Source organism: Klebsiella sp. CD33, from assembly GCF_051992865.1.
GTDB lineage: Bacteria > Pseudomonadota > Gammaproteobacteria > Enterobacterales > Enterobacteriaceae > Klebsiella > Klebsiella pneumoniae.
Genome location: NZ_CP197023.1, coordinates 5,115,475 through 5,172,173, shown reverse-complemented (window position 1 = coordinate 5,172,173; position 56,699 = coordinate 5,115,475). Strand labels below are relative to the sequence as shown.

Here is a 56,699-nt window from a genome sequence, read left to right as displayed (position 1 = left end):
CATAAAATTGCAAAAAACGGATATAGAGCGCCATACCGCTGGAATGGGGACCAGCAGTTTAATCAGCCCGGCGACGATGATCGGTACAGAGCAGATAATGGTGACTAAGATGGTTAAGGCGATACTCAGCGGAAGTGTTATCGCAGCGAGTAATCTCGACATAGTTAGTTTATTCAGAAAGTTAGGCTGACAAAGAGCGCCTTTAAGCTGCGCAAGAGGCTGATTTTACCAGAAAACGCGGCAAATGACGGGTCTTACCAGAACAGAAAAAAACAAGGATCTTCTATCCACATGGAAGATTAGGTCATCAAATTAATGCCAGGATCGTTGATCTGTTTTTAAGTGGTTGATAAATAGTAAATAATACTATTTATTCATTTATTTTCAGGGGCGGATAAGCTGACGTTGTAAAACTATACACAAAGTTATCCACAAGCTAAGTTGTCGCGCGATCGCGACGATCGTTGAATCTTTTCCGCGAATTGCGGGAAAAATTCAGGATTTCATGCCCGTCTGTGGCATCCTTTATCCATAATCTGATAAACAGGCACGGAAATTATGGTTCAGATCCCAGAAAACCCTCTCATCCTCGTTGACGGCTCCTCCTATCTTTATCGGGCGTATCATGCGTTTCCGCCGCTGACTAACAGCGCAGGGGAGCCCACCGGGGCTATGTACGGCGTACTGAATATGCTGCGCAGTTTGATACTGCAGTATCAACCGACTCATGCCGTCGTGGTCTTTGATGCGAAAGGGAAAACCTTCCGTGATGAATTGTTCGAGCATTACAAATCTCACCGCCCGCCGATGCCGGACGATCTGCGCGCGCAGATTGAGCCGTTGCATAAGATGGTGAAAGCGATGGGGCTGCCGCTGATGGCAGTCCCGGGCGTCGAAGCTGACGATGTGATTGGCACCCTGGCGCGGGAAGCGGAAAGGGCAGGTCGCCCAGTCCTGATCAGCACCGGCGATAAAGACATGGCCCAGCTGGTGACGCCGGGCATCACCCTGATCAATACCATGACCAACACTATCCTCGGGCCGGATGAGGTGGTTACTAAGTACGGCGTCCCGCCGGAGCTGATTATTGATTTCCTGGCGCTGATGGGCGACTCCTCGGATAACATTCCCGGCGTGCCGGGCGTGGGCGAAAAGACCGCCCAGGCGCTGCTGCAAGGCCTCGGCGGCCTTGATACGCTGTATGCGGAACCGGAGAAGATCGCTGAACTGAGCTTCCGCGGCGCGAAAACGATGGCGGCGAAGCTCGAGCAGAACAAGGACGTGGCTTATCTCTCTTATCAGCTGGCGACCATCAAAACTGACGTCGAGCTGGAGCTCACGTGCGAAGAGCTGGAGGTGCAGCCGCCGGCGGCAGACGATCTGCTGGCGCTGTTCAGACAGTATGAATTTAAGCGCTGGACCACCGACGTTGAGGCCGGAAAATGGCTGCAGGCTAAGGGGGGCAAACCGGCTGCGAAACCTGCAGTGCCTGCAGCAGCGGCAGAAGCGGAAGAAGAGGTTGAAGCCGCTACTGCACTTTCAGCAGAGCATTATGTCACTATCCTTGATGAGGCTACGCTGCTCACCTGGATCGATAAGCTGAAGCAGGCGCCGCTCTTTGCCTTTGATACGGAAACCGACAGCCTGGATAACATCTCCGCCAACATGGTTGGTCTTTCATTCGCTGTTGAGCCAGGCGTGGCCGCCTATGTCCCGGTAGCGCATGATTATCTTGATGCGCCGGATCAGATCCCGCGCGAGCGCGTGCTGGCGCTGCTTAAACCGCTGCTGGAGGATGAGAAGGTGCTCAAGGTCGGGCAAAATCTCAAATACGATCGCGGCATTTTGGCTAATTACGACATTGAGCTGCGCGGGATTGCGTTCGATACCATGCTCGAGTCTTACATTCTCGACAGCGTGGCGGGCCGCCACGATATGGACAGTCTTTCCGACCGCTGGCTGAAACATAAAACCATTACCTTCGAAGAGATCGCTGGCAAGGGTAAGAATCAGCTCACCTTTAACCAGATTGCGCTGGAAGAGGCTGGTCGCTACGCGGCGGAAGATGCCGACGTTACGCTCCAGCTGCATCTGAAGATGTGGCCGAAGCTACAGCAGCATGAAGGCCCGCTGAATATCTTCCAGCATATTGAAATGCCGCTGGTGCCGGTGCTGTCTCGCGTTGAGCGCAACGGCGTTAAAATCGACCCCGCCGTGCTGCATGCGCACTCGCAGGAAATTGCCCAGCGCCTGGTTGAGCTGGAGCAGCGGGCACATGAGATCGCCGGGGAAGCGTTTAATCTCTCCTCCACCAAACAGCTGCAAACGATCCTGTTTGAAAAACAGGGTATCAAGCCGCTGAAGAAGACGCCGGGCGGTGCGCCGTCCACCTCTGAAGAGGTGCTGGAAGAGCTGGCGCTCGATTATCCGTTGCCGAAAGTGATTCTGGAGTATCGTGGGCTGGCGAAGCTGAAGTCTACCTATACCGATAAGCTGCCGCTGATGATTAACCCCAAAACGGGCCGCGTGCATACCTCCTATCATCAGGCGGTCACCGCCACCGGCCGTTTGTCGTCTACCGATCCAAACCTGCAAAACATTCCGGTGCGTAACGAAGAAGGGCGCCGTATTCGCCAGGCGTTTATCGCGCCGGAAGATTACGTCATTGTCTCGGCGGACTACTCGCAAATCGAGCTGCGCATTATGGCGCACCTGTCGCGGGATAAAGGCCTGCTGACCGCCTTCGCGGAAGGGAAGGATATTCACCGGGCGACGGCGGCTGAAGTATTTGGCTTACCGCTGGACAGCGTCAGCAGCGAACAGCGGCGCAGTGCGAAAGCCATCAACTTCGGTCTGATCTACGGCATGAGCGCCTTTGGCCTGGCCCGCCAGCTGAACATCCCGCGTAAAGAAGCGCAGAAGTACATGGATCTTTATTTCGAGCGTTATCCGGGCGTCCTGGAGTATATGGAGCGCACCCGGGCACAGGCGAAGGAGCAAGGGTATGTTGAAACGCTGGATGGCCGTCGACTCTATTTGCCGGATATCAAGTCCAGCAATGGCGCTCGTCGTGCCGGCGCGGAGCGTGCGGCGATTAACGCCCCGATGCAGGGGACGGCTGCGGATATTATCAAGCGGGCGATGATTGCCGTTGATGAATGGCTGCGGAGCGAGAAACCTCGCGTGCGGATGATCATGCAGGTTCACGATGAACTGGTCTTTGAAGTGCATAAGGATGAGCTCGATGCCGTATCGAAAAAGATCCACGAACTGATGGAGAACAGCACTACGCTGGCGGTACCGTTGCTGGTGGAAGTGGGCAGCGGCGAAAACTGGGATCAAGCGCACTAAGTATACAAAGCGCAACGCGATTTTCTGTAAGTAAGCAACATAACTTATAGAGTTTTGTGAGGATCATTTGAATTTGCTATGTAAATAGTGAAAAAAAACTACAAAAAATGCTTTATCCGTGAGCGAAAGAAGAGTAAAGTTATTCGCGTAGGGTACAGAGGTAAGATGTTCTATCTTTCAGACCTTTTACTTCACGTAATCGGATTTGGCTGAATATTTTAGCCGCCCCGGTCATTTATGACCGGGGCGTTTTTTATTGCGCGAAAGAAAAGTTTTACGCTGTTAAAACAACGTAGTATGAATGTCCGGATAGGGCGCTACGCGCCGTTATCCGGAAAAAGCGGGGGTTACTCGGCGTCTTCGACGGCTTCTTGCGGCGGGATTTCGTTAAACCAGCTATCCAGCTTCTGTCGCAGCTTATCGACGCCAGATTTTTTCAGCGAAGAGAAGGGTTCAACCTGGACATCGCCATTGAAGGCCAGTACCGCTTCACGCACCATATTCACTTGCGCTTTACGCGCGCCGCTGGCGAGTTTATCGGCTTTGGTGAGCAGTACCAGCACCTGAATATCGCTCTCTACCGCCCATTCGATCATCTGCTGATCGAGATCTTTAAGCGGATGACGTATGTCCATCAGCACCACGAGACCCTTCAGGCACAGACGTTTTTCCAGGTATTCCCCCAGCGCGCGCTGCCACTTGATCTTCATCTCTTCGGGTACTTGCGCATAACCATAGCCGGGCAGGTCGACAAGGCGCTTGCCCTCAGCGACTTCGAACAGGTTAATCAGCTGCGTACGCCCCGGGGTTTTGGAGGTACGCGCCAGGTTCTTCTGATTAGTCAGCGTATTCAGCGCGCTGGATTTTCCCGCGTTGGAGCGGCCGGCGAACGCCACTTCAATACCGGTATCGGCAGGAAGATGGCGGATATCTGGCGCGCTAGTGACAAAGTGCGTCAGTTGATAATTCCAGTTGGTCAAGACGGTCGTCTCCGTTAAAACAGGCTATGGCAGGGATTATACCTGAACAGCAGAAAAAGGCTGTTTTTACCGCACGCCGTTCCTGTAAGTAAAAACCATATGGTTTGTGAGACATTGACTATTCTTTGTATAGGATATACCTGAGGAAAATAAGACAAAACATATTTAAAGTGTTGAAAATTAATCAATTATAGAAATAGAGAATTCTGAAAATAGATTTTTAACTGCCAGACTGGTTGTCGATTTTTGTCAACAAGGTAAAGTAATACACAACGGCGGGGATGCTGAAAGGATTAGGACTCAGGACGAGGAGTCAGGAAGCGCCAGGAGGCGAAGACCACAGGATAGTCAGGATGACGCGCGTCTTGGAGACGTTTTACAGGGAAAAGGAAGAAACAGGGACCGTTGGACGCTAAGGGAAAGACAGGGTGAGTCGTTAGCGAACAGGGAAAGAAGAGCCCGTTAAGGGTGGTCAGTGAGGAAAAAGGCGACAGAGTAATCTGTCGCCTTTTTTCTTTGCTTGCTTTCTGCTAGATTCCGCCTCAATTCTATACTGAATACTACTGTCTGAAGATTACACATCATGAAAAAACCGACATCCGCCACCCGTGGCAAATCCGGCCGCAAGTCGCGTGAAGAGTTAAATCAGGAAGCTCGCGATCGCAAACGGCAGAAGAAACATCGTGGCCACGCGGCAGGCAGTCGCGCGAACGGCGGCGATGCGGCTTCAGCGGGTAAAAAACAGCGTCAGGCGCAAGATCCGCGCGTGGGTAGCAAAAAACCGATCCCGCTGGGCGTGAGCGAAAGCAGCGCTCCAGCCCCCAAGCAGCATAAACCAAAGAGCGAGAAACCTATGCTTTCACCGCAGGCTGAGCTGGAGTTGCTGGAGAATGATGAGCGCCTGGACGCGCTGCTGGAACGTCTGGAAGAGGGCGGCACCCTGAATGCTGAAGAGCAGAGCTGGGTGGACGCCAAACTGGATCGCATTGATGAGCTGATGCAGCAGCTCGGCCTCTCTTACGATGATGAAGATGAAGAAGAGGAAGAGCGTCAGGAAGATATGATGCGTCTGCTGAAGGGTGGAAACTAACATTTGCATCCCATCGGATTCCCGGTACTCCTTATAACCCTTCTGGTTATATGTTATCTGCTGTGGTTATTCGTTAAACTACGACAGTTGTCGCGGCGTCAGAAATGGCTGCGCAACCGGCTCATGACCCGCGGTGCGGTGGGGCCGGGACGGCGTACCCGTCGGCGGCACCATCGGAAGGAGTGAGCATGTCTGAGCAGATAATCGACTGGGATCTGGCCCTGATCCAGAAATATAACTATTCCGGGCCGCGCTATACCTCGTATCCCACCGCGCTGGAGTTTTCACCGCAATTTGGCGCGGCGGAATTCGATGCCGCTGTGGCCCGTTACCCACAGCGTCCCCTGTCGCTGTACGTGCATATCCCGTTTTGCCATAAGCTGTGTTATTTCTGCGGCTGCAATAAAATAGTCACCCGCCAGCAGCATAAGGCCGATCAATATCTCGATGTCCTTGAACAGGAGATCATCCACCGCGCGCCGCTGTTTGCCACTCGCCAGGTGAAGCAACTGCACTGGGGGGGCGGCACGCCAACTTATCTCAATAAGGCGCAAATCAGTCGCCTGATGGATCTGTTGCGCAGCCATTTCCATTTCAGCGCGGAAGCCGAGATCTCCATTGAGGTCGATCCGCGTGAAATCGAGCTGGATGTCCTCGATCATTTACGCGCTGAGGGTTTCAACCGCCTGAGTATGGGTGTACAGGACTTCAATAAAGAGGTTCAGCGTCTGGTTAACCGTGAGCAGGACGAAGCGTTCATCTTTGATTTGCTCAACCATGCGCGGGAGATTGGTTTTACCTCGACCAATATCGACCTCATTTATGGCCTGCCGAAGCAAACGCCGGAGAGCTTCGCCTATACCCTGCAAAAGGTCGCCGAGCTCAATCCTGACCGCCTGAGCGTGTTTAACTATGCGCATCTGCCCACGCTCTTTGCCGCTCAGCGGAAGATTAAAGATGCCGATCTGCCCTCCGCTGAGCAGAAGCTGGAGATCCTGCAGGAAACCATCGGCTCGCTGACGACGGCAGGCTATCAGTTTATCGGCATGGACCATTTCGCCCGTCCCGATGATGAATTAGCGGTCGCGCAACGTCACGGCGTACTGCATCGTAATTTCCAGGGCTACACCACTCAGGGCGATACCGATCTGCTGGGGATGGGCGTTTCGGCGATCAGCATGATTGGCGACAGCTACGCCCAGAACCAAAAAGAGCTCAAGCAGTACTACCAGCAGGTAGCAGAGCAAGGGAACGCCCTGTGGCGCGGGATCGCGTTAACTCGCGATGACTGTCTGCGTCGCGACGTGATTAAAGCGTTGATCTGTAACTTCCAGCTGGATATCGCGGCGGTCGAGGCGCAGTGGGACGTGGATTTTGCGTCTTATTTCGCCGAGGATCTGAAGCTGCTGGCGCCGCTGGCGCATGACGGGCTGGTGGCTGTGGATGATAAGGTCATTCAGGTGACGGCGAAAGGCCGCCTGCTGATCCGCAACATCTGTATGTGCTTTGATGCCTACCTACGACAAAAGGCCCGGATGCAGCAGTTCTCACGGGTTATTTAATGTTTTCCCCCTCTCCCGCAGGAGAGGGGGAACAATTAGCTGAACAGCCCGACCAGCGCAGCGCACAGCACGGCAGCGACTGCCGTTTGTGGCGTGTGACTCGCAGCGGCACCGCTCGATATCATACTCACCAGTGATTCAAACATGATGCTCTCCCCTAATGCCGGGGACGATCATACTCAACTCATCGGAACAGTAAAGTACAAAATAGCAGCACTTTGCGCCGATCGGCTATTTTTCATCATGCTGTTGAACCCTACTCCATACCCAACTCTTTTAGCTTACGCGTCAGGGTATTACGTCCCCATCCCAGCAGGCGCGCAGCCTCCTGTTTGTGCCCCTGAGTATGGCGCAGGGCGGTCGTTAGCAGCGTGCGCTCCATTTCGGGTTGCGCTTCTGAGAGCAGGTTTTGATGACCGGATCGCAACGCCCGATCGGCCCACTGACCCAGCAGCGTCGCCCAGCTGTCAGGCTGCATCTGCGTTGGGCTATCAGGAATCGTGGTCTCAAACAGTTCGCTCGGCAGATCCTGCGTCAGCACCTCCTGGCCGGCGGCCATGACGGTGAGCCAGCGACAGGTGTTTTCCAGCTGACGGACGTTGCCTGGCCACGCCAGGCGGGTCAGCGCTGTCTCCGTTTCCGGATGCAGCTGTTTGGCTTCAACGCCGAGCTCGCGGGCGGCTATCTGCAGAAAATGGCGGGCCAGGCGTGGAATATCTTCCCGGCGCTCGCGCAGCGGCGGTAAATGCACCCGGATGACGTTCAGGCGGTGGAACAAATCTTCACGAAATTTCCCCTCCTGCACGCGCTGTTCCAGGTTCTGGTGGGTAGCGGCGATGATCCGCACATCGACCTTGACCGGCGCGTAACCGCCCACGCGATAAAACTGACCATCCGCCAGCACGCGCAGCAGACGAGTCTGGACATCAAGCGGCATATCGCCAATTTCATCCAGGAACAGCGTACCGCCGTCAGCCTGTTCAAAGCGACCCTGACGGACGGTATTGGCGCCGGTAAAGGCTCCTTTTTCATGGCCGAACAGCTCGGACTCAATCAGGTCCTTGGGGATCGCCGCCATATTCAGCGCGATAAACGGCGCTTTTGAGCGTGGACTATGGCGATGCAGGGCATGTGCGACAAGCTCTTTACCGGTACCGGATTCGCCATTGATCAGCACGCTGATGGATGAGCGCGACAGGCGGCCAATAATGCGAAAGACATCCTGCATAGCTGGCGCTTCGCCGATGATGTCGGCAGTTGGGCTACTTATCGGCGCATTTCGCGGCTGCTGCTGCTCTTGATAGTGGCTTATCGCCCGGTCGACGAGGGCGACGGCTTCATCGATATCAAAAGGTTTAGGCAAATAATCAAACGCGCCCTGCTGATAAGCGCTGACCGCGGCGTCCAGATCGGAATGCGCGGTCATTATGATGACCGGAAGCATTGGATGGCGCTGCTTAATCTGTTTGAGCAGCGCCAGACCATCCATTCCCGGCATACGGATATCTGACAGCAGTACATCCGGGGTTTTGGTGGTGAGGGCATCTAGCACCTCATTGCCGCTTTCGAACGTTGTGCAGCTCAAGCCGGCTCCGGTGAGCGCGCGTTCAAGCACCCAGCGGATGGAGCTATCGTCATCAACGATCCAGGCTATCCCTCGTTGCATAAACACCTCTACTTCCGAATAGGCAGGTATACCGAAAATTCGGTATGACCCGGCCAGCTGGTGAATTCAATTTTGCCGGAGTGCTGATCGATAAGGCTACGGGCGATAGATAAGCCCAGGCCGGTACCGCCTTCACGGCCGCTGACCATCGGATAGAACAGCGTATCCTGGAGATGGGGCGGAATACCCGGGCCATTATCTTCAACGTCGATGCGGGCGGCGAGGCGATAACGCACCCCGTGCAGCGTCAGCTGGAAAGCGGTGCGGGTGCGAAGAATAATTTCGCCCCCTTCCGGCCCCAGAGCCTGCAGCGCATTACGGACGATGTTCAGCAACACCTGTTCAATTTGATCCGGGTCGTGGGGTAGCTCTGGTAGGCTGGGGTCGTAATCGCGGATCAACTTCACGTTGTCCGGCAACTCCATGGAAACCAGTTTAACTACCCGTTCGGCGACTTTGTGGATGCTTTCGGTAACGTGCATGCCCGGATGCTGTGGTCCGAGCAGGCGGTCGACCAGATTTCTTAGCCGGTCGGCCTGCTCAATGATCACTTTGGTATATTCCGTTAGCGCCGGGTCGGGCAGCGCTTTGCTGAGCAGCTGGGCCGCGCCGCGCAGGCCGCCTAACGGGTTTTTTATCTCATGCGCCAGGCCGCGGACGAGGTCGCGAGCGGCGACCTGCTGCGCATGCTGCAGCTGCTCCTGGCTCAGGCGGCGCTGATTATCCATCGGCGCCATTTCCAGTAGAATAAAGCCTTCCGGCAGCCGCTGGGCGGTCAACGACAGGATGTGCGAACGGCCATCGATAACCAGCGTCACTTCGTTATCGGTAAACCCCTGGCCCGCCTGCAGGCTCTCCTGCATCAGCCCGATATTCAACGAAAAATAGCTCAACAGCTCAGGTAATGGGGTGCCAAACAGTTTGCGCGAGCTCTGCGCCAGCAGCTGCTGCGCCGCAGGGTTGGCAAAGTGCACCGCCAGGTCATCATCGACCAGTAAAATACTGTTGATAAGGGAGTTAAGGATCTGCCCAGCATCGGGCAGTGTGCCTGTTGCCATTCGACAGTCTCCTGAAAATGAGTGCACCAATTTAGTGCAGTATAGCTTTTTATCGGTAAAAAGCTCGCGAGATCAGCGTGTTGGTGGAGAAAAAAGCCCATCCTGAGATGGGCTGAAAGTTTCCACGGCAACAAAATATCCCGGGCATCTCGCGCCACAACACGACATACCCTGGATTTACAACAAAATTAGACGCTGTAGTACAGTTCGAACTCAACCGGATGCGGAGTCATGCGTACGCGGTCGTTCTCTTCCATACGCAGGGCGATGTAGGCATCGATAGCGTCATTGGTGAACACGCCGCCAGCGGTCAGGAACTCGCGGTCAGCATCCAGGGCCTGCAGGGCTTCTTCCAGAGAACCGGCAACCTGCGGGATCTCTTTCGCTTCTTCCGGCGGCAGGTCATACAGGTTTTTATCCATTGCTTCGCCCGGATGGATTTTGTTCTTGATACCATCAAGGCCAGCCATCAGCAGCGCCGCAAAGCACAGGTACGGGTTGGCAGCCGGGTCCGGGAAGCGCACTTCGATACGACGCGCTTTCGGAGAGGTCACCACCGGAATACGGATAGAGGCAGAGCGGTTACGGGCAGAGTAAGCCAGCATAACCGGCGCTTCGTAACCCGGGACCAGACGCTTGTAGGAGTTGGTGGTCGGGTTCGCCAGGGCGTTGATGGCTTTAGCGTGTTTGATTACGCCGCCGATGTAGAACAGCGCCTGCTCAGACAGACCTGCGTATTTGTCGCCGGAGAACAGGTTGGTACCGTTTTTCGCCAGAGACATATGGCAGTGCATGCCGGAGCCGTTGTCGCCGAACATCGGTTTCGGCATAAAGGTCGCGGTTTTACCAAAGCGGTGAGCGACGTTGTGAACAACGTATTTGTAAATCTGAATTTCATCCGCTTTTTTGGTCATGGTATTGAAGCGGGTTGCCACTTCGTTCTGACCTGCGGTTGCTACTTCATGGTGATGGGCTTCAACAACCAGACCCATCTCTTCCATGATCATACACATGGTGGAACGGATGTCCTGAGAAGAGTCTACTGGCGGAACCGGGAAGTAACCCCCTTTCACGCCCGGACGGTGACCTTTGTTACCGCCTTCGTATTTGGTGGAGGAGTTCCACGCACCTTCAATGTCATCGATCGCGACATGGGAGCCGGAGATAGAGGCGCCAAAACGGATGTCGTCGAACAGGAAGAATTCTGGTTCTGGCCCGAACAGGACGGTATCAGCGATGCCGGTGGCGCGCAGGTACTCTTCAGCGCGTTTCGCGATGGAGCGCGGGTCACGGTCATAGCCCTGCAGGGTGCCTGGCTCGAGGATATCGCAGCGGATGATCAGGGTCGGTTCTTCGTAGAACGGGTCAATGACCGCGGTGGACGCGTCCGGCATCAGGACCATGTCAGATTCGTTGATACCTTTCCAGCCACCAATCGAGGAGCCATCAAACATTTTGCCTTCTTCGAAGAATTCGGCATTTACCTGATGAGACGGAATCGTGACGTGCTGTTCTTTACCTTTGGTATCGGTGAAGCGCAGATCGACAAACTTCACTTCGTGCTCGTTCAGCATCGTCAAAACGTGTTCAGCGGACATACTTAAACTCTCCCGGATTGGTCATTGTCGTCGTGGTAACGAAAACTTCATACTGCTTAAAAGTGGCGTTGTTGCCTTAAAAAATATAAAGCGAAATCTGTGCCAACTTTTAAATGCCCTATAAAACGCTGTATCATGCGCACCATAGTGCAAAAGGACTGCACCATGATGGAGATAATGCACCAAAATAGTGCTTCAGTGTGAACATTGAGCACCATTTTGGTGCAATTTTTGTTACGGTGCCCTTTTATCGCTCCGTGAAAGCGGTCACAAAGAAACTCTGCAATACTTGTTTGCGGAGGATGTTTGTGATCCTGTTCAGTCCTTCGCTTAATACGTGTACAATAACGCGCTATTTCTAATGCCTGAGGCAAAGTTGTGATCGAAAATCTGCGTAATATCGCCATCATCGCGCACGTTGACCATGGTAAAACTACCCTGGTTGACAAGCTGCTACAGCAATCCGGTACGTTCGACGCACGTACTGAAGCACAAGAACGTGTGATGGACTCCAACGATTTGGAGAAAGAGCGTGGGATTACCATCCTCGCGAAAAACACCGCAATCAAATGGAATGATTACCGTATCAACATCGTTGATACCCCAGGGCACGCCGACTTCGGAGGTGAAGTTGAGCGTGTTATGTCCATGGTTGACTCTGTGCTGCTGGTGGTAGATGCCTTTGATGGCCCGATGCCGCAAACGCGCTTCGTGACCAAAAAAGCTTTTGCCCACGGTCTGAAGCCGATCGTGGTCATCAACAAAGTTGACCGCCCGGGCGCGCGTCCGGACTGGGTTGTCGATCAGGTGTTCGACCTGTTCGTTAACCTCGATGCGACCGACGAACAGCTGGACTTCCCGATCGTTTACGCGTCCGCGCTGAACGGTATCGCGGGTCTGGATCACGAAGACATGGCTGACGACATGACCCCGCTGTACCAGGCGATTGTCGATCGCGTGCCGGCGCCGGACGTTGATCTTGACGGTCCGCTGCAGATGCAGATCTCCCAGCTGGACTACAACAACTACGTTGGTGTTATCGGCATCGGCCGCATCAAGCGCGGTAAAGTGAAGCCGAACCAGCAGGTCACTATTATCGATAGCGAAGGCAAAACCCGTAACGGTAAAGTCGGTAAGGTACTGACTCACCTGGGTCTGGAGCGAATTGAGAGCGACGTAGCTGAAGCTGGCGACATCATCGCGATCACCGGTCTGGGCGAGCTGAACATCTCCGACACCATCTGCGACCCGCAGAATGTCGAAGCGCTGCCGGCCCTGTCCGTTGATGAGCCGACCGTTTCCATGTTCTTCAACGTCAACACCTCTCCGTTCTGCGGTAAAGAAGGTAAGTTCGTTACCTCTCGCCAGATCCTGGACCGTCTGAATAAAGAGCTGGTGCACAACGTGGCGCTGCGCGTTGAAGAAACCGAAGACGCTGATGCGTTCCGCGTTTCCGGCCGTGGTGAACTGCACCTGTCCGTTCTGATTGAAAACATGCGTCGTGAAGGTTTCGAGATGGCGGTTTCCCGTCCGAAAGTTATCTTCCGCGAAATCGACGGCCGTAAGCAAGAGCCGTTCGAGAACGTGACGCTGGACGTCGAAGAGCAGCATCAGGGTTCTGTCATGCAGGCGCTGGGCGAGCGTAAAGGCGACCTGAAAAACATGAATCCGGACGGTAAAGGCCGCGTACGTCTCGACTACGTGATCCCAAGCCGCGGTCTGATCGGCTTCCGTTCAGAGTTCATGACCATGACCTCCGGTACCGGTCTGCTGTACTCCACCTTCAGCCACTACGACGACGTTCGTCCGGGCGAAGTGGGCCAGCGTAACAACGGCGTACTGATCTCCAACGGTCAGGGTAAAGCGGTAGCGTTCGCGCTGTTCGGTCTGCAGGATCGCGGTAAGCTATTCCTCGGCCACGGCGCTGAAGTTTACGAAGGCCAGATTATCGGTATTCACAGCCGTTCCAACGACCTGACGGTAAACTGCCTGACCGGTAAGAAACTGACCAACATGCGTGCGTCTGGTACTGACGAAGCCACGGTTCTGGTTCCGCCGGTTAAGATGACCCTGGAGCAGGCTCTGGAGTTCATCGATGACGACGAACTGGTAGAAGTTACTCCGACCTCTATCCGTATCCGTAAACGTCACCTGACCGAGAACGACCGTAAACGCGCGATGCGCGGTGCAAAAGAAGAGTAATTTTTTCTTCTTGTTGTTCGCTAAACCCCGCCTCACCGGCGGGGTTTCTTTTTTTCATTCCTGCATCACACGCCAATAGTCAAATCCAGCCTTTCCCGCTAAAGTTAATTTTCCACGGCGCGGAAGGAGACAAAAATGCTCTATATCTTTGATTTAGGTAATGTGATTGTCGACATTGACTTCAACCGGGTATTGGGAGCCTGGAGCGATTTAACCCGCATCCCGCTGGCGACGCTGAAGCAGCATTTCACCATGGGTGAGGCTTTCCATCAGCATGAGCGCGGCGAGCTCAGCGATGAAGACTTTGCCGCCGCCATGTGCCATGAAATGAATATGCCCCTCAGCTATGAACAGTTTGCTCACGGCTGGCAGGCGGTGTTTGTCGCGCTGCGCCCGGAGGTGATTACCATCATGCATAAACTTCGTGCCCAGGGGCATCGGGTGGTGGTGCTCTCCAATACCAATCGTCTGCACACCACGTTCTGGCCCGATGAATACCCGGAAGTGCGCGCGGCCGCCGATCGCATTTATTTGTCGCAGGAGATGGGATTGCGTAAGCCTGAAGCGCAAATTTATCTGCGAGTACTGGAAGAAGAGGGGTTTTCCGCCGCAGATACGGTCTTTTTTGATGATAACGTCGATAATATAGCAGGGGCCAACCGGTTGGGGATCACCAGTATCCTGGTGACTGGTAAGGAGACCATCCCTGACTATTTCGCGAAACAGCTATGCTAAAAACCGTTCATCAAAAATTACTCCACCATACCCGGCCGCTGCTGGCGTGGCTAAAGCTGCTGTGGCGGCGCATTGATGAAGACCATATGACCACCCTGGCGGGGAACCTCGCCTATGTGTCATTACTGTCCCTGGTGCCGCTGATTGCCGTCGTGTTCGCGCTGTTTGCGGCCTTTCCTATGTTCTCCGAAGTCAGCGTGCAGATCCGTCATTTTATCTTCGCCAATTTTATTCCGGCGACCGGGGATGTAATCCAGGGATATATCGAGCAGTTCGTGGCCAACTCCAGCCGCATGACCGCCGTAGGCGCCTTTGGCCTGATCGTCACCTCGCTGCTGCTGATGTACTCGATCGACAGCGCGCTAAACACCATCTGGCGCAGCACGCGCAGCCGCCCCAAAGTTTATTCCTTTGCCGTTTACTGGATGATCCTGACCCTCGGCCCGCTGCTGGCGGGCGCCAGCCTGGCGATCAGTTCCTATCTGCTGTCGCTGCGCTGGGCAAGCGACCTGGACGGCGTAATTGATAATCTGCTCCGCCTATTTCCGCTGATCCTCTCCTGGGCAGCGTTCTGGCTGCTCTATAGTATTGTACCGACTACCCAGGTACGTAACCGCGACGCGGTGATCGGGGCGCTGGTGGCGGCGCTGCTGTTTGAGGCAGGTAAAAAGGCGTTTGCCCTCTATATCACCACCTTTCCGTCCTATCAGCTAATTTATGGGGTGATTTCGGTGGTGCCGATTTTGTTCGTCTGGGTGTACTGGACCTGGTGTATCGTCTTGCTTGGCGCTGAAATTACTGTCACTCTCGGTGAATACCGCAAACTTGAAACAGAAGAAACAGAACAACCATGATTGCATTAATTCAACGCGTATCCCGTGCAAGCGTTACCGTGGCGGACGAGGTGACGGGCGAAATTGGCCCAGGGCTTCTGGTGCTGCTGGGCGTCGAGAAAGACGATGATGAACAAAAGGCGAATCGCCTTTGTGAACGCGTGCTGGGCTACCGCATCTTCAGCGATGCGGAAGGGAAAATGAACCTGAATGTCCAGCAGGCGGGCGGCAGCGTGCTGGTGGTTTCGCAATTTACGCTGGCGGCCGATACCGAGCGGGGGATGCGACCGAGCTTCTCGAAAGGCGCTGCCCCTGACCGCGCTGAGGCGCTGTATGAGTATTTCGTCGCCCGCTGTCGCCAGCAGGAAATGCACACCCAGACCGGAAGATTCGCTGCGGATATGCAGGTTTCTTTGGTCAATGATGGTCCCGTGACCTTTTGGTTGCAGGTATGACCCAGCTTCCGGGCAGGCTGCGGGTAACAAAAGAGAGTACGACTATGTATCACCTTCGTGTACCGCAAACAGCAGAAGAGTTAGAGAGCTACTACCAGTTCCGCTGGGAGATGCTGCGTAAGCCGCTGCATCAGCCTAAGGGATCGGAACGTGACGCCTGGGATGCGATGGCGCATCATCAGATGGTAGTGGATGAAGAGGGCAACCTGGTTGCCGTCGGCCGGCTATATATCAATGCGGAGAATGAAGCCTCCATCCGCTTTATGGCTGTGCATCCCTCGGTGCAGGATAAAGGGCTGGGTACGCTGATGGCGATGACCCTGGAGTCCGTCGCGCGTCAGGAAGGGGTTAAGCGGGTTACCTGCAGCGCGCGCGAAGATGCGGTGGAATTTTTCGCCAAGCTCGGATTTGTCAATCAGGGTGAGATCACCACCCCGACCACCACGCCGATCCGTCATTTTCTGATGATCAAACCGGTCGCGTCGCTGGACGATATTTTGCACCGCGGCGACTGGTGCGCACAGCTCCAGCAGGCGTGGTATCAGCATATTCCGCTGAGTGAAAAAATGGGCGTACGTATTCAGCAGTACACCGGGCAGAAATTTATTACCACCATGCCGGAGGCGGGGAACCAGAATCCGCACCATACGCTGTTCGCCGGCAGCCTGTTTTCGCTCGCTACCTTAACCGGATGGGGGCTTATCTGGCTGATGCTGCGCGAGCGGCACCTGGGAGGCACCATTATTCTGGCGGATGCGCATATCCGCTACAGCCAGCCTATTAGCGGCCGCCCCAGCGCCATCGCCGACCTCGGTTCTCTGAGCGGCGATCTCGACCGACTGGCGCGCGGGCGTAAAGCCCGCGTGCAAATGCAGGTGGAGCTTTTTGGCGACGATAAACAGGGCGCCGTTTTCGAGGGGATCTACATCGTGCTGCCGGCGAAGCCCTTTGGCTCGTACGAAGAGGGCGGCAACGAGGAAGAGTAAGCGCCTGCGGCAGTTATCGTCCTGGCGATGCCACACGCCAGGCGATATCCCGCATGGCATCACGCGCGGCGTTGCTGATGCCTCCCAGCTGAAAGAAGCCGTGGATCACCCCCAGATAGCGCTGACAGGAACTCTCCACCCCTTGCTCCGTCAGCCTTCGGTACAGCACTTCGCCCTCATCACGTAAAGGATCGAACTCCGCCGTCAGGATGTGGACCGGTGGCAGACCGTGAAAATCTTCGCGCCACAGCGGACTGGCATCCGGATGGGTAGCGGGTGTGGCCGCTAAATACATTTCGTAGCCGCTAAGCAGCGTGTCCCGGGTAATGATGTAATCCTCGCCGTTGCTGGCGTAGCTTGCCATGCTGGCGGTAGCGTCGAGCATCGGGTAAATCAGGATAAGCTGTGCAGGCTGCCATGTTCCCGCCGCTTTCAGGCGCAGGGCCGTGACCAGAGCGAGGTGCCCGCCGGCACTGTCGCCAGCCAGGGTGATACGTGATGAGTCAACGCCAAGCTGCTCCGCGTGCCGGTGGATAATCATGACACCTTGTTCTGCGTCATCGTGCGCCGCCGGAAAGGTATGCTCCGGCGCCAGGCGGTACTGTACAGCGATCACCCGGCAACCGCTGAACATGGCTAACTGACGGAGTTGGTTATCGTGGGTGGTAAAGCCGCCGCTGACAAAACAGCCGCCGTGGTAGTAGATAAGCGTGGGTAGCAGGCCGTCGGCAGTGGGCGGTGAAACGACGCGGAAGTGCATACCCTCCAGGGTGATATCCTCCACCCGCACTCGCGTTTCCGTCTCCCCGGCGAGTACCGCACTGGCGATATAGCCGGCCCTCCGATCATCAATATGCTGATCGCGTGATGACGGACGACCTGCCGCAATAAATGCCTCAACCAGCGAAGCAATCCCTTTTTCCAGCGCCATATGAAGTTCCTTATACTGTTTTAATATCCAGTGTTATAGCCTGGATTATGGCGAAAAGACAGGCCTGTTGAGGTCGCCTGTGCATTATGGAAAGCGGCTCGCAAAAAAGAGTTTACCTGACAAAATCCTGTTTGTTTCCGATTCCAAAAGCTCTAGATTGCTCATAACTTCATCACTGGTGATATACTTGAGGTATATATGAGCATGATGGCTGAAAGGGATATGGGCAGAATTCTTCTCGATTTATCAGACGATGTCATTCAACGTCTCGATGACCTCAAAGTGCAGCGTAACATTCCGCGAGCGGAACTGTTACGTGAAGCGGTTGAACAATATCTGGAGAAACAAGATCGAGCTAAAGATACCATCTCCAGTGCGCTGGGTCTGTGGCAAGACTGCGAAGAAGACGGCATGGAATATCAACGTCAGCTACGCAAGGAGTGGTAATGACCTCCGGATCTGCGCTTTTTGATACCAATATTCTTATTGATTTATTTAGCGGGCGTCGCGAAGCCAAACAGGCGCTGGAGGCCTGGCCACCGCAGAATGCGATCAGTCTGATTACCTGGATGGAGGTGATGGTTGGCGCTAAAAAATATCACCAGGAGCAGCGCACGCGAATGGCGCTGAGCACCTTTAATATCATTAACATCTCACAGGATATTGCAGAGCGAAGCGTTGCGCTGCGGCAGGAGTATAAGCTTAAGCTGCCGGATGCCATCATTCTGGCGACGGCGCAACTCCATCGTCTGGAACTAATTACGCGGAATACGAAGGATTTTGCCGGTATTCCTGGCGTAGTCACGCCGTACGAAATCCACCCTGAATAATTCGAGTGGCAGGAGGACGACAAGTGAGCGACAGACTCGTCTGAAACGAATATCTCCAGCCAAAGGTTGGCCTCTGATAACGGTCAGTGACGCGTGTGAATAATCCCTGCGCACGTTCGTGTCACAAGAAGGAAAACGGGCGACAAGAGCCGCCCGAAATCATACTGCAGAACTTACTCCCCTTCGCCGGGGAACATGAACGGGTTAATTGAGCTTCTGGCGAAGCCCTCCTGTTCCATGCGGGCGTCGAGCACCAGGGAGGCCAAATCGTCGGCGACGGCTTCGACTTTCGGATCCTTTTCCTGATACATAATCTTCAGGTAGGTTCCGCAGTCGCCGCAGCTTTCGGCTTTCACCGCCGCCTGCTCGTTGTCCAGCGACCAGTAGTGCAGGTCGCGGCTCTGCTCGCAGTTGCTGCACTTGACGCGTACTACGTGCCACTCAGTTTCGCACAGGTTGCAGTGCAGATAGCGCAGCCCCTGAGTGGTGCCGATTTGCACGATGCTGGAGACCGGCATCGAGCCGCACACCGGGCAGAACTGGCGCTGTTCGCCGTATTCGGCGCGCGCTTTTCCTGGGATCAGACTGGCCATCTGCGCCCAGTAGAGCGACAGCGCAGCCCAGATGAACGGCGCTTTGTCGCTACTGACGGAGGCGAAATCGGAAACAAACAGCGCGCTGGCCATCTGCTCCAGCTCCTGCTCAGAGGCTTTTTCCAGATTCTCAATGACCGCCAGCGCCGGGCCGCTCATCTCCGGCTTCAGCTCGGCAATCAGCGAGTGCAACAGCTTGTGCCAGTGCTTGTCGCGCGGTAGGACGTGGATATCCAGCGGCGGCTTGCCCTGTTCGCTGGCCGCTTTAATGCGGGCGGTGAGATCCATCTGCAGCGGATGGTCGTACAGCACTACTTCCTGGGCATGGGCAATCAGCGCGGCAAAGCGCAGGTAATCGCCTAGCGGGTTATTAGCGGCCAGCTCGCGCAAGCGTTCAGCGCGGCGGTTATACAGATTTTTCAGCCTGGGGAACAGTAACGGCGGAATTGCTTCCGCCGTGCGTTTCTCGCTCGAACCCAGCTCGTCTTGCGGGATTATGCGAATACTCATTCAGATGACTTTTCCTGTTTCTGGCGGACCTCTCGGTACCAGCGCGGGTGATGTTTCTTCGCCCACGTTTTGGTAACCCAGCCTTCCACCATCGCGGTAATGGTGCCTTTCACCCAGAGGGCGGCGTAGATATGCACCATGATAACCACAATTAACGCCACTGCGGCAAATGAATGCAGCATCAGCGCAAATCGGATCACCGGGATTGAGAAAGCCGGCGCAAAATACGGACGCCAGATGATCACACCGCTCACCAGCAGCAGTACCAGGAAGATAATCGCCGCCCAGAATACGCATTTCTGGCCGAAGTTATAGCGCCCGGTATCGCCCACCTCCTCGTTGACGACGATCTTACGAATATTCTTCGCCCAAAAGATATCATCCCGATTGATTAGGTTGTGATGCCAGTAACGGAAAAACATGATGATAAACGACGCGAACATCACCACCCCGACGAACGGGTGGAGAATTCGCGCCAGCTGCGGCGTGCCGAGGATATGCATCAGCCAGTTAAAGGACGGGAAGAAAAAGCCTAACCCGCTCACCGCCGCCAGGACGAAGCAGAAGGCGGTGACCCAGTGGTTGATGCGTTCCGGCGCCGTGTAGCGCACGATGGTGTCACGTCTTTTCATTTGCGCACCTCGTCTTTCTCTTCATGCAGATTGTCCTCTTCCTCTTCCGCGCGGTTCGGACCGACGCCGACGTAGTGGAAGATACTGGCTGCGAAGGTCGCGGCGAAGCCGACGGCCGCCAGCGGTTTCCAGATGCCTTTCCAGAACTTGACGGTCTGGCTGATCTCCGGGTTTTCCGGCAGGCCGTGGTACAGATTCGGCTTGTCGGCATGGTGCAGCACGTACATGACGTGGGTGCCACCGACGCCGGCCGGATCGTACAGGCCCGCATTGTCATAACCGCGGGTTTTCAGCTCAGCCACGCGTTCGCCGGCCAGCGTTTTCATATCCTCTTTGGAGCCAAAGTGGATTGCGCCGGTCGGACAGGTTTTCACGCAGGCAGGCTCCTGGCCGACGGTCACGCGGTCTACGCACAGGGTACATTTGTAGACGCGGTTGTCTTCCGGGTTCAGACGCGGTACATCGAACGGACAGCCGGCGATACAGTAGCCGCAGCCGATGCACTGCTCGGACTGGAAGTCGACAATGCCGTTGGCGTACTGAATGATCGCGCCTTCTGACGGGCAGGCCTTCAGGCAGCCCGGGTCCGCGCAGTGCATGCAGCCATCCTTGCGGATGAGCCATTCCAGCTTGTCGTTTTGTTCCACCTCCGAGAAGCGCATGACCGTCCATGACTTGGCGGTCAGGTCCGCCGGGTTGTCATACACCCCGACATTGTGACCGACTTCATCACGAATATCGTTCCATTCGGAGCAGGCCACCTGACAGGCTTTACAGCCGATACAGGTGGTGACGTCGATAAGCTTCGCCACCTCCTGCTGGTGGTCCCGCGCCTGAGGCGCGGGGGTGAAACCGTTAGTCGCGGAACGACGAATAATATCTTGCGATTGGTAAGCCATAAGTCGTCTCCGTTACACCTTTTCCACGTTCACAAGGAAAGCTTTGAACTCCGGCGTCTGCGTATTCGCATCACCGACGAACGGCGTCAGGGTATTGGCAATAAAGCCTTTTTTCGCCACGCCCTCATAGCCCCAGTGAATAGGAATGCCGATGGTATCGATATCCTTACCGTCAACTTTCAGCGTGCGAATACGTTTGGTCACCACCGCCTTGGCTTTGATATAGCCGCGGTTGGAGGAAACTTTCACGGTATCGCCGTGGCCGATGCCGAGCTTATTCGCCAGTTTTTCCCCGATCTCCACGAACTGTTCCGGCTGGGCGATGGCGTTAAGCAGCGCATGCTTGGTCCAGTAGTGGAAGTGCTCGGTCAGACGGTAAGTGGTGCCGACGTACGGGAACTTCTCGGCCTTACCCATCTGCTCGAGATCGCCTTTGAAGACGCGAGCGGCCGGGTTAGAGACCACGTTCGGGTGCAGCGGGTTGGTTCCGAGCGGCGTTTCAAACGGCTCGTAGTGTTCCGGGAACGGTCCTTCCGCCATCTTGTCGATAGCGAACAGACGGCCCATCCCTTCCGGCTGCATGATAAACGGACCGACGTCGCTGCCAGGCGCGGCGGCGCTGTAGTCCGGAATATCCACGCCGCCCCATTTGGCGCCGTCCCATTTCAGCAACTGACGCTTCGGATCCCACGGTTTACCCTGCGGATCCGCGGAGGCGCGGTTATACAGGATGCGGCGGTTGAGCGGCCAGGCCCAGGCCCAGCCCAGGGTATTGCCGAGACCGGATGGATCGGCGTTATCGCGGCGCGCCATCTGGTTACCTTCCGGCGTCCAGCTCCCGGCGAAGATCCAGCAGCCGCTGGAGGTGGTGCCATCATCTCGCAGCTGCGCAAAGGAGCTCAGCTGTTGGCCTTTCTTGACGATCACCGCGCCGGTTGCCGGGTCGGTGATATCCGCCAGCGCTTTACCGTTGCTTTCCATCGCCACTTCTTCCGATGCCGGCTCGTGTGGCGTGGAGTAGTTCCACGTCATGTTGAGCACCGGCTCCGGCGCCGGGCCACCCTCTTCGGCATACATCTTACGCAGGCGAGTGAAGATACCGGCGAGAATTTCACCATCGGTGACGGCGATCCCCGGGGCGTCCGCGCCTTTCCAGTGCCACTGCAGCCAGCGGCCGGAGTTGACGATAGACCCATTCTCTTCGGCGAAGCAGGTGGAGGGCAGACGGAACACTTCGGTCTGGATTTTCGCCGGATCGACATCGTTCGACTCACCATGGTTTTGCCAGAAGGTGGACGTTTCGGTATTGAGCGGGTCGATAGTCACGAGGAACTTCAGCTTCGACAGGGAAGCGACGACCTTGTTTTTGTTCGGGAACGAGGCGACCGGGTTAAAGCCCTGGCAAATATAGCCATTCACTTTGCCCTGATTCATCATCTCGAAGTACTGCAGAACGTCGTAGCTCTTATCCCACTTCGGCAGCCAGTCATAGCCCCAGCTGTTTTCCGCGGTGGCTTTGTCGCCGAAGAAGGCTTTCATCATGGAGACGAAGAACTTCGGATAGTTGCCCCAGTAGTTGACCTGGTCTTTCAGCAGCGGCTTCGGCGTGTTAGCCGTCAGGTAGGTCTGCAGGTCGGCCTGTTTTTCGTTCGGCAGCGACATGTAGCCTGGCAGGCTGGTGGAGAGCAGGCCGAGGTCGGTCAGGCCCTGGATATTGGAGTGGCCGCGCAGGGCGTTGACGCCGCCGCCCGCCATCCCCATGTTGCCGAGCAGCAGCTGGATCATCGCCATGGTGCGGATATTCTGCGCACCGATGGAGTGCTGGGTCCAGCCGAGAGCGTACAGGAACGATGCGGTCTTATCCGGCGCGCTGGTTTCAGCAATGTATTCACAGACTTTGAGGAAGTCAGCCTTCGGCGTACCGCAGATGTTTTCGACCACATCCGGGGTATAACGGGAAACATGCTGCTTCAGCAGGTTCCAGACGCAGCGCGGATGTTGCAGCGTAGTATCGCGTTTGGCGAAGCCGTTTTCGTCCAGCTCATAGTTCCAGCTGGTTTTGTCGTACTGGCGTTTTTCTGCGTTATAGCCGCTGAACAGCCCGTCGTCGAAGCTATAGTCCTCACGCACGATCAGGCTGGCGTTGGTGTAGGCTTCGGTGTATTCGCGGTTGAATTTTTCGTTATTCAGCAGATACAGGATCACGCCCGACAGGAAGGTAATGTCGGTACCGGAACGAATCGGGGTATAGAAATCAGCCACCGACGCCGTACGCGTAAAGCGCGGATCGATAACGATGAGCTTGGCGCCGTTATGAATTTTGGCTTCCATCGCCCAGCGGAACCCCACCGGATGCGCTTCTGCGGCGTTACCGCCCATCACTACGACCAGGTTGGCGTTTTTAATATCAACCCAGTGGTTGGTCATCGCACCGCGACCAAATGTTGGAGCAAGACTTGCTACCGTTGGTCCGTGTCAGACACGCGCCTGGTTATCCACCGCCAGCATCCCGAGGGCGCGGGTGAATTTTTGCGTTAAATAGCCGGTTTCGTTACTGGAGGCGGAGGCGCAGAGCATCCCGGTAGTCAACCAGCGGTTGACGGTGGTGCCGGCGTCGTTTTGCGCGATAAAGTTGGCGTCGCGGTCCTCTTTCATCAGCTTGGCGATGCGATCGAACGCTTCGTCCCAACTGATTTGCTGCCATTTATCGGAGCCTGGCGCGCGATATTCCGGGAATTTCAGGCGGCTTTCAGAATGGATAAAGTCCACCAGACCAGCCCCTTTCGGACAGAGCGCACCACGGTTGACCGGATGATCCGGATCGCCTTCGATATGGAAAATGGATGCTTTGGCGTTTTTCGCGCCGTCGCCGAGGCTATACATCAACAGCCCACAGCCGACAGAACAGTATGTGCAGGTGTTACGGGTTTCGCGCGTGCGCAGCAATTTGTACTGCCGTGTCTCCGCGAGCGCAGTTGCCGGGGCAAAGCCCAGCGCTGCTGCCGTGGTTCCCGCCATACCGCCAGCGCAGATCTTAAAGAACTGCCTTCTGCTGACCTGCATGGTTCGCTCCTTGTTTCGACATTGTCACATGTAGTTATTTGCTTTGCGGTGAAGGCCGCAAAGGTTCAGAATTAGGGCAAATTTCCCTCATTCCTGAAGGGATAAAAACAGAATACCACATTGTGTGTATGCCTGTTCCAATACGGTTAAAGCAAAGTGAACAAGAAGCCTCTCGAACAAATCAAAAATGTGACGAATGTCACAGGATATCGCCAGGTCTCCCTCTGGAAACGCGAGGATCTGCAACACCCTCAGCCAGATGAGTTAGCGGAAGAGGTGCCCGTCGCGCTGGTCTACAACGGTATCTCCCACGTGGTGATGATGGCCTCCCCGAAAGATCTGGAGCAATTCGCCGTCGGCTTCTCCTTATCCGAAGGGATTATCGAGCACCGGCGGGAGATTTTCGGCATGGACGTGGTAGCGGTGTGCAACGGCCTTGAGGTGCAGATTGAGCTCTCCAGCCGGCGTTTTATGGGCCTCAAAGCCCGGCGTCGCGCGCTGGCCGGGCGCACCGGCTGCGGCGTATGCGGCGTCGAGCAGCTCAATGATATTGGTAAGCCGGTCCAGCCGCTGCCGTTCACTCAGTCGTTCGATTTAGCCAATCTCGATCAGGCCCTGGCGCATCTTAACGACTTTCAACCGGTTGGCCGGCTCACCGGCTGTACTCACGCGGCCGCGTGGGTCCGGTTGACGGGCGAACTGGCGGGCGGGTTTGAAGACGTTGGCCGGCATGTCGCCCTGGATAAATTGCTGGGCCGGCGGGCGGAAGTCGGCGAGGGGTGGCAGCATGGCGCCGCGCTGGTCTCCAGCCGCGCCAGTTATGAAATGGTGCAGAAGGCGGCGATGTGCGGCGTCGAGATCCTGTTCGCGGTCTCGGCGGCCACCACCTTAGCAGTGGAAGTTGCCGAGCGCTGCAATCTGACGCTGGTGGGCTTTTGCAAGCCGGGCAGGGCGACAGTTTACACCCATCCGCAGCGTTTAATTGCGGGTTAAATATTGGTCAATAAATTTGAACAATGACAGCAAATCCTTCCGCTTTTTGTTTAGCGATGTGCGGGATACTATTTAACACATCAAGGCACAGCGCCTTATCTAAACAACTAAATGAAAGGGTTTATATCATGAAAAGCATCAAAACTTTTGTCGCAGTAATCGCTATGGCCGCCTCTTTCGCTTCCTTCGCTGCTGAAACCGTGACCGCAACCGCCTCCACAATGGACGGCGCGGAAGCGAAAATCGCCGCACAGGCGCAGGCTGCCGGCGCTTCGTCTTACAAAATCACCGAAGCGTTTACCGGCAACCGCGTGCATATGACTGCCGAACTGAACAAATAAGCGTATAGCAACTGTCGAAAGAGCGCCTCAGGGCGCTTTTTTAGTTTATACCCGCCAGGCGCAGCAGCGCGGTCACCACGGCGGCGGCGATAATCACGCCGATCAGCGGGACCTTGCGCCAGGCGAGGAACACAGCGAAAGCAACGCCCAGAACGTGCGCCATACCGGCGAAATGTGCGCCCTCATAGAAAGTGGTGGCCAGGGCGACGGAAAAAAGCAGCACCGTCGCCGCATCGGAAAGCAGCGCCTGCGAGCGCTCGGAAAATGCCAGCCGATTGCCGAGCTTCGCGCCGCCGAGGCGCATCAGATAGGTTCCCAGCGACAGGATGGCGATACCGGCGATAAACAGCGTCATATTGCCCATTATTTTTTCCTCGGCAGTAAACCGAACAGCGAAAGCAGCACCGGCAGCCCGGTGGGCACAAACGGTACGGCGGCAAGCGCCAGCGCGGCGCCGCTGGCGGCGCGGATCAGCGTAGTGCGGTTTTTAAAGGCCGGGATCACCAGCGCCAGCAGGATCGCCGGGAAGACCGCATCAAGCCCGATGGTTTCCGGCGCTGGCAGCAGTTTGCCGACGGCCGCGCCGGTTAGCGTACCGAGGGGCCAGATCAGCGCGACGCCAGCGCCGCACAGCCAGTAGGCCGCTTTGCGCTGCGCGGGGGTGGGCTGCGACAAGCCAAAGACCACGCTCTCGTCGTTCATAATGTGGCATCCGATAAAGCTTAAGGCGCGCCGACCAACCAGTTCACGTACGGTCACCCCGAACGGGATATGACGCGCATTGACTAACAGGCCGGCGGCGGCGGCGGCCAGCGGACTACCGCCGCTGGCGACAATGCCGATAAACATGAATTCAGAAGCGCCTGCCAGCACGGACACCGAAAGCAAGAGCGGCACCCATAAAGGGAAGCCGTAAGCCACCGCCAGCGACCCATAGGACATGCCCACCACCCCGACGGCAAGGCAGACCAAAACAATCGCTTTTATCGTGTCTCCGCTGAGACTGGAGAGAGTTTGTTTCATATCACTTAGCCATATCGAACGAATTTTCATTATAATGAACACACAATGATCGTTTTTCAAGGCGAACGAATTGTTCGATATAAAAAACAAGGGGCGGGTATGACACAGCCAATCAGTGTTATCGCCAAAAGTCTGGTGCGGGAGCGGGCGCGGACCGGGCTTTCGCTGGCGGAAGTCGCGCGTCGGGCGGGTATCGCAAAATCCACGCTATCGCAACTGGAGTCCGGCAACGGCAACCCGAGTCTGGAAACGCTGTGGTCGCTCTGCGTAGCGCTGGATATTCCATTTGCCAGGCTGCTTGAGCCGCAGGTGAACAAAACGCAGGTGATCCGCCGCGGCGAGGGGACCAAAGTGGTGGCAGAGCAGGCGAACTATCAGGCCATTTTGCTGGCCGCCTGTCCGCCCGGCGCGCGTCGGGACATCTATTTGCTGCTCACCCAGCCCGGCGCCGACCGCATTTCGCATCCGCATCCGCCAGGCTCGGTGGAACATATTATCGTCACCCAGGGGCGGGCGCGGGTGGGGCTAACGTCGGCGCCGGAAGAGCTCGGCGAGGGCGACTATATCTGCTACCCGGCGGATCAGGAGCATGTTTTTCAGGCGCTGGAGCCGGATACGCAGGCCCTGCTGATCGCTGAGCAAAACTGACATCGCGTCGGCGGGGGACGCGCGCTCGCTGGACGTCATAGCCATATTGCGGGAAACTAGCTTTCCTATGCGAAAACAGGGATTTTTATGTCGCTGAAAGCCATTGCCAAACAACTTGGGATCTCCGTCACGACCGTCAGCCGGGCGTTGAACGGCTACGACGATGTGTCGCAGGAGACCCGCGCCCGGGTTGAGGCTGAAGCGCAGCGCCGGGGCTATCGCCCCAACACTTTCGCCCGCCGTCTGAAAATGGGCACCATCGATGCCGTTGGTCTCGTCTTCCCTGTCCGCCCCGCGCCGCTCAACAATAACGTTTTTCTCGAGATGGTCGAGGAGATCAGCCATGAGCTGGCGCGCCATGACATTGATTTGTTGCTGATCGCCGATGATGAGCAGGCGGATAAACATGGCTATATGCGCATGGTGCAGGGCCGTCGCGTCGATGCATTAATCGTGGCCCATACTCTGGATGACGATCCGCGGCTGGCGCAGCTGCAGGCCTCCGGCTTTCCGTTTCTGGCGCTCGGCCGTAGCCGCCTGGCGCAGCCCTACGCCTGGTTTGATTTCGATAACTATGCCGGCACCTGCCGCGCCACCCGCCATCTGATTCACCAGGGCCACCAGCGTATCGCTCTGCTGGGCGAGAACAACAATCAGGCGTTTATTTTGCAAAGGCGTAACGGCTACCTCGATGCCCTGCGCGAGGCGGGGTTATCCGATGCATGGCTGCGTAGCGTGCCGGCGACGCGCCGCGGCGGCTATCAGGCCACGCTGGAGCTGCTGCGTCTGCCTGAGCCGCCTACCGCGATTATCACCGACTGCAACACCCATGGCGATGGCGCCGCGATGGCGCTCGCCCACCTGGGGCGTTTAACCGGCGACAACCGCGTCGCCCTGGTGGTGTACGACGGGCTGCCGCAGGACAGCATCATTGAGACCGATGTCGCCGCGGTGATCCAGTCCACGCGCCAGGGCGTGGGAAGGCAGATTGCTGATATGGTGCGTCGCTTAATCGCCGGGGAGGATCTCGCCACGCTGCAGGTGCTATGGCAGCCGGAATTTTTCCCGGGTGAAACCGCCTGATCTTACCCCTTTTTAACCCGTAATTCTGAAGCCGATCACGGATCCGAAACGTTTTGGTTGGCATCCGAAACGTTTCGGATCAACAGTAAGACATTCCTTGTAATGGAGATGTCTGATGTCTGATTCGCTGATTCACCTGCAAAGCGCCGGTGCCGATGTTGTGATTAAAACCCGCCCTTTCGCCGAAATTGTCTACTGGGGACCGCATTTAAGCCACTTTTCGCCGCAGGATGCCGACAGCCTGACGCGCCCGGTCGCCAACGGCAGACTGGATGTCGATTCGCCAGTGACCTTAATGGCGGAGCTGGGCCATGGTCTGTTTGGCGCGCCGGGCATTGAAGGCCATCGTCAGGGGCTGGATGCCTCTCCGCTGTTCACCACCAGCGAAGTGCGGCACGAGGGCCAGACGCTGACCCTGGTCAGCGAAGATCCGCAGGCCGGCCTGCGCCTGCAGAGCGAGATCGCGTTGGATGCCAGCGGCGTGCTGAGCGTGCGCCATGGCGTGACCAATCTGCGCGTCAGCCCATGGCAGGTGGATCGCCTGGCGGTCACGCTGCCGGTCGCCGAACGCGCTCGCGAGGTGATGGCTTTCCATGGCCGCTGGATCCGCGAGTTTCAGCCTCATCGCCTGACGCTGGAGCACGACAGCTTTGTACTGGAGAACCGCCGCGGGCGCACCTCTCACGAACATTTCCCGGCCCTGATCACCGGCAGCCGCGCCTTTAGCGAGATGCAGGGTGAAGTCTGGGGCGTGCATCTGGCCTGGAGCGGTAACCATCGCCTGCGGGCGGAGGTGAAAACCGATGGCCGTCGCTATCTGCAAGCCGAGGCGCTCTATCTGCCGGGCGAAATGGCGCTGGCGGAAGGGGAAACCTTGTGGACGCCGTACCTGTATGCCAGCTACTCGGCGAATGGGCTGAACGGCATGAGCCAGCAGTTCCATCGTTATCTGCGCGAACGGATTATTCGTTTCCCGGGCAACAAACCGCGCCCGGTGCATCTCAACACCTGGGAGGGGATCTATTTCGACCACGACCCGGACTACATCATGCGTATGGCCGACGAAGCGGCGGCCCTGGGCGTCGAGCGCTTTATTATCGATGACGGCTGGTTTAAAGGGCGCAACGACGACTGGGCGGCGCTTGGCGACTGGTATCTCGATGAGAAAAAATACCCCTACGGCCTGACGCCGATTATCGATCACGTGAAGTCTCTGGGTATGGAATTCGGTATCTGGGTGGAGCCGGAAATGATTAACCCGGATTCCGATCTGTACCGGGCGCACCCGGACTGGGTGCTGGCGCTGCCGGGCTATACCCCGCTGACCGGCCGCCATCAGTTTGTCCTGAACCTCAACATTCCCGAAGCGTTTGATTATCTGCTGGAGCGGATGAGCTGGCTGCTGGGCGAGCATGCGGTGGACTACGTGAAGTGGGATATGAACCGCGAGCTGGTGCAGCCTGGGCATCAGGGACGCGCCGCTGCAGACGCGCAAACGCGCCAGTTCTACCGCCTGCTGGATACGCTGGTGGCCCGTTTCCCGCACATTGAATTTGAATCCTGCTCCTCCGGCGGCGGACGGATCGATTATGAAGTCCTCAAACGCAGCCATCGCTTCTGGGCGTCTGACAACAATGACGCCCTTGAGCGCAACACCATCCAGCGCGGCATGAGCTACTTCTTTCCACCCGAGGTAATGGGCGCGCACATTGGCAATCGCCACTGTCATGCCACCTTCCGCCAGCATAGTATCGCCTTCCGCGGCCTGACGGCGCTGTTCGGTCATATGGGCCTTGAGCTGGATCCGGTGAGCGCCGATGAAGAAGAGCGCGCCGGATACCGAAAATATGCGGCCCTGCATAAACAGTGGCGCGACGTGATCCATCACGGCGTGCAGTGGCGAATAGATATGCCGGATGCTACCACTCTTGCCCATGGCGTCGTCAGCCCGGATAAAGCGCAGGCGATTTTCCTCGTCAGCCAGCTGGCGATGCCGGACTACACCCTGATGGCGCCGCTGCGCCTGGCGGGCCTGGAGGCGAGCGCCCGCTATCAGGTGACGCTCCTCGATCATCCGAACATTCAGATCACCGGTGAGGGCGGCCACACCATGCGGAAGCTACCGGCATGGATGACGACGCCGCAGACGGTGAGCGGTGAGTGGCTGCAGCAGGCGGGGCTGGCGCTGCCCATCCTCGACCCGGAAAGCGCCATTCTGATTGGTCTGCAACGCGTGTGATGGTATCGGGCCGCGCTGCGGCCCTTCTTGAGGAAAATATAATGAACCCGACCGTCTGTACCCACAAAAACAACCCCAACTTCTGGATTTTCGGGCTGTTCTTCTTTCTCTACTTCTTCATCATGGCCACCTGCTTTCCGTTTCTGCCGATCTGGCTGTCGGACGTCATTGGCCTGAATAAAACCGAAACCGGCCTCGTTTTCTCCAGCCTGTCGCTGTTCGCCATCTGTTTCCAGCCGATCCTCGGAGTGATCTCTGACAAGCTGGGGCTGAAAAAACACCTGATGTGGATCGTGACCGTTCTGCTGGTGCTGATTGCTCCCTTCTTCCTTTATGTTTTCGCTCCGCTGCTGAAAACCAATATCTGGCTCGGGGCGCTGAGCGGCGGCGCCTATATCGGCTTTGTATTCTCCGCTGGCGCCGGCGCGATGGAGGCCTATATCGAACGGGTAAGCCGCAACAGCGGGTTTGAATACGGCAAGGCGCGCACCTTTGGCTGCCTGGGATGGGCGCTGTGCGCGACTACCGCCGGAATGCTGTTCAGCATTAATCCCGAATGGGTGTTCTGGATGGGGTCGGCCGCCGCGCTGCTGCTGGTGGTACTGGTGGCCATCGCCAAACCGCAGGCCAGTCAGTCCGCGCAGGTGATGGATTCGCTCGGCGCCAATCGCCCGGCGATCGATTTAAAAACGGCGGTGCGCATGTTCCGCCAGCGTAAGATGTGGATGTTTATTCTGTATGTTATCGGCGTGGCCTGCGTGTATGACGTTTTCGATCAGCAATTCGCCACCTTCTTCAAATCGTTCTTCGTGACCCCGGAAGCGGGCACCCGCGCCTTTGGTTTCGCCACCACCGCGGGAGAAATATGTAACGCCATCATTATGTTCAGCTCGCCGTGGATTATTAACCGTATCGGAGCGAAGAATACCCTGCTGATCGCCGGGATGGTGATGGCGGCAAGAATGATTGGCTCTTCCTTCGCCACCACCGCCGCGGAAGTCGTAGCGTTGAAAATGCTCCATGCGCTGGAGGTGCCGTTCCTGCTGGTGGGCGCCTTTAAATACATCACCGGCGTGTTTGACGTCCGGCTGTCGGCGACCATTTATCTGGTGGGCTTCCAGTTCGCCAAGCAGGTGGCGGCGATCTTTCTCTCCGCTTTCGCCGGCAATATGTACGATCGGATCGGCTTTCAGGATACCTATATGATCCTCGGCGGTATTGCCCTGACCGTCACCTTAATCTCCGCGTTTACGTTAGCGGGTAAGACGAAAACCGAGCCGCTGCGCGATAATGCAATGACCGTTTAAACGACCGGCCTCCCGTCTGGAGGGAGGCCAGTTATTTTTACGCCAGATAAAACACTTCTTTGAGCTCCGCGCTCAGCGGGCTGTTGTCCGGGTTGCTGGGCATCACCTCGCGCATGTATTTCCACCAACGCTGGCATACTTCCGTGCTGGCGACCGCTTCCCAGCGGGCTTCCGATTCAATCTCCACCGTCGCGAACAGGAGATGGCGTTCTTTATCGAGATAGATGGCGTAGTGGTGCGCGCCGTGCGCTTTCAGCACAGCTTCCAGCTCTGGCCAGATGGGGTTATGGCGGCGCTGGTACTCCTCGTGCGCGTCGGGGTTCACCTGCATGACGAAGGCTTTACGGATCATAAGGCCTCCAGATAGAGCTCGCGAACCTCATCGCGGCTGGCGGGGCGCGGGTTACACGGCGCGCATGGGTCGGCCAGCGCTTTATCCAGCCAGCCTTCGATATCGGCTTTTCTGACGCCAAGCTGGCTAAAACCCTGGGGGATCCCTACGCGTTTGCTCAGCGTGCGGATGGCATTGATGGCCTCCATGCTGGCAGCTTCATCGCTCATGCCGCGAGTATCGACGCCCATCGCCTGCGCCACGCGGGCAAAGCGCGCCACCGCGTTCGGGCGGTTAAAGTTTTCGATGATCGGCAGCAGGATGGCGTTGCATACCCCGTGCGGCAGATTATGGGTGGCGCCAGGCTGATGGGCCAGGGCATGTACCAGCCCGAGACCGGCGCTGTTGAACGCCATGCCCGCCAGATACTGGCCAAAGGCCATCTGCTCGCGGGCCTGCAGATCGTGCCCATCGTCTACCGCTTTCGGCAGCCACAGGTTAATCAGACGAATGGCCTCGAGGGCGTTGGCGTCGGTCAGGGGATGGGCGCCAACGGAGACAAAGGCCTCGATGGCGTGGGTCAGGGCATCCATGCCGGTGGCGGCGGTAACGGCTGGCGGAATGTCGAGCATCACGCTGGCGTCGTCGACGGCGATATCCGGGATCAGGTTCGGGTCGATAATCACCTCTTTCACCTGCCGCTCGCTATCGATAATTACCGCGTTGCTGGTCATCTCCGCCGCCGTGCCGGCGGTGGTGTTAATGGCCACCAGCGGCACGCCAGCGTTTTTCACTTTGCCGACGCCGGAGTAGGCGGTGGAGGGGCCTGGGTTTGCGGTGAGGATTTTTATCGCTTTGGCGGTATCAATCGGGCTACCGCCGCCGAAGGCGATCAGGTAATCGCAGCGGGCCGCCTGGTAAGCCGCATAGCCTTGCTGCACCAGCGCTTCGGTGGGGTTGGGGAATACCTCGTCAAATAGCTGATAAGCCATCTGCTGTTCATCCAGCGCGGCGAACAGGCTGTCCAGCAGGCCCAGCTTCACCAGCTGACCGTCGGTGACGATCAGCGCCTTGCCCCACTGTTTGCCCGCTACCAGCTTGACCATATCACCGATCGCGCCTGCGCCGTGGAGGCTGATTTTAGGTAGTGCCAACATAAAACTCATGATAATTCTCCTTAATGTTGATTTTGGGAAATCCGTTTCCCCTCACCCCGACCTTCTCCCGCAGGGAGGGGGCCAGGGTGAGGGGGAAATTAACATCGTCTTCGCTGCATCATCCGCCGGGTAATAATCGGCAGGGAGATCACCACGATCAGCATGGCGCCGATAATCACCGACATCACGATGCCGGGGACGTTCAGCAGGCTAAGGCCGAAGGTCACCAGCCCCATCAGAAAGGCGGCGATGATCACCCCGGGCATGCTGCCGGAGCCGCCGAGAATATTGACGCCGCCGAGCACCGCCATGGTGACAACCGCCAGCTCCCAGCCCATCGCCAGGGTGGGGCGGGTACTGCCGAGCCGTGAGGTCAGCAGGACCGCCGCCAGCCCGGCCATCAGCCCAACCAGCGCGAACAGCACCAGGTTATGACGCTTAACGTTGATCCCAGAGAACCAGGCGCCGGTCGGGTTATTGCCGATGGCGTAGGTCCGGCGACCAAAGTTGGTTTTATGCAGCAGGAAGGTGAAGGCGGCCGCGAGGAGGATAAACAGCGCAAACTCAAAAGAGAGCGCCCCCCACACGTACCCCTGGCCGAACCAGGCAAAGCTCTCCGGATAGTGATTGAGTGCCTGATCGCCCAGCAGTATATAGGTGATGCCGCGATACAGGCTCATGGTGCCGATGGTGATCACAATGGACGACAGGTTAAAGCGGGTCACCAGCAAGCCGTTGAACAGGCCGCACAGCAGACCTACGCCCAGGCCGATGACCACCAGCAGCGGAGTGTCCATCCCCGCTGCCGCGCAGAAGCCCATCACCGTTGAGCTGAGCGCCATCGTCGAGGCTACCGACAGATCGATTTCCCGGGCGATAATCAGCATCGCCATCGGCAGGACGACGATCGCCTTCTCGGTAAAGGTAAAGGTGGCGTCCGACAGGTTCCAGATATTGAGGAAGTACGGGGAAGCCACGGCGTTGCCGATAAATACCGCCAGGGTGACCGCCAGTAAAAACCCTTCCCAGCACAGCAGGCGGCGCAGCGGCGACGGCGCGGCCGGGGCGTTTTTCATCTCTTCAGATACCATCATTTTGCTCATGATTTCACCGCCTGTTTCTGTCGGGCTAACGCCGCGTTGCGCAGGATTAACCGCCCGTGACCGCGATTGCCGCGCTCGTTGAGCAGCACCGCCATGACGATCACCGCCCCGGAAATCGCCATCTGCCAGAAGGGCGAGATGCCGATCACCGGCAGGGCGTTATTAATGACCCCGAGGAACAGCGCGCCGCACAGGCAGCCCAGCACCCGTCCGCTTCCGCCCATGGTGCTGATACCGCCGATCACGCAGGCGGCGACCACCTGGAGTTCAAAACCGTTGGCGACGTCGACATAGGCGACGGCGAAGCGCGAGATCCACAGATAGCCGCAGAAGCCGGCCAGCGCGCCGGAGAGACAGAAGCTGACGAACTGCATTTTCCCGGCGTTAATGCCGGTGTAGTATGCCGCCGTCGCGTTGCCGCCCGCGGTGTATAAGGCCCGGCCGGTGCGGCTGTAGCGCAGGAAATAACCCACCAGCAGCAGCGCGGCGATGGCGCACCAGCTCAGTAGCGGCAGCCCCAGGAGGGGGCTGCGCGGCAGACTGAGAAAATCAGCGCTCATCTGATGTGAGTTAACCCAGCCGCCGTCAGTCAGCAGGAAGATAATGCCGCGATAAATGCTCATGGTGCCCAGGGTCACCACAATGGCGGGAATGCCGAGGCGCCAGACCAGCAGGCCGTTAATTACTCCCATCAGCAGGCCCAGCAGAGTCGCCAGCGCCAGCAGCGCTACCACCGGAATATCCGGATAGTGGGCGTTAAGCAGGGCGACGATCATCCCGGTCAGCGCCAGGTTGGCGGCCATCGACAGATCAATGCCTTTGGTGAGCAACACCATCATCTGGCCGAGGGCGAGGATGATAAGGATGGCGGTATCGTTAAACATCTCCACCAGATTGCCCGGTGAAACGAACGACGGCGCCCGGCTGCCGATGGCGCCGATCATCAAAATGATGACCAAAGCCAGCAGCGCTTCGCGATGTTTAAGCCATGCGTGTCCCATCATGCCGCCTCCTGGCCGATGCCGCTGGCGGCGCTAACGATGGTTTCCGCTGTCGCTTCCCCGGCCCGGTACTCGGCGACCATCAGCCCTTCGTGCATTACGATAATCCGGTCGGCCATGCCCATCACTTCCGGCAGCTCTGACGACACCATAATCACCGCCAGCCCCTGGCTGACCAGCTCGGACATAAACTGATGCACGGCGGCCTTTGAGCCGATATCGATGCCTTTGGTCGGCTCATCGAGAATGATCACCTCGGGCTGGGTCGCCAGCCATTTGCCAATCACCACTTTCTGCTGGTTGCCGCCGGAGAGGGTCTCCACCGGCTGCCGCCAGCTGAAGGCTTTTACCTGCAGGCGCGAGGCGTACTCGTCGGCCAGCCGCCATTCCCGGGCGTCGTTCAGGATGCCGTTAGGGTTGAGCTTGCTGAGCTGCGGTAAACTGATGTTCTGGGCGATAGGCAGGGCGATGATCGTTCCCTGTTTCTGCCGCTCTTCCGGCACGCAGACGATGCCCGCGCGGATGGCGTCGGCGGGCTGGTGAAAGCGCATGGTTCTGCCGTTCAGGCGGATCTCGCCGGAGGAGGGGCGCGAGACACCGGAGAGCGCCTGCATCAGCTCGGTGCGTCCGGCGCCCACCAGGCCGTAAAAGCCGAGAATTTCTCCCTTGCGCAGGCGGAAGCTAATATGGGCAAACTCGGTAGGATGACAGAGATCGGTCACCTCCAGCACCGTTTCTCCGGGTGTGCAGTCGACTTTCGGGTAGGTTTGGCTGATCGCCCGGCCCACCATCATCGACACCATCCGCTCTTCGGTGATGTCGCTTATCGCCCCGGAGCTGACGTACACCCCATCGCGCAGGATGGTGTAATAATCGGCCAGCTCGAAGATTTCATCGAACTTATGCGAGATAAACAGGATCGCTTTGCCGTCCTGCTTCAGACGCTCAACGATGTGATAAAACTCCAGGATTTCATGCTGGGAAAGCGCGGCGGTCGGCTCATCGAGGATCACCACCTGGGCGTCGAAAGCCAGCGCCCGGGCAATCGCCACCATGTGACGCTGGGCGATGCTGAGGGTTTTCAGCGTGGCTCGCGGGTCGATCTGGACTTCCAGCCGGGTGAGGATCTCGTTGGCTCTGCGGTGCATCGCCGGCCAGTCGAGCGTTTTGAGCAGTCCCTTATACAGATACTGGCCGACGAAAATGTTTTCGCTGACCGAGAGTTCGTCAAACAGCACGGTTTCCTGGTGAATGGCGGTGATCCCTACCTTATGCGCCGACTCCGGCGTTGGCAGATGAATGGGGATCGCTTTATAGAGGATCTCGCCCTCTTCGGGCTGATAAATACCGGTCATCACTTTGACCAGCGTGGATTTCCCCGCGCCGTTTTCGCCGATTAAGGCGGTCACTTTGCCGGGCCAGAGATCAAGCTGCACGTTCTCAAGGGCGCGCACACCGGGAAAAATCTTGGTGATCCCCTTCAGCGACAGCAGTGGCGTTGATGCTGACATGATAGTTCTCCACAAAAATCACCCCTCACCCTAACCCTCCCCCACAGGGGCGAGGGAACGGTCCGGCGTCCGCTGGCCGCATCGCGCAGAGGGCCAGCCGTTCCCCCTCTCCCTCCGGGAGAGGGCCGGGGTGAGGGAACAAGGATTAGAAAATTTTCGAGAACTTATCGATGTTGCTCGCATCGTAGACAAACGGCTTGGCCATCGCGCCATTCCCCTCGGCGTCCAGCTTCACTTTGCCCAGCTTGCCCATACTGGCTTCGGTTTTGGTCGCCGTGCCTTTGACTAAATCGTCGGCCAGATAGGTGGCGGCGTAGCCCAGGTCAATCGGGTTCCAGATGGCGAAGCTTTTGCTGGCGCCGGACTTGATCGCGCCGGCCATTTCCGACGGCAGCCCCAGCCCGGTGACATACACTTTGCCGATTTTGCCCTGGTCCTTCACCGCCTGCGCGGCGGCAACAATCCCCACCGACGACGGCGAGACAATGACTTTCAGGTCCGGATATGATTTCAGCAGACCCACCGCTTCGCGGTAGCTTTTATCCGACAGATCGTCACCGTAGGCGACGGTGACCAGCTGCACCGACGGATACTGCGGTAGCACCTTTTTCATCTCCTCAATCCAGATGTTCTGGTTCGTGGAGGTTGGGGTGGCGCTTAACACGGCCACCTCGCCTTTCTCAACGTTCAGCGCCTGCAGCGCATCGGCGGCAAGCTTGACGTTGGTTTCGCCAATTAAGGCGTTATTTGAGGGGTTAAGATGGATCTGACGGCCTGCCGGCGCCACGCCGGAGTCCCATGAGACCACCTTGATGCCGCGCTGCATCGCTTTTTTCAGCACCGGCACCACCGCGTCCGGATCGTTGGCGGAAATGGCGATCGCATCCACCCCCTGGGCGATCAACCCGTTCAGCACGTCGATCTGCGCCTCGGCGGTGGTAGTGGTCGGGCCGGTGTAGATCACTTTGACATCACCTAACTCCTTGGCTGCCTGTTGGGCGCCAACGTTGGCGGCTTCGAAGAAGCCATTTCCCAGCGATTTCGCCACAAGGGCGATTTTAACTTCGGCTAAGGCGGAACCGGACAACGCCAGGGCGGCAACGGTGAGGATCAAGCTTGTCTTTGTTTTCATTGCTTTTACTCCACATGAGTTAGTTTTGTAGGGTTTGCAGGTGATATTTCGCCCCGTCTCGGTGAGCGGGGCGCGATGTTGTTATGGATAAAGATCTAAAGCGGACTGCAGCGGCTGCACGTTGAAGCGTTTGCCAAGGGCGATAAGCTCGTCGCGGGTGATGGTCTGCTTCATCCCGCCCATCGACAAGACTTTCACCAGCACTTCGGCGGACTTCTCGGCGGTATCGATCAGGCCGAAGGTCTCATCCAGCGTGGGGCCGCTGCCGAAGACGCCGTGGAACGGCCACAGCACAAGCGAGTGTTTTTGCATGGTTTCGGCGGTCGCCTGGCCGATTTCATCGGTGCCCGGCACCATCCACGGCAGAATGCCGACGCCATCCGGGAAGACCACCAGACATTCGGTGCTACCTTCCCACAGCTTACGGGTGAAAAGATCGCTGTGGTTCTCCAGAACATAGGTCAGGGCGATCAGGTTGGTGGCATGGCAGTGCATGATCACCCGGTCTTTGCCGCCGGTCAGTTTGATGCGCTCGCTGTGCGACAGGAAGTGTGCCGGCAGCTCGGAGGTCGGGACGGCATCCTCCGTCAGGCCCCACAGGATATGGTATCCCGCGCCGTCGCTGTCGACCTTCACCACGCCGAGGTTAGCGGCCGGGTCGAGCTGGACGTTACGGAAGAATTTGCCGGAGCCGGTGACGATAAACGGCTGGTTGGCCAGGGTTGGCATCGGCTGGCTGAGGGCGATATAGCGCGGTTTGGCGTGGAAATCCGCCGCGTAAGGTTCGATATCCGCTTCATCCAGACGCAGCGTCAGGTTGCCGCCGTTGCGTTCGTCCCAGCCTTTCAGCCAGGCGTCGGAGGTGGCTTTGATCATGCCCTGGACGAACCAGGCGTCGATAATGGTTTGCATAGTCTTGTCTTTCCTGTTGATTCGGTGCGGGGTTGACCCCCTCACCCTAAATATGTGCGTGCCCCCGGATTGCGCCGTAAACGGCTTATCCGGGCTACCGGTTCGTAGCCCGGGTAAGGCGTCAGCCGCGACCCGGGGAAGCCCGTGCATTACCCGCGCTGGCTCAGAACCGCATTCTCATAAGCCCGTACGCTGTCCAGCCACTGGCTGCCCGCCGGCGTGTCGTGACGCTGACAGTACATCTCCCAGATGGCCTGCCACGGCAGCGATTTTTGCTCTTCGAGCAGCGCCAGGCGGGCGGTGTAATCGCCGTCGTTCTCCAGCTGGCGCAGCTGGGCGGTCGGTTCCAGCAGGGCGCGCAGCAGCGCTTTTTTCATATTGCGGGTGCCAATCACCCAGGCCGCGATGCGGTTGATGGAGGCATCGAAGAAGTCGAGGCCGATGTGCACGCGGTCAAACAGGTTATGGCGAATGATTTCGCTGGCGATGGCCTGGGTTTCATCATCCAGCAGCACCACGTGGTCGCTGTCCCAGCGCACCGGGCGGCTGACGTGCAGCAGCAGGCGCGGGATGTAGAGCATGGCGGCGGAGATCTTGTCGGAGATCACTTCCGTCGGATGGAAGTGGCCGGCATCGAGGCACAGCGCCGTCTGACGGCTGGTGGCGTAACCCATATAGAACTCGTTGGAGCCGACGGTGTAGCTTTCGGCGCCGATGCCGAACAGCTTGCTCTCCACGGCGTCGATATGGTGCGCCGGGTCGAGCTTCTCGCTGATCACCTCATCAAGGGCGTTCAGCAGCCGCTGGCGCGGGGCGAAGCGGTCAACGGTTATATCCTTCATGCCGTCCGGCACCCAGATATTCATCACCGACGGCGTGCCCAGCTGTTCGCCAAAATAAGCGGATACGCGGCGGCTGGCTTTGCAGTGGTCGATCCAGAACTGGCGGATCTCATCGTTGGCGTGCGACAGGGTAAAGCCGTCGGCGCTCAGCGGATGCGAGAAGCAGGAGGGGTTGAAATCCAGCCCCAGTTTGTTGGCTTTCGCCCATGTAACCCAGTTTTTAAAGTGCTCCGGCTTAATCTCATTGCGCGCTACCGGCGCGTCGGATTCCAGGTAAATAGCGTGCAGATTGAGACGCTTTGGCCCCGGGATCAGGCTCAGCGCCTGCTCAAGGTCGGCGCGGAGTTCTTCTGCATTGCGCGCTTTGCCCGGGTAGTTGCCGGTCGCCTGGATACCGCCGGTCAGGCTTCCCGCCGGGTTTTCGAAACCGGCGACGTCGTCACCCTGCCAGCAGTGCATGGAGACGGGCAGACGGTCCAGCTGGCGCAGGGCCTCCTCGACATCCACGCCGACGGCGGCGTAGCGCTGCTTAGCAATTTCCCAGGCTTGTTCAAGTTGAGTGGTCATGCGCAAAGCTCCTTGGTCTGTTGTGGCTGAAACTGCGCCACGAAACGGGCAATTTCACTATCAGGATTGGGGGTAAAAGTGGTGAGCGCCGCGTTGCCGCGCACTACCTGACGAAACTCATCGACATTGGCCAGCTCGTCGAGGGTCATTAACTGGATGCCGATATTGCCGAGGGTGGAGGCCTCTATCGGGCCGGCCACGACGGCGATCCCGCAGGCGTCAGCGCACAGCTGGTTGAGCAGCGTGTTCTGACAGCCGCCGCCGACGATATGCAGCTGGCTGAAGGGGTGGCCGCGCAGCGCCGCCAGCTCGTTAAGCACCCGGGCGTAGAGCAGCGCCAGGCTGTCGAAAATGCAGCGCGCCAGTTCGGCATCGCTTTCAGGAACCGGCTGCCCGGCGTCGCGACAGGCGGCCTGGATCTCGGCGCTCATACTGGCCGGGTTGATAAAGCGGTCATCGTTGCAGTCAATTATGAAGCGGCACGCCGGTAGCGCGGCGGTGCGGGCGATCAGCCCCTGCAGGTCGCTGACGATTTGCTCTTTTAGCACCCGCTGCAGCAGCCACAGGCCCATGATATTTTTCAGCACCCGATAGCGGCCTTCGGCTCCGCCTTCGTTGGTGATATTGGCCTGCAGCGCCGCGTCGCAGGTGTACGGCGTCAGGCTTTCAAACCCCATCAGCGACCAGGTGCCGGAGGAGAGATAGGCGGCATGGCGGTCGGCCAGCGGGGAGGCGATCACCGCGCTGGCGGTGTCGTGGCTGGCGACAGCGACTACCGGAATTCGGTTACCCTGCGGGCAGATCCAGTGGCCTATCACATTGCCGGGGTGGGTCGGCTTTCCGAACCACGCCAACGGCGCGCCGGTCCAGTTCAGCAGCGTCTCATCCCAGCTATCGCTGTTAATATTGACCAGCTGGGTGGTGGTGGCGTTGGTATATTCCCAGTTCAGATTGCCGGTCAGGCGGAAGCTGAAATAGTCGGGGATCAGCAGGGCATGGGCAGCCTGACTGACCAGCTCCGGCTGCTGCTCCACCAGCGCGCGCAGCTGATAAAGCGTGTTAAACGGCAAAAACTGAATGCCGCTGCGGCGATAGATTTCCGCCCGGCCCAGCTGCGCTTCAGCGTGACGCAGCAGGCCCTGGGTGCGGTCGTCACGATAGGAGATCGGCAGCCCGACGCGCTGGCCCTGCTTATCCAGTAGGACATAATCTACCCCCCAGGTATCGATGCCGATACTGTCTATCAGAATGCCCTGCTCACACACTTTCTCCAGCCCGCGGCGGATCTCGCCTTCCAGGCTATCTACATCCCAGCAGTCGAAGCCGTCTACTTTCTGCAGACTATTGGTGAAGCGATGAATTTCGCGCAGCGTCAGGGCGCGCGGCCCGGGCTGATAGCTGGCGAGCATCACCCGCCCGCTGGAGGCGCCTAAATCGACAGCGACACAATGACGAATACTCATGAAACGATCCTTCTTAAAATCATTGTCCGCAGTCTAAAAAAGGCCGTTTACTGACACCTTCTCGCTACGGACAGCCAAAACTGGCCGCTGGCAAGAAAGCAAAGGTGACCGTGAGGGACATCACAGTTTGCGGTTTTAGGGGATGGCGAGGGGGATGTGATGGCCTCCGCAGTTCCGCATCTTTCCGGCTGATTCTTGAAAAAGCGGCAGGATTTACGAATTTCGCGGTCAAAAATTGAAGGCCGGATAGCCAACCCTTCATTACTATCAGCCGGTGACTGATAATTTTTCTCATTACGAGGGTGGCATCATGACCATATTGCACAGTACGGATTTCTTTAAGGCCGGGATCTCGACGGTGGCTATTGAACCCCGCCTCCCTCAGTCGGCCTTTCCGGAACATCACCATGATTTCCATGAAATAGTTATCGTGGAGCAGGGATCGGGTATTCACGTCTTCAATGGCCAGCCCTACACCATTGGCGGCGGTTCGGTCTGTTTTATCCGCGATCACGACCGCCATCTTTACGAGCACACGGATAATCTGTGTCTGACCAATGTGCTCTATCGCGCGCCGGATGCGTTTCGCTTTCTCGCCGGGGTCAGTCAACTACTGCCCCAGGAACAGGAAGGAAACTACCCCTCGCACTGGCGGGTGAATCAAACCGTCCTGCAACAGGTGCGGCATATCGTGGCGCAGATCGAGGCCGTGGGGAGCGATACGGATACTCATGCCGTCGCCAGCCGTGAGATCCTGTTTATGCAGCTGCTGGTGCTGTTACGTAAAAGCAGCCTTGCGGAAGAGGCCACCAACAACGATGCGCGGCTGAATCAGCTGTTGGCCTGGCTCGAAGACCATTTTGCGCAGGAGATCTGCTGGGAGGAGGTGGCGGCGCAGTTTTCGCTGTCGCTGCGTACGCTGCACCGCCAGCTGAAGCAGCAGACCGGTCTGACGCCACAGCGCTATCTTAATCGGGTGCGCCTGATGAAAGCCCGCCACCTGCTGCGCCACAGCGATGAAAGCGTGACTGATATCGCTTATCGCTGCGGCTTCGGCGACAGTAACCACTTTTCGACGCTTTTTCGCCGGGAGTTCGACTGGTCGCCGCGCGATATCCGTCAGGGGCGCGACGCCATTCTTCAGTAACGCGAGAAGAGTCAACGTATTGCAGACTAAAAACGCGAATAATGCGCCGTTATCCGCGTTTGGAGTGTGAGCCGTGGCCGGTCTGATTTTACGTAAAGAGGAGTTTTTCCCTTCCGCCACACAGGCAGTGGCGGTGGCAGACCGCTACCCGCAAAATGTCTTTGCCGAACATACCCATGAGTTCTGCGAGCTGGTGCTGGTGTGGCGAGGCAACGGGCTGCACGTCCTTAACGATCGCCCCTGGCGCATTACCCGCGGCGATCTGTTCTACATTCGCGCCGAAGATAAACACTCCTATGCTTCCGTTAACGATCTGGTTCTGCAGAACATCATCTATTGCCCGGAGCGGCTGCAGCTCAATTTTGACTGGGCCGGGGCGATCCCTGGCCTCTTCGGCACGCCGTGGAAGCCCCACTGGCGCATGGGCAGCACAGGTATGGCGCAGGCGCGCCAGGTGATTAGCCAGCTTGAGCATGAGTGCGCCCGGCGCGACGCGCAGGGAAATGCGATGGCCGAACTGCTTTTTGCCCAGCTGGCGCTGACGCTGCAGCGCCATCGCTACGCGACGGATGATCCCGCGGCGACGCAGCGCGAAGCGCTGCTGGACAAACTGCTGGCCGCGCTGGCGGCCAGCCTTAGCCGCCCCTTTGTTCTGGAGCGTTTCTGCGAGCAGGAGGGCGGCAGCGAGCGGGCGCTTCGCCAGCAGTTTCGCCAGCAAACCGGGATGACCATCAATCACTATTTACGCCAGCTGCGGATCTGCCATGCGCAGTATCTGCTGCAGCATACCGAGCGCTTAATCGGCGATATCGCCATGCAGTGCGGCTTTGAGGACAGTAACTACTTTTCGGTGGTTTTTAGCCGGGAAATCGGCATGTCACCGGGGCAATGGCGGCAGCGCAGTCGCGCCGCCGCCTGAAGAGCGTCGTTGTCAGGCGGATGATCCGGTGATTAACTGGCCATTCCCAGACCGACGATATTGGCGGCGATGATAATCACCACGCAGCCGAGGCTCAGGACGCTCACCGGACGACGGCCGGCGTTGTTCCACTCCTTCAGCACCAGACCCACCACACCGCCGCACAGCACGTAGAAACTCATGTGCAGCATCCAGCTCATATAATCATACTGCGCCGGAATGCTGGCGTGGCCCCAGGCATAGAAGAAGAACTGGAGATACCACATCAGACCGCCGAGGGCAGAGAGCAGAAGGTTGCTGATGATAAGCGGTTTGGCCAGCGAGAAATCGGCTTTGACTGACAGGTTCTTCACTTTCGCCAGACGAATAAAGCAGAAGCCAAGGTTAACCAGCGCCCCGCCGCCCATAATCACCACGTAGCTTGGCAGCGCTGCGTACAGCGGGTCGACGCCGAGCGCCGCGGCGGCATCATGCATCGGTTTGGCGGCGTTCATCGCGAACGACATCCCTGCGGAGAAGATACCGCACATTACCGCCAGCAGAAGCCCTTTCTTCAGATTGAACTCTTCGGCTTTGATGCCCATTTTGCGCTCTTTCAGCTGGCCTGCGCGGGTGACGATGCCGACGCCAATCACCGCCACCAGCACGCCGAGCAGCGTCATTTGACCGCCCTGGGTGCGCATCAGCACTGCAAACTGACCGTTAATAATCGGCGTCATCAGCGTGCCGACAATCAGCGTGATGCCAATGGCGATGCCAATCCCCATCGACATGCCAAGATAGCGCATGGTCAGGCCATAGTTGATATTACCAATGCCCCACATGGCGCCGAACAGAAAGACCGGCAGCAGCGTGGAGGCGCTAAAAGAGCGGTAGTAGGCCCAGAAGTCGGGTAACAGCGTGGCGCTGATGGCCCAGGGCAGAATCAGCCAGGAGACGATCCCCCCGACCGACCACATGGTTTCCCACGACCAGTGTTTTACTTTCTTGAACGGGGCATAGAAACAGGCGGCACTGGCGGCCCCTATCAAATGCCAAAAAATACCCATCGAAATCGCGTGGTTCATTGATTTTATCCTCATCTTTTTTTATCGGAGACGGCGGCTTCCGATGGGATGAGTGTAAAAATTGGCCGCTTTGGCCGCCTTCAGGACGTTGCCACAGGATGGCGAACCCTGGCAACCATGGGCTTAATTAGTTGTTCTACATCACAAAACGACGGGTATTTCTTCTGGTTATATCCATATGAAAAATACGGCATTGATAAGCATTTTCAATACCATTTAATTAACTATAATGGACAAACTGCTTACGCGGCGTTAACACTTGAGCCGCTCGACAATAATGGAGATGATTATGAGCTATACCCTGCCATCCCTGCCTTACGCTTACGATGCTCTGGAACCGCACTTCGACAAGCAGACGATGGAGATCCATCACACTAAACACCACCAGACCTACGTGAACAATGCCAACGCCGCGCTGGAAAGCCTGCCGGAGTTCGCTAACCTGTCCGCTGAAGAGCTGATTACCAAGCTGGATCAGCTGCCGGCTGACAAAAAAACCGTACTGCGTAACAACGCCGGCGGCCACGCGAACCACAGCCTGTTCTGGAAAGGCCTGAAAACCGGTACCACCCTGCAGGGCGACCTGAAAGCGGCTATCGAGCGCGATTTCGGTTCCGTGGAGAACTTCAAAGCGGAATTCGAAAAAGCCGCTGCTACCCGTTTCGGCTCCGGCTGGGCGTGGCTGGTCCTGAAAGGTGACAAACTGGCCGTTGTCTCCACCGCCAACCAGGATTCCCCGCTGATGGGCGAAGCCATTTCCGGCGCTTCCGGCTTCCCGATTATCGGCCTGGACGTCTGGGAACACGCTTACTACCTGAAATTCCAGAACCGCCGCCCGGACTACATCAAAGCCTTCTGGGACGTAGTGAACTGGGACGAAGCTGCAGCGCGTTTTGCCGCCAAAAAATAAGGTTGCATTGCGCTAAAAGAGAAGCGAGTCTGATGACTCGCTTTTTTTATATCTGTAGCAAGGAGAGCAGCCATGCATTATCCGGTGAATGTCTTTGTCGGCAAAATCAGGGACTACGCGGGCAGTCGCCCCAGCGCGATCGACAAAATCCAGGTCGACGGAGAATTGCAGCTCGGCGATCTCGGTCTCGATGGGGACCAGCAGGCGGAGAAGAAAATCCACGGCGGGCCGGACCGCGCGCTGTGTCATTATCCGCGCGAACACTATGCCGACTGGATCCGTGACTTCCCCCAGCAGGCCGAGCGGTTCTGCGCGCCGGCGTTCGGCGAAAACCTCTCCACCACCGGGCTTACCGAGCAAAACGTTTATATCGGCGATATCTTTCGCTGGGGCGAGGCGCTGATCCAGGTCACCCAGCCGCGATCGCCGTGCTTCAAGCTCAACTTTCATTTTGCGATCAATGATATGGCGCAGCTGATGCAAAACAGCGGAAAAACCGGCTGGCTGTACCGGGTGATTGCCGGAGGGCAAGTTTCCAGCGATGCGCCGCTCGAGCTGGTTTCCCGGCTGAGTGATGTCAGCGTTCATGAGGCCGGGGCGATTGCCTGGCAGATGCCGTTTGATGATGATCAGTACCACCGCTTATTGTCGGCAGCGGGCCTGTCTGTTAGCTGGAGCCGAACGATGCAGAAACGGCGTTTAAGCGGCAAGATAGAGGATAGTTCGCGGAGATTATGGGGGAAATAATCCCCCATATTAAGTATTCCCGGGGATGCTCCCGGCGCAGCGCCGCACAGCGCAGGCCGGGTCGGCGTCAGGTTCGTTTATACAGCGGCAGCCAGATTGTTAAACGCAGACCACCCAGCGGGCTGTCGTCGGCCTTCACCCAGCCGCGGTGCTGCTGAATAGCGGTTTCGACAATCGCCAGCCCCAGGCCGGTGCCGCCGGACTCGCGGTCGCGCGCCTCGTCGGTCCGGTAGAATGGCCGGAAAATCTGTTCGCGATCCTCCGGGCTGACTCCCGGGCCGTCGTCATCGACGTTAACCGTAATCCCGTCTTTATCCACCGAGAAGCTGACGGAAATTTTCGTATGCGAGTAGCGCAGGGCGTTGCGCACGATATTCTCCAGCGCGCTTTCCAGCGCATTGGGGTTACCGTACAGCGGCCATGGGCCCGGCGGATACTCAACGGTGAAAGATTTCCCCATCTGCTCGGCTTCAAACGCCGCATTGTCCAACACTTCGTTCCATAGCTGATTGGCTTTCACCGTCTCGCTGACCAGGGCGTTTTTCGCCTGATTGCGCGACATCACCAGCAGGTCGTTGATCATGCTGTCCAGCCGGTGCGCTTCAGTTTCGATACGCTCCAGCTCCTTACTCTCTCCGCTGCGGCGACGCAGCAGGGCGGTACCTAATTGCAGGCGCGTAAGCGGCGTGCGCAGCTCGTGCGAGATATCGGACAGCAGCCGCTGCTGGCTGGTCATCATCCGCTCCAGGGCCGTCACCATCTGGTTAAAACTGGCGCCAGCGGCTAAAAACTCCTGCGGCCCGGCTTCCAGCTCCGGATGCTGGCGCAGGTTGCCCTGGGCGACTTCATCGGCGGCATTTTTCAGCTTACGCGCCGGTTTCGCCAGGCTCCACGCCAGCCACAGCAGCAGCGGGGCGCTGACCAGCATCGTGACGATCAGCAGCAGCAGCGGCCGGTCAAACAGCAGGTTGATAAAGTCGGATTGTGAGGTGCTGGCGGGACGAATCAGATAGAGCTGATAGTTATCCTCCCCGTCCCGGACGGAAAACGGGCCCACCATTTCCAGGCGGCCATAGCGTTTTTTCTGCGGATGATCGGCGTTATCGGCCTGGCCGATAAAGTTACGAATGATCTGCATCTCGTTGCGTTCTGCGCCGATCACGCGGCCTTCGCTGGTCACCAGCAGCAGGCGTTGTCCCGGAGGCGCCCATTTATCGATGGCGCGAAACAAACGACGCCACCACATCAGGTCGTTTGGCGGATCGTTGGCCAGCTCGGCCTCGACGTGCTGCTCGATCATGATGCCCTGACGCTGCTCGCTTTCCAGCAGCTCGGTCATCTGCCGGGAATCCAGTTTGGGCAACATCAGCACCAGCATCAACACCAGCGCCAGCGTGAGCCAGAAGATGGCGAAGATGCGTGCAGTCAAACTTCCAATCATGAAGCGGAAACCATCAGATACCCGCGGCCACGCAGCGTTTTAAACCACGGATGGCCATCTTTGCGCTCCGGCAGCTTACGCCGCAGGTTGGAAATATGCATATCAATGGCGCGGTCGAACGGCGTCAGGCGCTTGCCTAACACTTCCTGGCTTAAATGCTCACGGGAGACTACCTGACCGAGATGCTGCGCTAACAGATAGAGCAGGGTGAACTCGGTGCCGGTGAGCTCCAGCGTCTGGCCATCGAAATTGGCTTCCTGGCGGCCCGGATTGAGGCTTAAGGCATCCACTTCCAGGGTTGGTGAGCCGGCTTCGGTCGTCTGCTGCTGCTCGCTCCAGTGGGAACGGCGCAGAATCGCGCGTATACGGGCCACCAGCTCGCGATCGTTGAATGGCTTAGGCAAATAGTCATCCGCGCCCAGCTCGAGGCCGAGAACGCGATCCAGCTCGCTTCCGCGCGCTGTTAGCATGATAACCGGAGTCTGGTGTGTCTGACGCAGCTCTTTCAGCGTATCGATACCGTTTTTCTTCGGCATCATCACGTCGAGCAGCAATAAATCAACGCTGTCGTCCAGAAGGGCCAGCGCCTGTTCCCCATCATGGGCCACCAGCACGTTAAAACCTTCCATATCGAGCAGCTCTTTTAACAGGGAGGTGAGCTCCCGGTCATCATCAACTAACAGGATTTTATTCATTGTTTAAATACCTCCGAGGCAGAAATTACGTCATCAAGGCCCGCTAATCCATGACTTTACGTTGTTTTACACCCCCTGACGCATGTTTGCAGCCTGAATCGTAGACTGTCTCTCGTTGAATCGCGACACAAACGTTTTGGGAGTATGTGATGCGCAATGTTATCGCTGCCGTCATGGCCTCAACGCTGGCGCTAAGTGCATATAGCCAGGCCGCTGAAGTCGTTACCAGCGTTAACTGGCTCCCCGGAGACGACGGGGGACAGCGCGGTAGCCAAAGCCATATGTTTGACGGCATAAGTTTAACCGAGCAGCAACGTCAGCAGTTACGGGATCTTATGCAACGGGCACGCCACGACAGGCTCCCCGTTAATGTTAGCGAAATGGAGACAATGCATCGCCTTGTCACCGCAGAAAATTTTGATGAAAACGCTGTGCGCGCTCAGGCAGAAAAGATGGCGCAGGAACAGGTTGCCCGCCAGGTCGAGATGGCTAAGGTTCGCAACCAGATGTACCACCTGCTTACGCCAGAGCAGCAAGCGGTTTTAAATGCTAAGCACCAGCAGCGTATGGATCAGTTGCGTGAGGTTGCAAGGATGCAGAAAGGCTCAGCGATGATGCTTTCGAGTAGTAGCAACACCCTGCAACCCCAGTAACAAACCCTGTTTTCCTTGCCATAGACACCATCCCTGTCTTCCCCCACATGATGTGGGGGTTTTTTTTGCCCTTTTTACGGTAAATCAACTCCTTCGCCTATCCCGTGAGCGTCACAAGTTCGGGTTATACTAAGCGCATTGCAGGAGAAGGAGCCTATATGAATCAATCTTATGGCCGGTTGGTGAGCCGCGCCGCTATCGCCGCGACGGCTATGGCCTCCGCGTTACTTTTGATCAAAATTTTTGCGTGGTGGTATACCGGTTCTGTCAGTATTCTGGCTGCGCTGGTGGATTCGCTGGTGGACATTGCCGCCTCGCTGACCAACCTGCTGGTGGTTCGCTATTCGCTACAGCCTGCTGATGAAGAACATACCTTTGGTCATGGCAAAGCGGAGTCGCTGGCGGCGCTGGCGCAAAGCATGTTTATCTCCGGCTCGGCGCTGTTCCTGTTTCTCACCGGCATTCAGCACCTGGTGCGCCCGGAGCCGCTGCAGGCCGCCGGCGTCGGGGTCGTCGTCACATTGATCGCCCTCGTTAGTACGCTGGCGCTGGTGACTTTCCAGCGCTGGGTGGTGCGAAAAACCCAGAGCCAGGCGGTGCGGGCGGATATGCTTCATTATCAGTCTGATGTTATGATGAACGGCGCCATTCTGGTGGCGCTGGGCCTATCCTGGTACGGCTGGCATCGCGCCGACGCGTTGTTTGCCCTAGGGATTGGCATCTATATTTTATATAGCGCGCTGCGGATGGGCTATGAGGCGGTTCAGTCACTACTCGACCGCGCCTTGCCTGACGAGGAGCGTCAGGACATTATCACCATCGTGACCGCATGGCCCGGCATCCGCGGGGCGCACGATCTACGAACGCGGCAGTCAGGGCCGACCCGCTTTATTCAGATTCATTTGGAAATGGAAGATAACCTCCCGCTGGTGCAAGCCCACGTGATTGCAGACCAGGTGGAGCAGGCGATTCTGCGCCGTTTCCCGGGGTCCGATGTCATTATCCATCAGGATCCCAGCTCTGTGGTGCCAGCGGCGCAGCAGGGCTTTTTTGAGCGTTAGGTTATAGTCTGTAAACTCGATGTAAAAATGTGGGGCAGATCGGCATTTTTTGTATAAATTACCGCCGTTTGGTCTGACCTGAATCAATTCAGCTTGAGGCGTTTGATATACTATTGTCATTAGCGTCGTGCACTCCTGGTGAGGGAGCGCTTCAGGCAACAGAATTATTTTTTGCTTCCTAAGTTCAGAGGTAGTCATGATTAAGAAAATCGGTGTGTTGACAAGTGGCGGTGATGCGCCGGGCATGAACGCAGCAATTCGTGGCGTTGTGCGCGCGGCATTAACGGAAGGTCTGGAAGTTTTTGGAATCTATGACGGTTACCTCGGATTGTATGAAGACCGTATGGTTCAGCTCGACCGTTACAGCGTTTCCGACATGATCAACCGCGGCGGCACCTTCCTGGGCTCCGCTCGCTTCCCGGAATTCCGCGAAGAACACATCCGCGCTGTGGCTATCGAAAACATGAAGAAGCGCGGCCTGGACGCGCTGGTGGTTATCGGCGGTGACGGTTCCTATATGGGGGCGATGCGCCTGACCGAGATGGGCTTCCCATGCATCGGCCTGCCGGGCACCATCGACAACGATATCAAAGGCACTGACTACACCATCGGCTTCTTTACTGCCCTGAGCACCGTGGTGGAAGCGATTGACCGTTTGCGCGACACCTCCTCTTCGCACCAGCGTATCTCCGTGGTGGAAGTGATGGGCCGTTACTGTGGCGACCTGACCCTGGCGGCGGCGATTGCCGGCGGCTGTGAGTTCATCATGGTGCCTGAAGTGGAATATACCCGTGACGATCTGGTGGCAGAAATCAAAGCCGGTATCGCGAAAGGGAAAAAACACGCTATCGTGGCCATCACCGAGCACATGTGCGACGTTGACGAGCTGGCAAGCTACATCGAGAAAGAGACTGGCCGTGAAACTCGCGCCACCGTCCTCGGCCACATTCAGCGCGGCGGTTCCCCGGTTCCTTACGACCGCATCCTGGCTTCCCGCATGGGCGCCTATGCGATTGAGCTGCTGCTGCAGGGCCATGGCGGCCGTTGCGTCGGCATCCAGAACGAGAAGCTGGTGCACCACGACATCATCGATGCCATCGAGAACATGAAGCGTCCGTTCAAAAACGACTGGCTGGATTGCGCGAAGAAACTGTACTAAGTTACGCGCCGGATAAACAAAAGGCCTTCTCATGGAGAAGGCCTTTTTTATGGCGGAAGGTTTATTCGATATCCAGCGGGTCTTCCGACAGGATCATCCCGGTGTTATCGGCATACAGATGGTCGCCGGAGAAGAAAGTCACCCCGCCGAAATTGACGCGCACGTCGCTTTCGCCGATGCCTTCGCCAGCCGCGCCGACCGGAATCGCCGCCAGCGCCTGAATACCAATGTCCAGTTCCTCAAGGTCGTCAACCTGGCGCACCGCGCCATAGACCACCAACCCTTCCCATTCATTCTGGACGGCCAGACGCGCCAGGTCAGCGTCAATTAACGCGCGTCGTACTGAGCCGCCGCCGTCGATCAGGAGAATATGACCACGGCCATTCTGCTCGAGCAGATCGTAGAGCAACCCGTTATCCTCGAAACATTTAACCGTAATGATCTGTCCACCAAACGACGACCGTCCTCCAAAGTTAGAGAACAGCGGTTCCACGACGTTGACATCTTCCTGGTAGATGTCACAAAGCTCGGAAGTATCGTATTTCATAGGCTTAACGTTCAGTTGCTGCGAGAGTTTTTAGTATATCCCGCGAATCGCATTGTTGGCAAAATCATCAATTGTTAATTGATATTTGTCAGTTAAGCCATCAGCTTACTGGCAATAATTCCGATAACAAACAGCAGGTTGGTCAGTAAGGCCCCTTTGACCGTCTTTTCGAGCATTGGCCGCATCGCCAGCGGATCGGATTCGCGCAGGACGTAGCGCGCCTGTTTCACCAGCAGCGGCGTGGCGAGAATAAACAGCCAGCCCCAGGCTGAATGCAGCGCCAGCAGGTTAAACAGCGCCAGACACAGCAGGGCGCCGAGCAGCAGGCAGGCATGATAGCGGCGGGCATTGACCGGGCCCAGGCGCACGGCGAGGGTGTTCTTCCCGTTCTGCCGGTCGCTGTCGATATCGCGCAGATTATTGATGTTCAGCACGGCGGTCGCCAGCAGACCGCAGGCTGTCGCCGGCAGAAAAATGGCCGCTTCCACATTATGGGCTTGCAGATACCAGCTGCCGAGGACGCTCAGCCAGCCGAAGAAAACGAGTACTGAGATATCACCCAGACCAATATATCCATACGGACGGGTGCCCACCGTGTAGGTGATGGCGGCCACGATAGACAGGCCTCCCAGGGCGAGGAAGCCGATGAAATCGCCGACGCTCTGCCAGGCGGCGCACAGCAGCGCCAGACCAAACAGGCAGATGAGTACGACGGTGACGATCAGGGCGCGCTTCATCTGCTGGGGGGTAATCACCCCTTTCTGCATCCCGCGCAGCGGCCCGATGCGATCCGGTTTATCGCTCCCCTTAACCGCGTCGCCGTAGTCATTGGCGAGGTTGGAAAGAATTTGCAGCAAGCCGGCGGTGATCAGCGCCAGCAGGGCAACCCAGGGATCAAAATGGCCCTGCTCCCAGGCAAGGACGGTGCCAACAATAATCGCGGCAAATGCCAGCGGTAACGTTTTAGGACGCAGGCTTTCCAGCCACGCCTGTGAACGGCTGATATCAGTCATAGTTATTTTAGCCAATAAAAATGGGGGCGATAGCCCCCATCAACAGTGATGAAAATGCATTGCACCGGATTATAGGATAAAACGGCTCAGATCTTCATCTGCCACCAGAACATCCAGGTGTTTACTCACATATTCGGCATCGATAGTGACGGTCTGGCCGTTCATCTCGCTGGCATCATAGGAGATGTCTTCCACCAGGCGCTCCAGCACGGTGTGCAGGCGACGCGCACCGATGTTCTCGGTGGTTTCGTTTACCTGCCATGCGGCCTGGGCGATGCGCTTGATGCCGTCTTCGGTGAATTCGATGTTCACCCCTTCGGTCGCCATCAGCGCCTTGTACTGCACGGTGATGGAGGCATTCGGCTCGGTCAGGATGCGCTCGAAGTCGTGGGTGGTCAGCGCCTTCAGCTCAACGCGGATCGGCAGACGCCCCTGCAGTTCCGGGATCAGATCGGATGGGCTGGCCACCTGGAATGCGCCGGAGGCGATAAACAGGATGTGGTCGGTCTTGACCATCCCATGTTTGGTGGAGACGGTGCAGCCTTCCACCAGCGGCAGCAGGTCGCGCTGTACGCCTTCGCGGGAGACGTCCGGGCCGGAGGTGTTGCCGCCGCGCTTACAGATTTTGTCGATTTCGTCGATAAAGACGATACCGTGCTGCTCTACAGCGTCGATGGCTTCCTGCTTCAGCTCTTCCGGATTGACCAGTTTGGCCGCTTCTTCTTCAATCAGCAGCTTCATCGCGTCTTTGATTTTCAGCTTACGCGGTTTCTGCTTCTGGCCGCCGAGGTTCTGGAACATAGACTGCAGCTGGCTGGTCATCTCTTCCATGCCCGGAGGGGACATGATTTCAACGCCCATCGGCGCCGCAGCGAGATCGATTTCAATCTCTTTATCGTCCAGCTGGCCTTCACGCAGTTTTTTACGGAACGCCTGGCGCGCTGCAGACGGTTCCTGCGACGGCTCAGTCTGGCCCCAGTTGTTCTTCGCCGGTGGGATCAGCACGTCGAGCACGCGCTCTTCCGCCAGCTCTTCCGCGCGGTAACGGTTCTTATCGATGGACTGCATACGAACCATTTTGATCGCCGCATCGGTCAAATCGCGGATGATGGAGTCCACTTCTTTACCGACATAGCCCACTTCGGTGAACTTCGTCGCTTCAACTTTGATAAACGGCGCGTTAGCCAGTTTTGCCAGACGACGGGCGATTTCGGTTTTACCGACGCCGGTTGGGCCGATCATCAGAATGTTTTTCGGCGTGACTTCATGACGCAGCTCTTCGTTAAGCTGCATCCGACGCCAGCGGTTACGCAGGGCGATAGCAACAGAACGCTTGGCGGCGTCCTGACCGATAATGTGTTTGTCCAGTTCGCTGACAATTTCGCGTGGGGTCATTTCAGACATGGGAGATCCTTACGCTTTAGAAGGTAATTCTTCGATGGTGTGGAAATGGTTGGTATAGATGCAGATATCACCTGCAATATCCAACGCTTTCTCGGCGATGTCGCGCGCGCCCATATCGGTATTTTCCAACAGCGCGCGGGCCGCGGCCTGGGCGTAAGGACCGCCGGAGCCGATAGCAATCAAATCGTTTTCCGGCTGTACCACGTCACCGTTACCGGTGATGATAAGCGACGCGTTTTCGTCCGCGACGGCCAGCAGCGCTTCCAGTTTGCGCAACATCCGGTCAGTTCGCCAGTCTTTGGCCAGCTCAACGGCGGCCTTCACCAGATGGCCCTGGTGCATTTCCAGTTTACGTTCAAACAGTTCGAACAGCGTGAAGGCGTCGGCGGTGCCGCCAGCGAAACCGGCAATCACTTTGTCGTTGTACAGACGACGCACTTTCTTCACATTGCCCTTCATCACGGTGTTGCCCAGCGTGGCCTGGCCATCACCGGCAATAACAACATGGCCGTTACGGCGAACACTTACAATTGTAGTCACGAGCAGACCCCTTGGTTGCAAAAGCGGAACAGGGGCCCCGCGCTGTCCGCGGGGCCGAATGCAATTATAGATGGGGGGGATTTTGAGGGTTTCAACCCCTGGCGGCGAGACGAATGCAGTTCGCGTGTCCAGCCATCTTCAGGCGGGTGATCATCTCGTTGGCGCTTTCTTTGCCTTTCAACGGGCCAATAACCACGCGGTTCCAGCCGTTGTTAGTGGTAATGTGCGAAGCAAACCCTTCGAAAGCCAGCTGAGCGCGGACGGTTTCGGCCTGCTCGGCGCCTTTAAAAGAGCCGCACTGGATCATCCAGCTACGATCGTCTTTCTTCTCGGCGGTGGTTTTCGGCGCTTCTTCCACCCGAGTTACCGGCGCCGCGGCCTGGGTACGCGGCTGCGTGGTATTGGTATGCGCTGGCGTCTGCAGCAGATCCTGGTACGGCTGCTGGTTTGACACGGTCTGCTTCGGCTGTTGCTGCTGAACCGGCTTCGGCTGCTGAACGCGCGGCGGCTGCTGTTGGACGGTCTGCGCCTGAGTCTGCGCCCACTGTTGCTGCTGCGCCTGCTGCTGTTGCTGCGCTAAACGCTGACGCTGAAGCGTCTGCTGGCGCTGCGCCGGCGTTTGTTCGTTCCACGGCACTTCGGTCAGCTGGGTCGGCTGCTGGCGCATATCGGCCTGCATCTGGGCGAGCAGCTGGCGCTGCTCGTCGGTCAGCTGTTCCGGTTTCATGACTTCGCCACCAGCGGTCGGTTCGGTCGGCGCGCGGACGCCAGGCTGGCGGCTTTCCAGCTCTTTAATATAGCGCCAGCGCTCTTCCGGTTTGGGCGGCAAGCCGTTGCCGGCGGCCTGGCGATTTTGCATCGCTTCCGCTTCTTCTTTCTTATGATGCGTAATGAAATAGAGGCCACCGATAAAGGCCACCAGCACAGCCGCCGCGATCGCCACCATCGCCGGTGAAATCGCCGGAAGGCTGCTTTGCTTATTCCTTGAGCTTCGGGTCGTGCTCTTTTTGCGCCGCGAAGAAGCCGGTTGGCTGCGGCGTACATAATCTCGTTGTGCCACTATCGTTTCGCTGTCTTATATTCGTTCGTCAGCCCGCCATGTTACTTAAGCGGCGGGCCTTTGACCAGAAGAGCAGGCCCGAAAGCCTGATGGTTATCGTCTGATTTTTTGCGTACTGCCGCGAACAATCAGTTCGCAATCGAGCAGACGCGAGCCGCTGTTCACGTTATGCCCCTGCATTTGCTCCAGTAATAGCAGCATTCCTTCACGGCCGATATCAAACCGTGGCTGTGAAACCGTGGTCAACGGCGGGTCGCAAAATTCAGACAACGCGATGTTATCGAAGCCGACAATTGACAGGTCGTCCGGCACTTTCAGACCGCGACGTTTTGCCAGCGATAAGGCGCCCAGCGCCATCACATCGCTATGGCAAAAGACCGCCGTGGGCGGCACCGGCTGCGCCAGCAGCTGCTCCAGCGCATTGGCGCCGGCTTCGAAGGTAAAGTTGCCGCGAGCAATATAGTGCGGATCGACGGTGATACCGCTGCGGCGCAGCGCCTGCACATAACCCTGCAGGCGATAATGGCACAACGGCATATCTTCCGGGCCGGCGATACAGCCGATACGCTGATGTCCCAGCTCGTGGAGATAATTTACCGCGTTAAAGGCCGCCGTCAGGTTATCGATATGGACGGTGGGCAGCTCCAGCTCCGGCGCAAACTCATTCGACATGACCATTGGCGGCAAATTGCGCTGCTCTTCCACGCTG

At 57.4% G+C, this 56,699-nt stretch carries 54 protein-coding genes and 1 pseudogene (2 of these 55 only partly in view); 24 read left to right on the top strand and 31 right to left on the bottom strand.

Annotation, left to right across the window (positions count from 1 at the left end; all coding sequences use genetic code 11):
* Positions 1-162, bottom strand: a pseudogene (locus tag ACR809_RS25260) (acyltransferase) (it extends 738 nt beyond the left edge of the window).
* 396 nt (positions 163-558) lie between these two features.
* Here ACR809_RS25260 and polA point away from each other — a divergent pair.
* Complete coding sequence (gene polA / locus ACR809_RS25255; RefSeq protein ID WP_004187174.1) at positions 559-3,351, top strand: DNA polymerase I; 2,793 nt, start codon at positions 559-561, stop codon at positions 3,349-3,351.
* Between the two features lie 165 nt (positions 3,352-3,516).
* The gene (locus ACR809_RS25250) at positions 3,517-3,564 is read left to right on the top strand and encodes a spot 42 RNA, inhibition of DNA synthesis (RefSeq protein WP_071892919.1); all 48 of its coding nucleotides are present in this window, start codon (positions 3,517-3,519) and stop codon (positions 3,562-3,564) included.
* 134 nt (positions 3,565-3,698) lie between these two features.
* On the opposite strand, the gene yihA is transcribed toward ACR809_RS25250, so the two are convergent.
* Entirely contained in the window at positions 3,699-4,331 is a 633-nt protein-coding gene (gene yihA, locus ACR809_RS25245) for a ribosome biogenesis GTP-binding protein YihA/YsxC (protein WP_002882734.1), read from the bottom strand.
* A gap of 583 nt (positions 4,332-4,914) precedes the next feature.
* On the opposite strand from yihA, the gene yihI reads away from it, so the two are divergent.
* Positions 4,915-5,421, top strand: coding sequence for a Der GTPase-activating protein YihI (gene yihI, locus ACR809_RS25240; RefSeq protein ID WP_002882743.1), 507 nt, complete (start codon positions 4,915-4,917; stop codon positions 5,419-5,421).
* A gap of 188 nt (positions 5,422-5,609) precedes the next feature.
* On the top strand, positions 5,610-6,983 hold the full coding sequence (gene hemN / locus ACR809_RS25235; protein WP_080893930.1) for an oxygen-independent coproporphyrinogen III oxidase: 1,374 nt from the start codon (positions 5,610-5,612) through the stop codon (positions 6,981-6,983).
* 35 nt (positions 6,984-7,018) lie between these two features.
* On the opposite strand, the gene ACR809_RS25230 is transcribed toward hemN, so the two are convergent.
* From ACR809_RS25230 to glnA, 4 genes are all read right to left on the bottom strand, one after another.
* Positions 7,019-7,129, bottom strand: coding sequence for a YshB family small membrane protein (locus ACR809_RS25230; RefSeq protein WP_004152951.1), 111 nt, complete (start codon positions 7,127-7,129; stop codon positions 7,019-7,021).
* Positions 7,130-7,239: 110 nt separating this feature from the next.
* The gene (gene glnG, locus ACR809_RS25225) at positions 7,240-8,649 is read right to left on the bottom strand and encodes a nitrogen regulation protein NR(I) (RefSeq protein WP_002882749.1); all 1,410 of its coding nucleotides are present in this window, start codon (positions 8,647-8,649) and stop codon (positions 7,240-7,242) included.
* Between the two features lie 8 nt (positions 8,650-8,657).
* A complete protein-coding gene (glnL, locus tag ACR809_RS25220; RefSeq protein ID WP_004146229.1) occupies positions 8,658-9,707 on the bottom strand; it encodes a nitrogen regulation protein NR(II) in 1,050 nt (349 codons plus the stop codon).
* A 188-nt stretch (positions 9,708-9,895) separates the two neighbouring features.
* On the bottom strand, positions 9,896-11,305 hold the full coding sequence (gene glnA / locus ACR809_RS25215) for a glutamate--ammonia ligase (RefSeq protein ID WP_002882753.1): 1,410 nt from the start codon (positions 11,303-11,305) through the stop codon (positions 9,896-9,898).
* Between the two features lie 378 nt (positions 11,306-11,683).
* Here glnA and typA point away from each other — a divergent pair, with 378 nt between their 5' ends.
* From typA to fabY, 5 genes are all read left to right on the top strand, one after another.
* Positions 11,684-13,507, top strand: coding sequence for a ribosome-dependent GTPase TypA (gene typA / locus ACR809_RS25210; RefSeq protein WP_002882755.1), 1,824 nt, complete (start codon positions 11,684-11,686; stop codon positions 13,505-13,507).
* A gap of 135 nt (positions 13,508-13,642) precedes the next feature.
* Positions 13,643-14,242 (top strand): glucose-1-phosphatase, encoded by a 600-nt coding sequence (gene yihX / locus ACR809_RS25205; RefSeq protein ID WP_004151865.1) that lies wholly within the window; start codon positions 13,643-13,645, stop codon positions 14,240-14,242.
* Complete coding sequence (locus ACR809_RS25200) at positions 14,236-15,096, top strand: virulence factor BrkB family protein (RefSeq protein WP_002882807.1); 861 nt, start codon at positions 14,236-14,238, stop codon at positions 15,094-15,096. Before yihX ends, ACR809_RS25200 begins: the two co-directional genes overlap by 7 nt.
* Complete coding sequence (gene dtd, locus ACR809_RS25195; protein WP_002882809.1) at positions 15,093-15,530, top strand: D-aminoacyl-tRNA deacylase; 438 nt, start codon at positions 15,093-15,095, stop codon at positions 15,528-15,530. Before ACR809_RS25200 ends, dtd begins: the two co-directional genes overlap by 4 nt.
* A 44-nt stretch (positions 15,531-15,574) precedes the next feature.
* Positions 15,575-16,516: a fatty acid biosynthesis protein FabY gene (fabY, locus tag ACR809_RS25190; protein ID WP_004178031.1), complete on the top strand. Its 942-nt coding sequence runs from the start codon at positions 15,575-15,577 to the stop codon at positions 16,514-16,516.
* Positions 16,517-16,529: 13 nt separating this feature from the next.
* Here fabY and ACR809_RS25185 read toward each other — a convergent pair whose 3' ends face one another.
* Positions 16,530-17,447: an alpha/beta hydrolase gene (locus ACR809_RS25185; protein ID WP_080893931.1), complete on the bottom strand. Its 918-nt coding sequence runs from the start codon at positions 17,445-17,447 to the stop codon at positions 16,530-16,532.
* Positions 17,448-17,651: 204 nt separating this feature from the next.
* On the opposite strand from ACR809_RS25185, the gene ACR809_RS25180 reads away from it, so the two are divergent.
* Positions 17,652-17,894 carry a CopG family transcriptional regulator gene (locus ACR809_RS25180; RefSeq protein WP_004150355.1) on the top strand — a complete coding sequence of 81 codons (243 nt, stop codon included), beginning with the start codon at positions 17,652-17,654 and terminating at the stop codon, positions 17,892-17,894.
* A complete protein-coding gene (locus ACR809_RS25175) occupies positions 17,894-18,277 on the top strand; it encodes a type II toxin-antitoxin system VapC family toxin (protein WP_002882817.1) in 384 nt (127 codons plus the stop codon). Before ACR809_RS25180 ends, ACR809_RS25175 begins: the two co-directional genes overlap by 1 nt.
* A 173-nt stretch (positions 18,278-18,450) precedes the next feature.
* On the opposite strand, the gene fdhE is transcribed toward ACR809_RS25175, so the two are convergent.
* Genes fdhE through fdnG form a run of 4 tightly spaced genes read right to left on the bottom strand, consistent with a single transcriptional unit; the run spans position 18,451 to position 23,974 of the window.
* Positions 18,451-19,380, bottom strand: a complete 930-nt coding sequence (fdhE, locus tag ACR809_RS25170) for a formate dehydrogenase accessory protein FdhE (protein ID WP_004150358.1) — start codon at positions 19,378-19,380, stop codon at positions 18,451-18,453.
* Positions 19,377-20,012: a formate dehydrogenase cytochrome b556 subunit gene (gene fdoI / locus ACR809_RS25165; protein WP_002882818.1), complete on the bottom strand. Its 636-nt coding sequence runs from the start codon at positions 20,010-20,012 to the stop codon at positions 19,377-19,379. Before fdoI ends, fdhE begins: the two co-directional genes overlap by 4 nt.
* Complete coding sequence (gene fdxH / locus ACR809_RS25160) at positions 20,009-20,911, bottom strand: formate dehydrogenase subunit beta (RefSeq protein ID WP_002882822.1); 903 nt, start codon at positions 20,909-20,911, stop codon at positions 20,009-20,011. Before fdxH ends, fdoI begins: the two co-directional genes overlap by 4 nt.
* A 12-nt stretch (positions 20,912-20,923) precedes the next feature.
* Entirely contained in the window at positions 20,924-23,974 is a 3,051-nt protein-coding gene (gene fdnG, locus ACR809_RS25155; RefSeq protein ID WP_085921749.1) for a formate dehydrogenase-N subunit alpha, read from the bottom strand.
* Between the two features lie 156 nt (positions 23,975-24,130).
* On the opposite strand from fdnG, the gene fdhD reads away from it, so the two are divergent.
* Both fdhD and ACR809_RS25145 read left to right on the top strand, forming a co-directional pair.
* Positions 24,131-24,967: a formate dehydrogenase accessory sulfurtransferase FdhD gene (gene fdhD, locus ACR809_RS25150; RefSeq protein ID WP_002882828.1), complete on the top strand. Its 837-nt coding sequence runs from the start codon at positions 24,131-24,133 to the stop codon at positions 24,965-24,967.
* 128 nt (positions 24,968-25,095) lie between these two features.
* On the top strand, positions 25,096-25,308 hold the full coding sequence (locus ACR809_RS25145; protein ID WP_002882830.1) for a YdgH/BhsA/McbA-like domain containing protein: 213 nt from the start codon (positions 25,096-25,098) through the stop codon (positions 25,306-25,308).
* 40 nt (positions 25,309-25,348) lie between these two features.
* On the opposite strand, the gene ACR809_RS25140 is transcribed toward ACR809_RS25145, so the two are convergent.
* Together ACR809_RS25140 and ACR809_RS25135 are read right to left on the bottom strand one after the other, a co-directional pair.
* Positions 25,349-25,672 (bottom strand): AzlD domain-containing protein, encoded by a 324-nt coding sequence (locus ACR809_RS25140; protein WP_122051634.1) that lies wholly within the window; start codon positions 25,670-25,672, stop codon positions 25,349-25,351.
* Positions 25,672-26,331 (bottom strand): AzlC family ABC transporter permease, encoded by a 660-nt coding sequence (locus tag ACR809_RS25135; RefSeq protein ID WP_122051633.1) that lies wholly within the window; start codon positions 26,329-26,331, stop codon positions 25,672-25,674. The genes ACR809_RS25140 and ACR809_RS25135 overlap by 1 nt, the downstream gene beginning before the upstream one ends.
* 99 nt (positions 26,332-26,430) lie before the next feature.
* Here ACR809_RS25135 and ACR809_RS25130 point away from each other — a divergent pair, with 99 nt between their 5' ends.
* From ACR809_RS25130 to ACR809_RS25115, 4 genes are all read left to right on the top strand, one after another.
* Positions 26,431-26,979, top strand: coding sequence for a helix-turn-helix domain-containing protein (locus ACR809_RS25130; RefSeq protein ID WP_002882865.1), 549 nt, complete (start codon positions 26,431-26,433; stop codon positions 26,977-26,979).
* Positions 26,980-27,066: 87 nt separating this feature from the next.
* Positions 27,067-28,062 carry a substrate-binding domain-containing protein gene (locus ACR809_RS25125; protein ID WP_440310705.1) on the top strand — a complete coding sequence of 332 codons (996 nt, stop codon included), beginning with the start codon at positions 27,067-27,069 and terminating at the stop codon, positions 28,060-28,062.
* A 115-nt stretch (positions 28,063-28,177) separates the two neighbouring features.
* Positions 28,178-30,301: an alpha-galactosidase gene (locus tag ACR809_RS25120; protein ID WP_048993352.1), complete on the top strand. Its 2,124-nt coding sequence runs from the start codon at positions 28,178-28,180 to the stop codon at positions 30,299-30,301.
* A 41-nt stretch (positions 30,302-30,342) separates the two neighbouring features.
* Entirely contained in the window at positions 30,343-31,608 is a 1,266-nt protein-coding gene (locus tag ACR809_RS25115; protein WP_015959203.1) for an MFS transporter, read from the top strand.
* A 37-nt stretch (positions 31,609-31,645) separates the two neighbouring features.
* On the opposite strand, the gene rhaM is transcribed toward ACR809_RS25115, so the two are convergent.
* The 9 genes from rhaM to rhaB all read right to left on the bottom strand — a co-directional run bounded on the left by rhaM (position 31,646) and on the right by rhaB (position 41,627).
* Positions 31,646-31,960: an L-rhamnose mutarotase gene (gene rhaM / locus ACR809_RS25110; protein WP_004181618.1), complete on the bottom strand. Its 315-nt coding sequence runs from the start codon at positions 31,958-31,960 to the stop codon at positions 31,646-31,648.
* Entirely contained in the window at positions 31,957-33,105 is a 1,149-nt protein-coding gene (gene fucO / locus ACR809_RS25105) for a lactaldehyde reductase (protein WP_032433726.1), read from the bottom strand. The genes rhaM and fucO overlap by 4 nt, the downstream gene beginning before the upstream one ends.
* A gap of 89 nt (positions 33,106-33,194) precedes the next feature.
* Positions 33,195-34,199 carry an ABC transporter permease gene (locus tag ACR809_RS25100; protein WP_002882873.1) on the bottom strand — a complete coding sequence of 335 codons (1,005 nt, stop codon included), beginning with the start codon at positions 34,197-34,199 and terminating at the stop codon, positions 33,195-33,197.
* Positions 34,196-35,203 carry an ABC transporter permease gene (locus tag ACR809_RS25095; protein WP_162992566.1) on the bottom strand — a complete coding sequence of 336 codons (1,008 nt, stop codon included), beginning with the start codon at positions 35,201-35,203 and terminating at the stop codon, positions 34,196-34,198. Before ACR809_RS25095 ends, ACR809_RS25100 begins: the two co-directional genes overlap by 4 nt.
* Positions 35,200-36,711, bottom strand: coding sequence for a sugar ABC transporter ATP-binding protein (locus ACR809_RS25090; protein ID WP_080893934.1), 1,512 nt, complete (start codon positions 36,709-36,711; stop codon positions 35,200-35,202). The genes ACR809_RS25095 and ACR809_RS25090 overlap by 4 nt, the downstream gene beginning before the upstream one ends.
* Positions 36,712-36,856: 145 nt before the next feature.
* Positions 36,857-37,843, bottom strand: coding sequence for a rhamnose ABC transporter substrate-binding protein (gene rhaS, locus ACR809_RS25085; RefSeq protein WP_002882880.1), 987 nt, complete (start codon positions 37,841-37,843; stop codon positions 36,857-36,859).
* An 81-nt stretch (positions 37,844-37,924) separates the two neighbouring features.
* The gene (gene rhaD / locus ACR809_RS25080) at positions 37,925-38,755 is read right to left on the bottom strand and encodes a rhamnulose-1-phosphate aldolase (RefSeq protein WP_002882882.1); all 831 of its coding nucleotides are present in this window, start codon (positions 38,753-38,755) and stop codon (positions 37,925-37,927) included.
* 149 nt (positions 38,756-38,904) lie between these two features.
* Positions 38,905-40,164: an L-rhamnose isomerase gene (gene rhaA, locus ACR809_RS25075; RefSeq protein WP_004150375.1), complete on the bottom strand. Its 1,260-nt coding sequence runs from the start codon at positions 40,162-40,164 to the stop codon at positions 38,905-38,907.
* Positions 40,161-41,627 carry a rhamnulokinase gene (gene rhaB / locus ACR809_RS25070; protein ID WP_032104095.1) on the bottom strand — a complete coding sequence of 489 codons (1,467 nt, stop codon included), beginning with the start codon at positions 41,625-41,627 and terminating at the stop codon, positions 40,161-40,163. Before rhaB ends, rhaA begins: the two co-directional genes overlap by 4 nt.
* A 310-nt stretch (positions 41,628-41,937) precedes the next feature.
* On the opposite strand from rhaB, the gene rhaS (ACR809_RS25065) reads away from it, so the two are divergent.
* Both rhaS (ACR809_RS25065) and rhaR read left to right on the top strand, forming a co-directional pair.
* Positions 41,938-42,774 carry an HTH-type transcriptional activator RhaS gene (rhaS, locus tag ACR809_RS25065; protein ID WP_002882888.1) on the top strand — a complete coding sequence of 279 codons (837 nt, stop codon included), beginning with the start codon at positions 41,938-41,940 and terminating at the stop codon, positions 42,772-42,774.
* A 73-nt stretch (positions 42,775-42,847) separates the two neighbouring features.
* Complete coding sequence (rhaR, locus tag ACR809_RS25060; RefSeq protein WP_002882891.1) at positions 42,848-43,693, top strand: HTH-type transcriptional activator RhaR; 846 nt, start codon at positions 42,848-42,850, stop codon at positions 43,691-43,693.
* 32 nt (positions 43,694-43,725) lie between these two features.
* On the opposite strand, the gene rhaT is transcribed toward rhaR, so the two are convergent.
* Positions 43,726-44,760 carry an L-rhamnose/proton symporter RhaT gene (rhaT, locus tag ACR809_RS25055; RefSeq protein WP_122051632.1) on the bottom strand — a complete coding sequence of 345 codons (1,035 nt, stop codon included), beginning with the start codon at positions 44,758-44,760 and terminating at the stop codon, positions 43,726-43,728.
* Positions 44,761-45,049: 289 nt separating this feature from the next.
* Between rhaT and sodA the strand changes: the two genes are divergently transcribed.
* Positions 45,050-45,670, top strand: a complete 621-nt coding sequence (sodA, locus tag ACR809_RS25050) for a superoxide dismutase [Mn] (protein ID WP_002882894.1) — start codon at positions 45,050-45,052, stop codon at positions 45,668-45,670.
* A gap of 72 nt (positions 45,671-45,742) precedes the next feature.
* Complete coding sequence (gene yiiM / locus ACR809_RS25045; RefSeq protein ID WP_002882896.1) at positions 45,743-46,417, top strand: 6-hydroxyaminopurine reductase; 675 nt, start codon at positions 45,743-45,745, stop codon at positions 46,415-46,417.
* 67 nt (positions 46,418-46,484) lie between these two features.
* On the opposite strand, the gene cpxA is transcribed toward yiiM, so the two are convergent.
* Positions 46,485-47,858, bottom strand: coding sequence for an envelope stress sensor histidine kinase CpxA (gene cpxA, locus ACR809_RS25040; RefSeq protein ID WP_002882898.1), 1,374 nt, complete (start codon positions 47,856-47,858; stop codon positions 46,485-46,487).
* Positions 47,855-48,553, bottom strand: a complete 699-nt coding sequence (cpxR, locus tag ACR809_RS25035; protein WP_002882901.1) for an envelope stress response regulator transcription factor CpxR — start codon at positions 48,551-48,553, stop codon at positions 47,855-47,857. The genes cpxA and cpxR overlap by 4 nt, the downstream gene beginning before the upstream one ends.
* 149 nt (positions 48,554-48,702) lie before the next feature.
* On the opposite strand from cpxR, the gene cpxP reads away from it, so the two are divergent.
* From cpxP to pfkA, 3 genes are all read left to right on the top strand, one after another.
* Positions 48,703-49,206: a cell-envelope stress modulator CpxP gene (gene cpxP / locus ACR809_RS25030; protein ID WP_002882903.1), complete on the top strand. Its 504-nt coding sequence runs from the start codon at positions 48,703-48,705 to the stop codon at positions 49,204-49,206.
* A 158-nt stretch (positions 49,207-49,364) separates the two neighbouring features.
* On the top strand, positions 49,365-50,267 hold the full coding sequence (fieF, locus tag ACR809_RS25025) for a CDF family cation-efflux transporter FieF (RefSeq protein WP_002882907.1): 903 nt from the start codon (positions 49,365-49,367) through the stop codon (positions 50,265-50,267).
* Positions 50,268-50,463: 196 nt separating this feature from the next.
* Positions 50,464-51,426, top strand: a complete 963-nt coding sequence (gene pfkA, locus ACR809_RS25020) for a 6-phosphofructokinase (protein ID WP_002882911.1) — start codon at positions 50,464-50,466, stop codon at positions 51,424-51,426.
* A 61-nt stretch (positions 51,427-51,487) separates the two neighbouring features.
* Here the strand turns inward: pfkA and rraA are convergent, their stop codons facing one another.
* The 6 genes from rraA to cytR form a co-directional block, all read right to left on the bottom strand.
* A complete protein-coding gene (gene rraA, locus ACR809_RS25015; RefSeq protein WP_002882913.1) occupies positions 51,488-51,973 on the bottom strand; it encodes a ribonuclease E activity regulator RraA in 486 nt (161 codons plus the stop codon).
* A 92-nt stretch (positions 51,974-52,065) separates the two neighbouring features.
* Complete coding sequence (gene menA / locus ACR809_RS25010) at positions 52,066-52,986, bottom strand: 1,4-dihydroxy-2-naphthoate polyprenyltransferase (protein WP_002882914.1); 921 nt, start codon at positions 52,984-52,986, stop codon at positions 52,066-52,068.
* A gap of 69 nt (positions 52,987-53,055) precedes the next feature.
* Positions 53,056-54,390, bottom strand: a complete 1,335-nt coding sequence (gene hslU / locus ACR809_RS25005) for an HslU--HslV peptidase ATPase subunit (protein WP_002882917.1) — start codon at positions 54,388-54,390, stop codon at positions 53,056-53,058.
* A 9-nt stretch (positions 54,391-54,399) separates the two neighbouring features.
* Positions 54,400-54,930 (bottom strand): ATP-dependent protease subunit HslV, encoded by a 531-nt coding sequence (gene hslV / locus ACR809_RS25000; protein WP_002882918.1) that lies wholly within the window; start codon positions 54,928-54,930, stop codon positions 54,400-54,402.
* 91 nt (positions 54,931-55,021) lie between these two features.
* Positions 55,022-55,990 carry a cell division protein FtsN gene (ftsN, locus tag ACR809_RS24995; protein WP_071526720.1) on the bottom strand — a complete coding sequence of 323 codons (969 nt, stop codon included), beginning with the start codon at positions 55,988-55,990 and terminating at the stop codon, positions 55,022-55,024.
* Between the two features lie 93 nt (positions 55,991-56,083).
* Positions 56,084-56,699: the 3' portion of a DNA-binding transcriptional regulator CytR gene (cytR, locus tag ACR809_RS24990; protein WP_002882921.1), read on the bottom strand. The gene runs 413 nt beyond the window's last position; only the last 616 of its 1,029 coding nucleotides appear in the window; the start codon falls outside the window, past its right edge — the gene reads right to left on this strand; the stop codon is at positions 56,084-56,086.

What these genes read in the sequence shown, in the direction of transcription:
- yihX (WP_004151865.1), top strand. Translation starts at nt 13,643, where the DNA reads ATGCTCTATATCTTTGATTTAGGTAATGTGATTGTCGACATTGACTTC.
- rhaS (WP_002882880.1), bottom strand. Translation starts at nt 37,843, where the DNA reads ATGAAAACAAAGACAAGCTTGATCCTCACCGTTGCCGCCCTGGCGTTG.
- ACR809_RS25095 (WP_162992566.1), bottom strand. Translation starts at nt 35,203, where the DNA reads ATGATGGGACACGCATGGCTTAAACATCGCGAAGCGCTGCTGGCTTTG.
- rraA (WP_002882913.1), bottom strand. Translation starts at nt 51,973, where the DNA reads ATGAAATACGATACTTCCGAGCTTTGTGACATCTACCAGGAAGATGTC.
- ACR809_RS25175 (WP_002882817.1), top strand. Translation starts at nt 17,894, where the DNA reads ATGACCTCCGGATCTGCGCTTTTTGATACCAATATTCTTATTGATTTA.
- pfkA (WP_002882911.1), top strand. Translation starts at nt 50,464, where the DNA reads ATGATTAAGAAAATCGGTGTGTTGACAAGTGGCGGTGATGCGCCGGGC.
- ACR809_RS25090 (WP_080893934.1), bottom strand. Translation starts at nt 36,711, where the DNA reads ATGTCAGCATCAACGCCACTGCTGTCGCTGAAGGGGATCACCAAGATT.
- ACR809_RS25100 (WP_002882873.1), bottom strand. Translation starts at nt 34,199, where the DNA reads ATGAGCAAAATGATGGTATCTGAAGAGATGAAAAACGCCCCGGCCGCG.
- rhaT (WP_122051632.1), bottom strand. Translation starts at nt 44,760, where the DNA reads ATGAACCACGCGATTTCGATGGGTATTTTTTGGCATTTGATAGGGGCC.
- ACR809_RS25125 (WP_440310705.1), top strand. Translation starts at nt 27,067, where the DNA reads ATGTCGCTGAAAGCCATTGCCAAACAACTTGGGATCTCCGTCACGACC.
- fabY (WP_004178031.1), top strand. Translation starts at nt 15,575, where the DNA reads ATGTATCACCTTCGTGTACCGCAAACAGCAGAAGAGTTAGAGAGCTAC.
- fdoI (WP_002882818.1), bottom strand. Translation starts at nt 20,012, where the DNA reads ATGAAAAGACGTGACACCATCGTGCGCTACACGGCGCCGGAACGCATC.
- ACR809_RS25135 (WP_122051633.1), bottom strand. Translation starts at nt 26,331, where the DNA reads ATGAAACAAACTCTCTCCAGTCTCAGCGGAGACACGATAAAAGCGATT.
- fucO (WP_032433726.1), bottom strand. Translation starts at nt 33,105, where the DNA reads ATGAGTTTTATGTTGGCACTACCTAAAATCAGCCTCCACGGCGCAGGC.
- yiiM (WP_002882896.1), top strand. Translation starts at nt 45,743, where the DNA reads ATGCATTATCCGGTGAATGTCTTTGTCGGCAAAATCAGGGACTACGCG.
- rhaB (WP_032104095.1), bottom strand. Translation starts at nt 41,627, where the DNA reads ATGAGTATTCGTCATTGTGTCGCTGTCGATTTAGGCGCCTCCAGCGGG.
- fieF (WP_002882907.1), top strand. Translation starts at nt 49,365, where the DNA reads ATGAATCAATCTTATGGCCGGTTGGTGAGCCGCGCCGCTATCGCCGCG.
- hslU (WP_002882917.1), bottom strand. Translation starts at nt 54,390, where the DNA reads ATGTCTGAAATGACCCCACGCGAAATTGTCAGCGAACTGGACAAACAC.
- ACR809_RS25180 (WP_004150355.1), top strand. Translation starts at nt 17,652, where the DNA reads ATGATGGCTGAAAGGGATATGGGCAGAATTCTTCTCGATTTATCAGAC.
- cpxR (WP_002882901.1), bottom strand. Translation starts at nt 48,553, where the DNA reads ATGAATAAAATCCTGTTAGTTGATGATGACCGGGAGCTCACCTCCCTG.
- ACR809_RS25115 (WP_015959203.1), top strand. Translation starts at nt 30,343, where the DNA reads ATGAACCCGACCGTCTGTACCCACAAAAACAACCCCAACTTCTGGATT.
- rhaM (WP_004181618.1), bottom strand. Translation starts at nt 31,960, where the DNA reads ATGATCCGTAAAGCCTTCGTCATGCAGGTGAACCCCGACGCGCACGAG.
- ACR809_RS25200 (WP_002882807.1), top strand. Translation starts at nt 14,236, where the DNA reads ATGCTAAAAACCGTTCATCAAAAATTACTCCACCATACCCGGCCGCTG.
- ACR809_RS25230 (WP_004152951.1), bottom strand. Translation starts at nt 7,129, where the DNA reads ATGTTTGAATCACTGGTGAGTATGATATCGAGCGGTGCCGCTGCGAGT.
- rhaD (WP_002882882.1), bottom strand. Translation starts at nt 38,755, where the DNA reads ATGCAAACCATTATCGACGCCTGGTTCGTCCAGGGCATGATCAAAGCC.
- polA (WP_004187174.1), top strand. Translation starts at nt 559, where the DNA reads ATGGTTCAGATCCCAGAAAACCCTCTCATCCTCGTTGACGGCTCCTCC.
- rhaA (WP_004150375.1), bottom strand. Translation starts at nt 40,164, where the DNA reads ATGACCACTCAACTTGAACAAGCCTGGGAAATTGCTAAGCAGCGCTAC.
- menA (WP_002882914.1), bottom strand. Translation starts at nt 52,986, where the DNA reads ATGACTGATATCAGCCGTTCACAGGCGTGGCTGGAAAGCCTGCGTCCT.
- ACR809_RS25120 (WP_048993352.1), top strand. Translation starts at nt 28,178, where the DNA reads ATGTCTGATTCGCTGATTCACCTGCAAAGCGCCGGTGCCGATGTTGTG.
- ACR809_RS25145 (WP_002882830.1), top strand. Translation starts at nt 25,096, where the DNA reads ATGAAAAGCATCAAAACTTTTGTCGCAGTAATCGCTATGGCCGCCTCT.
- glnA (WP_002882753.1), bottom strand. Translation starts at nt 11,305, where the DNA reads ATGTCCGCTGAACACGTTTTGACGATGCTGAACGAGCACGAAGTGAAG.
- glnG (WP_002882749.1), bottom strand. Translation starts at nt 8,649, where the DNA reads ATGCAACGAGGGATAGCCTGGATCGTTGATGACGATAGCTCCATCCGC.
- fdhE (WP_004150358.1), bottom strand. Translation starts at nt 19,380, where the DNA reads ATGAGTATTCGCATAATCCCGCAAGACGAGCTGGGTTCGAGCGAGAAA.
- ACR809_RS25140 (WP_122051634.1), bottom strand. Translation starts at nt 25,672, where the DNA reads ATGGGCAATATGACGCTGTTTATCGCCGGTATCGCCATCCTGTCGCTG.
- yihI (WP_002882743.1), top strand. Translation starts at nt 4,915, where the DNA reads ATGAAAAAACCGACATCCGCCACCCGTGGCAAATCCGGCCGCAAGTCG.
- ACR809_RS25130 (WP_002882865.1), top strand. Translation starts at nt 26,431, where the DNA reads ATGACACAGCCAATCAGTGTTATCGCCAAAAGTCTGGTGCGGGAGCGG.
- ACR809_RS25185 (WP_080893931.1), bottom strand. Translation starts at nt 17,447, where the DNA reads ATGGCGCTGGAAAAAGGGATTGCTTCGCTGGTTGAGGCATTTATTGCG.
- glnL (WP_004146229.1), bottom strand. Translation starts at nt 9,707, where the DNA reads ATGGCAACAGGCACACTGCCCGATGCTGGGCAGATCCTTAACTCCCTT.
- cpxA (WP_002882898.1), bottom strand. Translation starts at nt 47,858, where the DNA reads ATGATTGGAAGTTTGACTGCACGCATCTTCGCCATCTTCTGGCTCACG.
- hemN (WP_080893930.1), top strand. Translation starts at nt 5,610, where the DNA reads ATGTCTGAGCAGATAATCGACTGGGATCTGGCCCTGATCCAGAAATAT.
- rhaS (WP_002882888.1), top strand. Translation starts at nt 41,938, where the DNA reads ATGACCATATTGCACAGTACGGATTTCTTTAAGGCCGGGATCTCGACG.
- fdxH (WP_002882822.1), bottom strand. Translation starts at nt 20,911, where the DNA reads ATGGCTTACCAATCGCAAGATATTATTCGTCGTTCCGCGACTAACGGT.
- sodA (WP_002882894.1), top strand. Translation starts at nt 45,050, where the DNA reads ATGAGCTATACCCTGCCATCCCTGCCTTACGCTTACGATGCTCTGGAA.
- cpxP (WP_002882903.1), top strand. Translation starts at nt 48,703, where the DNA reads ATGCGCAATGTTATCGCTGCCGTCATGGCCTCAACGCTGGCGCTAAGT.
- dtd (WP_002882809.1), top strand. Translation starts at nt 15,093, where the DNA reads ATGATTGCATTAATTCAACGCGTATCCCGTGCAAGCGTTACCGTGGCG.